This is a genomic window from Amycolatopsis sp. NPDC114503, assembly GCF_055633655.1.
The window spans coordinates 113,377-154,702 of sequence record NZ_JBVKDT010000018.1 but is presented as its reverse complement, the minus strand read 5'-3'; the positions used below and the strand labels follow the sequence as shown (position 1 = coordinate 154,702).

Below are 41,326 nucleotides of genomic sequence, written 5' to 3'. Positions count from 1 at the left end.
GAGGTTTTGCAGAAGCCCTCTCCCACTCTGAAAAAACACCCACCCTCCCTCCCGCAACCCGCCCTTGGGTGCCCCCCCCCCCCCCTCCTGCCCCTTTCCCCCCACCCGCCCAAACCCCCCCCCCCCCCCCCCGAGCGGACCCCTCAAACAGAAACCCCGCAAACCCCAACCCCGCCCAAAACCCGGGAAGCCTCCCCCACCATCCCGTCCACCTCAGCGACCAACCCCTCGATCTCCCCCCACCACCGCGCATCCCGCCCCGAATCCGGAATCAACGCCGTCCCCACCAGCAACAGCAGCGTATCCACCTCATAAGCCCGATCAGCCAACCGCAACAACGGCACCGGATCCCCGCCGCCGCCCCCGGCCGCGAACCGGCAAGCCGCATGCCCCAGCTCGCGGCACACCGTCCGCAACCGCTCCCGCACCTCATCCGCCCGCGGGTCCGCCCGAGGACCGCCGGTCCGGATATTCCACGCCACCGAAAGCAGACAGCGCCCGGCATCGTCCATCGCCGTGTTCATCACCGGGCGAGTCTGGAAGCACCATCCCCGACACGGGTGACCCGACACGCAAGGCTCACCGCATCGAGTGAAGCAACCGCACAGTCGCGTCGAGCGGCAGCCGATCATCCGCCGCACGCGCGAGAAAATCCTTGATCCGCTGCCCGTCCGGCGTCAGCGAATCCACGTCGTTGACTTCCGCGCTCGCCGCCTCCAACGTCCCGAGCCCGGCATTGTGGTGCGCATCCCGAACCGCGTTCCGCAGCACCGCCAGCTCGGCCACCGACGGCCCCCGCTTCTCCGCCCGCAACCGCTCCACGATCCGAAGCACCTGCGGCGAATGCGCGGCCAACGACTGCCGCCCGGCGAACGACGCGACCATCCGCGGCGTCGCGCGCGTCTCAGCCGGCGGGGGTGGCACCTCGACCGCCTCGCCGACCACCCGCAGACTCTCCAAAGCCGCAGCACGCCGACGTTCGCTCTCGCGCACGCGCGCGAGCGGATCCTTCCGCCGGGACGACGCGATCGCGCGAGCGTCCGCCCTGGCCCGCTCCCCCGAGTCGGTCAGGCGCGAGCGCCGTCGGTACGTGCCCTCGTCAGCAGCCTGTTTGCGCCGGTTCGCGAGCCAGGCCTCGAAGGTCTGCCCGCGCCTGGGCGGCTCGCGCACCTCGGTCAGGTCCGCGGCGGCGGACTCGTCGACGAACCAGCCCTTCATCCGCGAGCGCAGGAAGTCGCCCGGCTTTTCGCTGGCCCGGCGCGGCCGCTGGCGCGTCCCGTCCGGCAGCGCGCTCATCGCGATCAGCAGCGCGTCCGGGCAGTATCCGTTGGAGTACCAGAATTCCAGCTGCCGCTCGACGTCGTCGCGTTCCTCCCGCGTCAGCCGTTCGGACACCCAGCCCATCCGGCGGACGAGCACGCCCGTCGCCTGTGCGCGTTCGCGCGCGTCGGCGGGCACGACCGTCGACGGCCACTCCTGATCCGCGATCCGCACCACGCCACACCTCCCTAGCCAGCGACGCCTACGTTAGCCCGCCGCACCGACAATTACCCGGCCCGCCGCAGCACCGCCACCGTGTTCACCGCCACGATCACCCCGATCGAGGCCCACGCGACGGCGTCCAGCCGCTGGTCCAGCATCACGAGCCCGACGAGCGCGGCCATCACCGGATTGACGCTCATGAACGCCCCGAAGAACTGCGCCGGCACCCGTCGCAGCGCCACCAGATCGACGAGAAACGGCAGCGCCGACGACAGCAGTCCGGCGGTGAGCGCCGCCGCGAGCGCGCCCGGCGTCGGCGGGTGATGCAGCATCGCGAACACCCCGACGGGCACGTAAAGCAGACCGGACACCCCCGCCGCGGCGGCCGAACCCTCGGCTCCGGGAAGGCGACGGCCGACGGTCCGGTTCAGCAGGATGTAGCAGGCCCAGCACGCAGCGGCGATCAGCGCGAGCCCGATCCCGAGGTAATCGGTGGTCGGCTGCGGCCGCATCAGCGCCCCGACCGCGACCGCGGCGGCCACCGCGCACGCGAGGTCCGTCCGGCGCCGGGAGCCGGCCAGCGCGATCGCCAGCGGGCCGAGGAATTCGAGCGTCACGGCCAGTCCGAGGCCGATCCGGTCGACCGCCGTGTACAGCGACAGGTTCATCGTCGCGAACACGGCGGCCAGGCCGAGCACCGGCCGCCACTGTCGCGCGGTGAACGTCCGCAGGCGAGGCCGTCCGACCGCCAGCAGCACCACCGCCGCCACCCACTGGCGGACCGCCACCACGCCCGGCGGGCCGAGCACCGGGAACGCGAGCGCCGCCGTCGCCGCGCCGACCTGGTTGGACAGCGCGCTGCCGAGCAGCATCGCGGCACCGGCCGCCCGGGTGTCGCCGCGCGTTCGCGGAGCCAGTTCCGTAGTCGCCATGCGGTCGAGCATGAGTCCGGCGGATCCATGCGCAAAATGCATTGACCGCATCAACGATACGCTCAACGCATGGATCTGGAGCTGCGTCAGCTGCGCTGTCTCGTGACGATCGTGGACGCCGGGACGTTCACCGACGCCGCGCTCGAACTCGGCGTTTCGCAGGCGGCCGTATCGCGGAATCTGGCTTCGCTGGAGCGGGTTCTCGGCGTGCAGCTGCTGCATCGCACCAGCCGGAGCCTCGAGCCGACGACAGCCGGCATCCAGGTGCTCGCCCGCGCCCGGCATCTGCTCGCCGAGGCCGACGATCTCGTCCGCGAAGCGACCACCGGGCACACGCGGCTGCGCATCGGCCACGCGTGGTCGGCGATGGGCAAGCACACCGCGGAATTCCAGCGCCGTTGGGCAGCGCGGTACCCGGACGTCGAATTACTGCTCGTGCGCGCCAACACCGCGACCGCCGGGCTGGCGGAAGGCCTGGTCGATCTCGCGGTGGTGCGGCATCAGGTGCCCTCGGGCAAGTTCGCGCACGCGACGGTCGGCAACGAGGACCGCTACTGCGCCATGGCCGTAGACGACCCGCTCGTGCGCCGCCGCACCGTCACGCTCGCCGACCTCGCGTCGCGGCTGCTGGTGGTCGATCCGCGCACTGGCACCACTTCCGCCGAACTGTGGCCGCCGGAATCGCGCCCGCGGATCGAGCCGACGCACGACGTCGACGACTGGCTCGCCACCATCACCACCGGGCGCTGCGTCGGCGTCACCCCGCATTCGACGGTGACGCAGTATCGCCGCGACGGCATCGTGTACCGCCGGGTCCGGGACGCCCCGCCGGTGCCGGTCCAGCTCGCTTGGCGCGCGCACGATCCGCATCCGGCCACGCATGCCGCCGTGGCCTTGCTCGGGGAGCTGTACCGGACGCCGCCGAAACGGTGAAGCGCTTCCCTCGTGCCCGTGCCGAATCCATTGTGGATCTTGAAAACCGGGGCGATCATTTTCCGTTGACGCGGCGGCGCGGGGCGACAATGATGAAGCTGTCCAGCCACGAAAGGATCCACGGAATGCCGCACCGCATCGCATGCATGCACCTGTCGGGCATTCCCGGCTCCGCGCCATGACGTGGCCCGCCACGCCGTGAGCGAGGAGCCGCCCGCCGGACCACCGGCCGGGCGGCTTTTGCGTTCACGGCCCGTTTCGCCCGTGGAAAGGAGGTGCCCGTCGCCATGGGAGTCCTGGTTCTCAACGCCGGCTACGAGCCCCTGCACACCGTCTCGCTCCCCCATGCCATCCGGATGCTGGTCCGCCAGGTCGCGGTCGTCCACGAAAGCGACGGGCCGGACCTCGGCGTCTTCCCGCGGCCGAAGGTGGTGCGGCTGCTGCGCTACGTCGTGATGAAATGGCGGTATTCCGGGCCGCCGCGCTGGTCGCGTTCCGGCGTGCTGCGGCGCGACCGGCACACGTGCGCCTACTGCGGGCGCCGGGCCACCACGGTGGACCACGTCACGCCGGTTTCGCGCGGCGGCCCGCGCACGAGCTGGCTCAACACCGTCGCCGCGTGCGGCGGGTCGGCGCGCAGCTGCAACGCGCGCAAGGCCGACCGCACGCCGGCGGAAGCCGGGCTGACGCTCCGGTTCCCGCCGCGCGTCCCGCGGTGGGAGGAGCTGCATCCGCTGGCCGGACTGTCCACATGAGACTCGCGCTAGACTGGAACTCGTGAAGGGCTTGCTGCTGCGGTTGTCGGCGGTCGATTCCGGCGCGGAAACGGCGGTGCGCGTCATCGCGTACTTCGACGAGCTGATCGCCCGCCGGGCGACGCTGCCGGATCTGCTGCGCGCCACGGCGTTCCTTGCGGAATGCGTAGCCGGGATTCGCTGTGTCGACGGAACCGTGCTGCGGTTCCGGCCGACCGGCGAACCCGGCGGCGACGGGCCAGTGCCGCCCGACGCCGTCGTCGTCGACCTCGACGGCTCCGGGCGCGTGTGGCTGGAACGCGCGGGCGAGCCCGGTCCGCTCGACGTCCTGGTGCTCGAACGGCTCGCGATCTCGGCGAAGGTGCTCACCCCCGTCGAACCGCTGCCCGCCGCACCGCATCTCGCCGACCCCGCGCTGGTCGAACTGGTGCTGGGCGAGCAAGCGGCGGACGAGGACCGGACGCGGGCGCTGACCCTGCTCGGGCTGGACACCACGCGCCCGCTGCGAGTGGTGGCGGTCGCTTCGGGCGCCGGCCGCGATGCCGGCGCGGACGCGGTCGCACTCGTCGCCCGCGGCGGGCCGCTCGGCGCGCGGGTGGCGGTCGTCGGCGGAGTGGCCGCGGTGGTGCTGCAGCCGCGCGAAGGTCCGGCTTCGGTGGTTCCGGCGCTGCGCGAGACGCTGGCGTTGCGGGCCAAGGATCGCACGCTGCCGGACACCGTCCGGGTAGGCGTCGGCGACGCGGTCGACGGTTTGGCGGCCCGGAGTTCGTGGCTGCAAGCCCGCTTGGCCAAACGATTCGCAGCGAAGTCGCGGCCGTTGATCGTGCACGAGGATCTCGGCGCGGTGACGCTGCTGGCGGAAATCCCGGCCGGGCAGTTGCGCGCGCAGCCGGACGTGCAGGCGTTGAACGCACTCGCCGAGAACGGCGATCTGGAGACGCTGGAAGCCTTCTGCCGCACCGGTTCCCTCCGCCAGGCGGCGATCGCGCTGCACCGGCACCACAGCTCGGTGGCGGCGCGGCTGGCGCACGTGGAGGACGCGCTGGGGTGGACGCTGGACGATCCGGCGGGACGCTTCCGGGCGCGGATGGCGTTGGCGGCGCGGAGGTTGGCGGAATCCGGCTGAGAGAATCCGTTGGGGGGCGGCGGTTCTGCTCGCGCGGGGGTCCCCCCGGTTTCTATTCTATCGGCCAGCACCGACAGTTCTCGCCGTCAAAAGACCGGTAGCGGCCGAAGCGGCGGCGGGCCCAGCCGAGGCTTTTCCCAGGCGTGGGCCAGTCCCTCGGAATCGCCGAGTTCTTCGAGGAGCAGCAAAGGAACACGACCCGCGCTGCCACTCTGGCGGTCATGACAGCTGGCACCTGCGTTGGCCGATTCCGCAAGCGGCACCGGCAAAGGACGCCCCGGCAACGTCAAGAGCGAGAAGCAGCGAGCCCCGGCCTTCTCCGGCAAGCAAAGCAATGCCGCTGCCGCCACGGCTCCGGTTCATGGCGACAGCGGCACTGCCGAAAGCACAGCAATCTCTCCTGATCCGCGCTGACCGACCTGCTCAGCCCGCCTCGACCCCGAACACCCGAGCCAGCACCGCCCGTCGTTCCGCGGTCTCCCGGCGGCTCACCGTCGCGTGCCGGAGCACCGCCGAGCCGTGGAAAGTCCCCGGGAACAAATGCAGTTCCGTCGGCACCCCGGCCGCCAAAAGGGCCTGTGCATAAGCGATTCCCTCGTCCCGCAGGGGGTCGAATTCCATCACCGACACGTACGCGGGCGGCAATCCCGAGAGGTCAGCCGCCCGCGCCGGCGCCGCGTAGACCGGGACGTCCGGGCCGCCTCGTTTGCCCGGGCCGCCGAGGTAGTAGTCCCAGCTCGCCTCGGCGGCCCGCAGGTGCCAGATCGGCGTGTCGGCGAACCGGCGCATGCTGCCGGTCTCGAGGCGGTCGTCCAGTTCCGGCACGGAGAGGAACTGGAACGCGATCGCCGGGCCGCCCCGGTCGCGCGCCAGCAGGGCCAGCGCCGCGGCCAGTCCGCCGCCCGCGCTCACGCCGTGGAGGACGACCTTTTCCGGGTCGACGCCCAGTTCGTCCGCGTGCTTGACCGACCATTCGAGCGCCGCGTAGCAGTCCTCCAGCCCGGCCGGGTACGGATTCTCCGGCGCGAGCCGGTACTCGACCGACACGATCACGACGCCGAGTTCCCGAGCCAATTCGACATTGGTCGCGTGGTCGACTTCCAGGTCGCCGAGCGCGAATCCGCCGCCGTGGATGTCGAACAGCAGCCCCTTCGTCGCGACGCGATCCGGGGTGTAGACGCGGATCGGGACGTCCGGCGCGCCTTCGGGACCCGGCACGGCCTCGTCGCGCGTGGTCACGCCGGTGTCGTCGAAGTCGCCGTGCGTCGAGGCGATCAGCTCGACCATGCCCGCGCGCGAGGCAGCCACGTCGCGGAAGTCGGTCTCGGGCAGCATCGGGATCGCGGCGGCGATTTCGGGATCGAACGGATAACTCATCAACGGCCTCCGGCTTCCGGGTGAAGAACTCCATCGTGCCGAAATTCCGTCCCGGGCAGGCACCGCCACGCGTCGCGTACCGCGCGGGGTCAACCCGCCGAACGGCGAGACACCCCACGCCGAATCCAGCGAGAAACTCAGCGCCCCGCCTTCTTCCAGATCACCACCGCTCCGATGACCGCCACCAGCACCGCGCCCAGCACGATCAGCCCCTTCACCAGCAGGTCGTGCACGAGGTGCTGCAGCATCTCGTCCCCGTCGGCGAGCAGCACCGCGGTCACCGGCCGGACCGCTTCCGGCCCGGGTCCTCGTCCAGCCACCGCGCGGCCTGGCGCACGACCTCGCCGCCGACGCGTCCGCGCACTCCCCGCGCCCCGCGCCGGTCCATCGCCTGAGCGGCGGTTTTCGCGAGCGTCGCCGCGCCTTCCCGCACGCGCTCCCCCTTGCCCCGCCGCCGCAGCGAAACGATCAGCGCGAAACCGGCCAGCCCCACGACCACGACGATCGCGGCGATGATGCCGAACCGGATCAGCAGGACGTTCAGCACCGTCTCCACGGCGCACCCCTTTCTGTCACACCTGTGATACAAAACGTTTCTATCACGCCTGTGATATAAAAGTCCAGTGCCTAGAGTGGTGGACGGGGAAGAGCGGCGCGCGCACATCGCCGACGCGGTGCTGCGGCTGGCCGCGAAAGACGGGCTGCACGCGGTCTCGCTGCGCGCGGTCGCCGCGGAATCGGGTCTGAACATCGGTTCGGTGCGGCATTACTTCGACAGTCAGCACGCGCTGATGCGGTTCGCGATGCGCACCACCATCGACCGGACGACCGCACGGCTCGTAGAACGCCGCGAGAAGGCGGGTTCGCTGTCGGAACTGGCGCCGGAGGACGCCGTCGAGCAGCTCACCGAGTTCCTGTCCGAACTGCTGCCGCTGGACGAGCGCCGACGCACCGAAGTGACCGTGCTGGTGGAATTCCTGATAGCCGCACGCGCCGATCCGGGTCTGGACGACCTGGCCAGGGAAGCGGTTCAAGGCACCGTGACGCTTGCCCGCCGCATCCTCGACGCACAAGCCCGCAGCGGCCGGTTCGAGCCGAAAGACCCCGAGGTCGAGGCTCCCCGGCTGGCCGCGCTCATCGACGGGATCGCGTTCCGGGCCGTGCTGCAGCCGGAACTCACCACGGCCGGCGAGTGCGTCGCCGTCCTTCGCGCGCACCTCGTCGAGCTCCTCCGACCGGTGGGTGACACCCAGGTGTGAGCGCCGCGGAGACGGGGTAACCGGCGGAACTGGAGCGGTTCCAGATCCCAGGGAGGACTCCGATGCCGGACTCGGCGGCGACGCTGCGGGCGGCGGGCCTGCGCGTCACCAAGCCTCGGCAAGCCGTGCTCGGCTGGCTCGGCGAACATCCGCACGCGACCGTCGAGGCGATCGCGGCGGGAGTGCGCGAAAGCCTGGGCAGGGTGTCGATCCAGGCGGTCTACGACGTGCTCGCCGCGTGCGGCGACGCGGGGCTCGTCCGCCGGATCGAGCTGTCCGGGCATCCGGCGCGGTTCGAACGGCGGACCGGCGACAACCACCACCACCTGGTGTGCCGCCGCTGCGGCCGGGCCGAGGACGTCGACTGCGTCCGCGGCGAGGCCCCCTGCCTCACGCCGCACGACCGGCGCGGGTTCGCCGTGGACGAGGCCGAGATCGTCTTCTGGGGTCTGTGCCCGGGCTGCTCCGCCGTTTCCGACCACCACGAGGAGCTCGCGAAATGACCGAAGAACCGAAACCCCCGGCGACCACCACGGACGCCGGGATCCCGGCCGAGAGCGACGAGCATTCGCTCACCGTCGGCCCGGGCGGCCCGATCCTGCTGCAGGACCACTACCTGATCGAGCAGATGGCGCAGTTCAACCGGGAACGGGTGCCGGAGCGGCAGCCGCACGCGAAGGGCAGCGGCGCGTTCGGGCGCTTCGAGGTGACCAACGACGTCAGCCGCTTCACCAAGGCCGCGGTGTTCCAGCCGGGCGTGAAAACCGAGATGGCCGCCCGGTTCTCCACCGTGGCCGGCGAACGCGGCAGCCCGGACACCTGGCGCGACCCGCGCGGGTTCGCGCTGAAGTTCTACACGACCGAGGGCAACTACGACCTCGTCGGCAACAACACCCCGGTGTTCTTCATCAAGGACCCGCTGAAGTTCCAGCACTTCATCCGGTCGCAGAAACGCCGTGCCGACAACAACCTGCGCGACCACGACATGCAGTGGGACTTCTGGACGCTCTCCCCCGAATCGGCGCACCAGGTCACCTGGCTGATGGGCGACCGGGGAATCCCGCGCACGTGGCGGCACATGAACGGCTACAGCTCGCACACCTACATGTGGGTCAACGCCGCGGGCGAGAAGTTCTGGGTCAAGTACCACTTCAAGACCGACCAGGGCGTCGAGCACTTCACCCAGCACGAGGCCGACCAGATGGCGTCGGCGGACACCGACTACCACACGCGCGACCTGTTCGAGGCGATCGCGCGCGGCGACTACCCGAGCTGGACGCTGCACGTCCAGGTGATGCCGTTCGAGGACGCGAAGGACTACCGCTTCAACCCGTTCGACCTGACGAAGGTGTGGCCGCACGGCGACTACCCGCTGATCGAGGTCGGGAAGATGACGCTCGACCGGAACCCGACCGACCACCACGCCGAGATCGAGCAGGCCGCGTTCGAGCCGAACAACCTGGTGCCCGGCATCGGCCCGAGCCCGGACCGGATGCTGCTGGGCAGGCTGTTCGCCTACGCCGACGCACACCGGTACCGGATCGGCGCGAACTACAAGCAGCTGCCGGTGAACGCTCCGACCTCGCCGGTGCACAGCTACAGCAAGGACGGCGCGATGCGCTACACCAAGGTCTCGGACCCGGTGTACGCGCCGAACTCCAAGGGCGGCCCGCGCGCCGACACGGAGCGCTACGGCACGCCCGCGGGCTGGCATTCCGACGGCGAGATGGTCCGGTCGGCTTACGTCGACCACGCCGAGGACGACGACTGGGGCCAGGCGGGCACCATGGTGCGGGATGTCCTGAACGACGCCGAGCGCGAGCGGCTGGTGGACAACATCGTCGGGCACCTGCTGAACGGGGTGTCCGAACCGGTGCTGAAGCGGGCTTTCGAGTACTGGCACAACGTCGACAAGGACCTCGGCGACCGCGTCGAGTCCGGCGTGCGCGCGAAGCAGAACGAGAAGGACCCGAAGGCGGGCGAGCAGGCCAACCCGGCGCGGGAGAGCATGCAGCGCAAGGCGTAAGCGCGGTTTTCGCGAGTGGCGGTGCCGGTTCCGGCCGGCACCGCCACTGTCCTCTGTGGACGGCTCGAAAACCATGCGGCGATTCGCGGCGGCCTGGGTAGAGTGCCGGAGCATGGGGCATTTGGAGGCCGCGCACCTGCGCTACGTGCTGCCCGACGGGCGTCCGCTGCTCGGCGACGTCTCGTTCCGGGTCGGCGAGGGCGCGGTCGTCGCACTGGTCGGCCCCAACGGCGCGGGCAAGACCACGCTGCTGCGGCTGTTGTCGGGCGAGCTGAAGCCGGACGAAGGCGCGGTCACGGTGACGGGCGGGCTGGGCGTGATGGCGCAGTTCGTCGGGTCGGTGCGCGACGAACGCACGGTGCGGGATCTGCTGGTTTCCGTTGCCCCTCAACGAGTCCGCGATGCCGCGAGGGCGGTCGACGCGGCCGAGGAGCGACTGCTGGAGGTCGACGACGAGGCCGCGCAAATGCAGTACGCGCAGGCACTCAGCGACTGGGCCGAAGCCCGCGGCTACGAGTTCGAGACGGTCTGGGACATGTGCACGACCGAAGCGCTCGGAGTGCCGTTCGACCGCGCGCGCTGGCGGCTCGTGCGCACGCTCAGCGGCGGCGAGCAGAAACGGCTCGTGCTGGAAGCGTTGCTGCGCGGGCCGGACGAGGTGCTGTTGCTGGACGAGCCGGACAACTACCTCGACGTCCCCGGCAAACGCTGGCTCGAAGCCCGGCTGAAGGAAACCCGCAAAACTATCCTGTTCGTGTCGCACGACCGCGAACTGCTCGCGCGGGCGGCGGACAAGATCGTGAGCGTCGAGCCCGGCGGCGACGGCGCGGACGCCTGGGTGCACGGCGGCGGTTTCGGCACGTACCACGAGGCGCGGCAGGAACGGTTCGCCCGCTACGACGAACTGCGCCGGCGCTGGGACGAGAAGCACGCCCAGCTCAAGCGGCTCGTCCGGGACATGCAGCAGTACGCCGCGCGCAGCGACGAGATGGCGTCGCGGTACAAGGCGGCGCAGACCCGGCTCCGGAAATTCGAGGAGGCCGGTCCCCCGCCGGAACCGCCGCGGCCCCAGGACATCCGGATGCGGCTGCGCGGCGGGCGCACCGGCCTGCGCGCGGTGACCTGCGCGAACCTCGAACTCACCGGGCTGATGAAGCCGTTCTCGCTGGAGATCTTCTTCGGCGAACGGGTGGCGGTGCTCGGCTCGAACGGCTCCGGGAAGTCGCACTTCCTGCGGCTGCTCGCGGGCGGCGACGTCGCGCACACCGGCGACTGGAAGACCGGCGCGCGCGTCGTGCCCGGCCATTTCGCGCAAACGCACGCCCGTCCGGAGCTCACCGGCCGCACGCTGGTCGACGTGCTGTGGACCGAACACGCGGCCGATCGCGGCGCGGCGATGTCCGCGCTGCGCCGGTACGAACTGCACCGCCAGGGCGAGCAGGCGTTCGACCGGCTGTCCGGCGGGCAGCAGGCGAGGTTCCAGATCCTGTTGCTGGAACTGGCCGGAACCACCGCGCTGCTGCTGGACGAGCCGACCGACAACCTCGACCTGGAATCGGCCGAGGCGCTGCAGGACGGGCTGGATTCCTACGAGGGCACGGTGCTCGCGGTCACCCACGACCGCTGGTTCGCGCGCTCGTTCGACCGCTACCTCGTCTTCGGCTCGGACGGCGTGGTCCGCGAAACCCCGGAACCGGTCTGGGACGAACGGCGGGTGGAGCGGGCCCGCTAGTCCTTGCGCAGCAACGCATCCAGCTCGCGCACCAACTCCCCCGCCCGCCCACGACCGTCCGGCGCCTTCGGATACCGCGACAGCACCCGGACGACCACCGGATCGGCCGCCGGGTGCTGAGCCGCCATCCCCGCCAGCTCAAACGCGTACGCCGCATGACCAGCCGGGCCGAGGATGTGCCACACCTGCGTCGCCTTCGCGAGCGGATGCAGAAACGCCGCCCCGGCAGCGGCCACAGCAGCCCGCGCGGCCTCGCTGGCTGCGAGCTGTCCGGCGTCGCGGGTTTCCTGATACGCCCGCTGCGCCGCCCACGCGCTGTCGCGAATTGCCTTGCTGCGCTTGGCTCCCTCAGCGAACGCCCGCGCCGCCTCGATCGCGTCGCGCGGGCGGCGATCGTCCGGTCGGGCTTGTTCGAAGATCGGCAGCGCGGGCTCGGCACAGGCCACGGCGTAGGCGGTGACGGCGCGAAGCTCGGAGAGGTCGAGTGCGATCTGCTCGGTCATGTGCTTGAACAGTATCGTTGAACTGCCGGTTGGCACTCCGTGCCGATTCCGGCAGGAGCAGCGGGCGAAACCCTCAACCGGGAAGGACGGCGGTGGACGAGCGGAGGGCGTGGTCCGAAGCCGACAAGGCGGCCTACCGCCGGTTCGTGCGCACCCACCACCCGGACGTCGGCGGCGACCCGGACGAGTTCGCCGCCCGGCTCGCCGAGTTCCGGCGCGGCCAGCGAACGGAAATCGCCGCGGGGGCCGAATCGGCCCCGCACGGCGACCCCTTGGTGTTCGTGCGCCGGAGCCGAGGGGTCTCCCGGCTCTTCGCGGTGCTTGCCGCGCGAAGGCGGCGGAAGCGGAATCCGCGCGTGCGCTAGCGCGTCACATCCCGCCGGTCAGAGCCTGCAACCCGAGGCTGGACGCGGCGACCGCGATCCACAGGATGGCCCCCATCAGCAGCGGCTTGTGCCCCGCTTTGCGGAGGTCGGACGGCTTGAGCGCCAGGCCGATCCCGGCGAGCGCCATGGTGATCAGGAAGGTGCCGAGCGTCGACAGCGGCGCGTGCCACGATTCCGGGATCCAGCCCGCGCTCTCCACGGTGGCGGCGGCGAGGAAGCCGATCAGGAACGGCGGCACCAGCCGGTGCCAAGGCATGGCGCGCAAGGAAACCCGGCCGCCGCCCGCCTGCTTGCGCGCGACGAGCACAGCGAGGAACAGCACGATCGGAATCAGCGTGAGCGTGCGGGTCAGCTTCACGACGAGGCCGTACGCACCGGCGTCGCCGCCATAAGCGTAGGAAGCCGCAACGACGGAAGAGGTGTCGTTCACCGCGGTTCCGGCCCACAGGCCAAAGGCGTGCGGCGACATCCCGAGCGCGTGCCCGAGCGGCGGGAAGAGCAGGACCGCGGCGACGTTGAAGGTGAAGATCGTGCCGAGCGCGTAAGCGATATTGGCTTCCTTCGGCTTCAGCACCGCGCTGGTCGCCGCGATCGCGGACGCACCGCAGATGCCGGTGCCGACGCCGATCAGCGTCTGGGTGTCCCCGCGGACGCCGAGCAGCCTGCCGAGCACCCACGCGCCGCCGAGCGCGACCGCGAGCGTGCCGAGCATCACCGGCAGCGACTGCCCGCCGACGTGCACCACCTGCTGGATCGACAACCCCGTGCCCAGCACGACGATCGACAGCTGCAGCACCGGCCGCGACGCGATGGCGTACCCCGGGCTGAACCGCCAGCCGCGCAGCCCCGGCACGACCGCGCCGGCGACCGCGCCGAGCAGGATCGCGAGCACCGGCCCGCCGACCACCGGAACGAGCTTCCCGCCCGCCGTCGCCACCGCCGCGACCAGCAGCGCGACCGCGAGCCCCGGCACCGGACGGGCGAGCTTGGCCCGCCATTCCACCGTCGCGCGCGTCGCTCCCAGCGCCGCGCCGGTCACCGGTTCACTCCTGTGCGCACTCTGGCCTCCTCGGTAATGTACGTACATTTAATCTAAGAGCTGTCCGTACATTTGGCAAGCGGTACTGTTCCCGGCATGGGCGAGGCAGAGCTGGTGCGCACCGGCGGACAGCCCCTGTGGCGGCAGTTGCAGCAGCGGCTGCTGGTGCGCATCCGCGCCGGGGAGTTCGACGGCGCGTTCCCCGGGGAACTGGCGCTCGCCGACGAATACAGCGTCAGCAGGCAGACGGTCCGGCAGGCGCTGCGGGAACTGCGCGCGGACGGCACGCTCATCGCCGAACGCGGACGCCAGCCCCGCGTCGCCGCGGCCGCCGAGATCCAGCAGCCCCTCGGCGCGCTTTACAGCCTGTTCGCCGCGGTCGAGGAGGCCGGGCTCGACCAGCACAGCGTCGTGCGCCGGCTCGACGTCCGCGCCGACGCGGTGGTCGCCGAACGCCTGTCGCTGGAGGGCTCCACTCCCCTGCTGTACCTGGAACGCGTGCGGCTGGCCGGAAACGACCCGCTGGCCGTCGACCGGGTGTGGCTGCCCGCCGACCTCGCCCGTCCGCTGCTGGACGCGGATTTCCAGCACACCAGCCTGTACGGCGAACTCCACCGCCGCACCGGCGTCCGGCTCGACCACGGCGAGGAGCAGATCCGCGCGGTCGTGCCGACGCGGGCCGAACGCACCCTGCTGGGCTGCGGCGAAACCGTCGGCGCGTTCTCCATCGGACGCCTGGGCACCAGCGCGGGCAAACGGATCGAATGGCGGCACACGCTGGTGCGCGGCGACCGGTTCGCGCTGACGGCGGAGTTCTCCGGGCGCACCGGGTACCGGTTGGTCACGACGGGGGCTCTTGCCGGAACCCGCTGACCCGGCGGGCGCCGGGTCGCTACGCTCCGCGCATGTCGATCTTCGCGCGGATTCTGCAGGTCTTCTTCATGGTGCTCGGGCTGGCCAGCATCGGGGTCGGGCTGATCATGGTGCTGATCGCCAGGCCCTCTTGGACGTGCGAGGTGTCCCGCAACGAGCCGAATTACACGTCGTGCCGCTCGACCGACCTCGAATCGTTCACGAGCTACCACCTGTTCTGGTTCGTGCTCGGCCTCGCGCTCGAGATCATGGCCGTCGCGGTCGTCGCGGGCGCGCGCCGCAGGACCGTCGAAAACCTGCTGATGTCGATGAACGCACCGGCGGCCTCGCCGACGTTCTCCAGCCCGCCGCCGTCCGCCCCCAGTTCGCTGCCGCCCGGCCCGTACCCCGGCTACCCGCCGCAGCAGCCGTACCCGGGGCAGTAGCTCAGCAGCTCAGCCGATCCGGATCCCGGCCAGCTGCGTGCCCTGCGCGACCAGAGTCCCGGCGCTGTCCCACACGTGGCACGACTCGTCGACCCGCCCGTCGCCGATCAGGTGCGCCCGGTGCAGCACCCGCACCGGGCCGGGAGCCGGACGCGCCCGCACATACGCGGTCAGTTCCAGCGTCGGCACCCAGCCGGACGGCGCGACGTCGAGGGTCGCCGGAGGCAGGGCGTCGACCGCGAACAGCAGGCTGACCGGGTCGAACGGCTCGTCGCCGGGCAGCGCGAGCAGGGCGCGCAGTTCGCCGCGGCCGCTGGGCCCGTCGGTCAGCGGGCGGTCGAAGTAGACGTCGATCTCGTCGCGGATCGCGATCGGGATGTCGGCCGTCAGCACGGCCGGGCCCCACGGCTCGTCCGGGAACGGCCCGAACTCCGGCCGCGGAACGCCGTCCTGCCAGAACGGCTCGGCCTCGCCGAGGACGCCCAGCGTCAGGAGGGCCTCGACCTGCGGCACGCCGTCCTTGAGCAGCCGTCCGCGCAGCTGGGTCGCGGTCCGGCCGGTGCGCAGCACCTCGACCTCGATCTCCGCCGGGCCCGGTTCGGGCGAGCGCAGGTAGTGCGCGCTGGCGGCGAGAACGTCCGGGTGCCCGGAAACGACGGTCGCCGCGCGGGCGATCGCGGCCAGCAGATAGCCGCCGTTCGGGCGGCCGCCGATGGTCCACGCCGGGCTCAGGTCGACGCTGAACTCGGTGTCCGAACGCTGCTTGACCGCCGACACCGCGGCGAAGGTCGTCGTGCTCACGGGTCCCTCCAGGTGAGTTGCTTCCCGCAACCTACCTGCTAGGCCGTCCGGGCGTCCCGGGCACTGAGACTCACGCCACCCGTTCCGCCCCCGCTCGGCGAATTTCCCCGGCAAGATGTCCGCGATGCGTGTCGAGGACCGCGCGCGGGTTCCGTTCCCTTGGTGAGCCCGCCCGGAAGCGGCGAGCCGGACACTGGAGGAAACGCTATGCCGAAGTACATGCTCCTGCAGACCTACGCCCAGGGCGAAAACTGCGAGGTTCCGCTGCCGGAGTGGGCCCCGGAGGACATCCGCGCGCACATCCAGTTCCAGCGCGTGCTCAACGCCGAGCTGACCGAAGCCGGGGAACTCGTCGAGGCGGAGGGCCTGGCCGGTCCGGAGGCGGCGAAGACCGTGGTCGCGGACGGCAAGGGCGGGGCGGTCGTCACCGACGGCCCGTTCCCGGAAGGCAAGGAGCTGCTGGCCGGATATCGGGTGGTGGACGTCGAATCGGAGGCGCGGGCGCTGGAGATCGCGACCCGGGTTTCGGCCGCGCCCGGTCCGGAAGGCGCGCCGCTGCGGGTGCCGATCGAGGTGCGCCAGGTGATGAGCGCGCCGGTCGTCTGATGCCGGAGACCGAGGTCGAGGACCTGGTGCGCACGCTCGCGCCCCAGGTCCTCGCCGTCCTCGTGCGCCGGTCCGGCGATTTCGGCGCGGCCGAGGACGCGACGCAGGAAGCTCTCCTCGCCGCGGTGCAGCACTGGCCCGCGGAGGGGATCCCGGAGAATCCGCGCGGCTGGCTGCTGCAGACCGCCAGCCGCCGGATCATCGACAGCTTCCGCAGCGACCAGGCCCGGCGGCGGCGCGAGGACACCGTCGCCGCCGAGCCGCGGGCCGCCGACGTGCCGGATCGGGACGACACGCTGACGCTGCTGTTCCTGTGCGCGCACCCGTCGCTGACGTCGGCGTCGGCGATCGCGCTGACCTTGCGGGCCGTCGGCGGGCTGACGACCGCGGAGATCGCCAGCGCGTTCCTCGTGCCGGAAACCACGATGGCGCAACGGATCAGCCGGGCGAAGGCGAAGATCGCGAAGTCCGGCCTGGCGTTCCGGATGCCCGCAGCGGACGAGCGGCAGGCGCGACTGCGGTCCGTGCTGCACGTGCTGTACCTGGTGTTCAACGAGGGATACACGAGCAGCGGGGGCCATCGCCTGCACCGCACCGAACTGTCCGCCGAGGCGATCCGGCTGGCGCGGCTGCTGCGCGCCGCGCTGCCGGACGACGGCGAAGCGGCCGGATTGCTCGCGCTGATGCTCCTCACCGACGCCCGCCGTCCGGCTCGCACCGGACCGGACGGCGACCTCGTCCCGCTCGCCGACCAGGACCGGGCTCGGTGGGACCGTTCGCTGATCCGGGAAGGCGTCGCCCTGATCACCGCCGCTTTGACCCGCGAAGGCATCGGCGAGTACCGCCTGCAGGCCGCGATCGCCGCGACGCACGACATCGCGTTGCGGGCCGAAGACACCGATTGGCCGCGCGTGCTCACGCTGTACACGCGGCTCGAGGCGCTGGCCGGCAACCCCGTCGTAACGCTCAACCGCGCGATCGCGACTGCGATGGTGCACGGGCCGGACGCCGGGCTCGCGATGCTGGCCGGGCTCGACGACCGGCTCCCCGGCCACCACCGCCTCGCCGCCGCCCGCGCGCACCTGCTGGAGATGGCCGGCGAACGGGAGGAAGCGATCCGCCACTACACCGCGGCCGCCGCCCGCACCGGAAACACCGCCGAGCAGCGCTATCTGACGCTGCGCGCGGCGCGGCTCCGCGCCCGCTATTCCACAAGTCGCTCGCCGATCGGCCCCGAGTAGTATCAGGACACTTCACGAGCGGAGCGCACCATGGCGAGCATCGAAGACGCCCGTCGCCGGACCGGGTACGACGTCAGCGAGACGGCTGCCGACGACGTGCTCTCGGCCCTGCGCGCCGCCGAACCGCCCGCGCCGGACGCCGGGGTCGTCTGGTGGCTGTACGCGGGCCGGAAGCCACGGACTCCGTACCTGGTCGTCGGCCTGCGCGGTACGCGGGGAAGCCTGGCGTGGCACGAAAACGGCGAGACTTACCTGCCCGCGGACGGCTCCGGCGAGGATCCCGTCGACTACTTCAGCCTTCAGGGCGCACACTTCCCGCAGCCGTCCGGGAGCGAGGTTTCCGCCGAGGAAGTACTGCGCGCGGTGCGGGAACTGTGCGAATCCCGGACGCGACCCGCAGGCGTTTCCTGGAAGCCCGCGTAGCTTCTGTCCACATAGGACTATTACTGCGGGGCGAAGTCGTCCTTGTGCGCCCGCGCCCACTCACGGAATGACGTCGGCCGCCCCGCGAACCGTTCCACCGTGTTGTTCACTGGCGCGGCCCGGCCCACCGCCGCCTCCTCCACGTCCATCAGATGCTCCAGCACGGCCTCCGGCATCCACTCCGGACGCCGCGCCAGCGCCTCGCTCCGCGTTTCGGTCACCACTTCGATCGAGCGACCCAATTCCTCCGCCAGGGTCTCCACCACCGCACGCTGCGTCATCGACTCCGGCCCAGTCAGCGCCAGCCCCTGCCCCGGATAACTACGCTCCGTGAGCAGTTTGGCCGCAACCGCCGCCACGTCCCCCTCAGCCGTCGGCGTGAACTCCGACTCCGGCGAGAAGAGCCGCACCGGTTCCCCGGCCCGGATCGCCGCGCCCCAATCGCGCCGAGTGTTGCCCGCCAGCCAGCCCGGATACAGCACCGTGAACGGCAACCCGGACTCCGCCACAGCCGCCTCCGCGGGCAGATGTGCCCGCCGGATCGGGTTGTCCGCAGCGCCCTCGTAGACGTCCGGCGACGACAGCAGCACAACGTAAGACACGCCTGCTTTCTTCGCCGCCGCAAGGAAATCCACCGCGCCCTTTGCCCGGGTCGGATACAGGAAAATCGCCTCGACACCGCTCAACGCGTCCTCGAACCCGCCCTCAGCCGTGAGGTCCAGCGACACCGCGTCCGGCAGATCGAGCACACCCGCGTCGCGCGCCGACCCGCGCACCTGGTGCCCGCCCTCGCCGAGCACCCGGACGACCTCGCTCCCGACATTCCCGCGCGCCCCCGTCACCAGGATGGTCATCCCGCACTCCCTTTGCCCTTAAATTAACTTTGTCTTCAAAGCTAACTACGGTAACTCGCCGCTGTCAACCTTCCGCTTTCGGTACACGACCGAGCGAGATCGTTGTATGGATCGTGTACGGATCCCTCCGACACTCCGGCAGTTCGATTCGGACGAGTGAAGGGAGATCCGTCGTGGTCGGGAATGTGATGGTCCGGCGCACGGTCGCCGCGCTGCTCGCCGCGGGGGCGGTCACCGCAGTCGCGACGCCCGTGAGCGCCGCCGAGACGTCCGGCGCCTGGCGCGCCGATCTGTCCTCGGTGGACAGTGACGACGTCAACGTCGCGGCGTCCAGCGGCACGCTCACGCTGCGGGACTCCTCGTGGAGACCCGCCGACCAGGCCGCGGGAAGCGAGGGCTACCTGCTCTCCGCCGAACGCCGCCTGCCCGCGCCGGTGAACCGGGTAGCCGCCGAAATCTCCGCCGACGCACCGCAGGGCACCTCGGTGGAAGTCGACGTCCGCGGCCGCTCCGGCGCCGACGACTGGACGGAATGGACCCCCGCCGGCACCGCACTCCCCCGCGCAGTGAGCGTCGTGCAGACCAGGATCACGCTGTCCAGCACCACTACCGCCCGCCCCGCCGTGCGCGACGTCGAACTGACCGGATCCCTGACCCCGCAGGCGCAAGCCATCGCCGCCGCCACTCCGCTCACCTACACCGTCTACGCCACCCGCGAAGGCCTCGCCGGCCACACCACCGCGAACGGCCACGTTATTGCCAGCAACGACCACTTCGTCGCGCTTCCGTCCGGAAAAGCCTTGTCGCCCAAGGGAACCGGCAACTACAGCGTGCGAGTGTGCAAGACGGACAACAGCCGCTGCGAATACGCGCCGGTCTGGGATGTCGGACCGTGGAACACCAAGGACGACTACTGGAACCCGTCCTCGGTGCGCGCCGAGTACAAGGACCTGCCGCAGGGCCAGCCCGAGGCCTACGCCGCCTACCACAACGGCTACAACGGCGGCCGGGACGATCTCGGGTACAAGGTCGGCAACCCCGCGGGCATCGACCTCGCCGACGGCACGTTCAGCTCGGGCGTCGGCCTCGGCGACAACGGGAACGTGAAGGTCACCTACCTGTGGACGGGTTCCGCCGCCGCGAGCGGTCTGGTGCAGACGGCGGGCGACCCGGTGAACGTGCGGTCGGGCGCGCACACGTCCTCGTCGGTGAAGGGCCTGGCGGCGAACTACGCCAAGGTGAACATCGAGTGCTATGTCAACGGGGACAGCGTGACCGGGAAGTTCGGGACGAGCAAGATCTGGGACCGGATCGGGCCTGGGCATTACATCTCGGACACGTATGTGAAGACCGGTTCGGACGGTCCCGTCGCGCCGCTCTGCTGAGGCCGTTTCGGGAGGGTTGCCGGTGAGGCCTGGGGGTTCTCACCGGTGCCCCTCGTTCAGTCGGCCACTCCGCTTCGGCAAGCTGGGGTTGCGAGGGCTTCGCCGGTACTACCCTTGTGACCGCCCTTCGTTCCGGGCTTTGCTTAAGCTGGAGTCGCCAATGCGGTGCCTCAGGCTGGCTCCTCGCCGCCGACGTCCCTTCGTTCGGCTTCGCCATCCGGGTTCGGCTCGGGGTTTCTGGCGCACCGCGTAGCCTCGGAGGTTTGCCCAGAGGCCCGTCGGAAACCCCTCCTTCGCTAGCCGCTTCTGATTCCCTTACTCCTGGTTTCGCTGGGAATCCCGGCCTCGAATCGATTCCTCCCCGCTGAATCCGTCGCCAGCGAGTCTCGCTTCCGGATTCCGCACAGGTACACGTTCCATTGCTCCATCAGGGTGAGCGTCTCCACCCGGATTCCCTTTTCCTGAGCCGTGTTTCCGAAGCCTCCCCCCTCAGCCGCCGCGGGGGTCCGTATCCGGGCCCCCGCGGTTTCCACCCGGTTCAGCGACGGTTTTCCCCTCAACCGCCCGTTAAAGTGGCTAACGTGCGCTGCCGCAGCCGAGGGGGTCCGCAATGCCACGCCGATTCGCACTCATCGCCACTGTCATCCTGCTCGCCTTCACCCTGAGCACATCCGCCCATGCCGCTCCAGCCATCATCGGCGGAGAAAAGGCGTCCCTGCAACAACATCTGTACGCAGTGTACTTAGTGGACAGTCACGGAACCCAGTTCTGCGGCGGCGTCATCGTCAGCCGCACCGCGGTCGCGACCGCCGCGCACTGCGCCGCCACCGTCCCGACCGACGAACTCAGCGTCGTAGCCGGCCGGGAAGACAAGCGCAGCCGAGACGGCGTCGTCCGCGCAGTGTCCGCCGCCTGGCAACACGCCGATTTCCACACGCCGCAACAAGGTTCGGACGTCGCCGTCCTGACCGTCCGCGGCTCGCTCCCCTACCACCCCGCCGACCTCGCCCGCGACCCAAGCCACTACCCCGCCGGCACTAACGCCACCGTCCTGGGCTGGGGCCGCCTCGCCGACGGCGGCGACCGTTCGGACTACCTGCGCCAAGCCACCGTCCCCCTAGCCGACGACGACACCTGCCACACCGCCTACCCGGAATACTCCGCAACAAGCATGCTCTGCGCCGGCTACCCCAACGGCGGCACCGACGCCTGCAAAGGAGACTCCGGCGGCCCGCTGCTGGTCGGCGACACAGTGGTCGGCATCGTCTCCTACGGCGACGGCTGCGGAAAGCCAGGCAAACCCGGGATGTACACGAGGGTGACGTCCTTCGCCGACGAAATCGCCGCACACGCCGGACTCAGCTGACTCCTGTCCCGCGTCGAACGTCGCGCTCCGGCGCCGCGGGACGACGCCCTTCGCCGACGAGATCACCTCACACGCGGGACTCAGTTGCTCCCGACGCTGGGCCGAACCTGCACTCCGACGGCCGCAGGACGACACCCTTCGCCGACGAGATCACCACACACCGGACTCACCTGATCCCAGCACCGGACCAGACCTGCACTCCGGCACCCGCAGGAGGACGCCCTTCGCCAACGAGCTCGCAGCCCGGCACCGGACTCACCTGATCCCAGCACTGTGCCGAACCTGCGCTCCGGTGCCCGCAGGAGGACGCCCTTCGCCGCCGAGATCGCAGCTCGGCGCCGGACTCACCTGATCCCGGCACGGAGCCGAACATGCGGTCCGGTGCCCGCAGGACGGCGTCCTTCGCCGAGCAGATCGCTGCCACGCCCGACTCAACTGGTCCTGGCCCTGTGCCGAACGTGTGCTCTGGCGGCCGACCGAGCGGGCCCTCCATCGTCCGCTGAAGACCGCATCGCCCTACCGCACAGCGACCTCAGTCGATCCGGGTTCCCGCACTCGCGCGGAACGACCAGCCGGACGTATCGCGCGCGACTCTCTGAGCGCGGCAAGGTAAAGTCCGGGATATGACGTCGCCGGAGGCCAACAGACGGTAGCCGCCCAGCCGCAAGCTGGGCGGCGGAGTGACGGGTGCCGGGGGTTGCTCCCGGGCCGGGCTGACCGGCGGATGCCTCACTGCAGAAACCTCGCGGTTGAGCCGTGAACTGTGCCGCGAGCAGGTTCTCGTGCGTGACTACGCCGGTTCTGACTGGCGTCTGCGCGCGCGACAGTCACCGACACAGTCGCGCTCAGCTAATCAGTCCACTGTGCACAGGCGACCGCGCCGACGGCAAGGTTTGGCCAGACAACGCGAGGCCTGCGCAAGGCCACGTCATGGGGAAGTCTGACGCGCCAGGCAAAGCCTGCCGTTAGCGGACCCGCCGGGCTAAGCCTGCAGCGTCACGGGCAAAGCATGCTCGCGACAGTGGTGCGCTGGACTAAAGCTGACCGGCCGCGTCACGACAAAGCCTGCATGCAGCGATCGGGCGTACTCACCGCACCGGAGTCAGCACCAAGGCTTTTCGGCGCGGCAGCGTCGAGGGTGAACCCTGGTCGCCGCCGCGGCGCCGCTGGCAAAGGATGCTCGGCACCACCGTGTTCGGACGACGCCCGTCCACTGCGGCCACGCGGTGGACAAGCCTGTTCGCGCAAGCACGGCAAGCCAACCCACGGCCGACGCACGCAGGCACGAGGCAAGGCGCGGCTCCCGCACGCGCGCCCAGGCACCGCACCGCCAAGGCACGCAGGCGCAAGCCAACGCATAGCGGCCGCACGCATGCGGGCGTAAAGCAACGCGCAACTGCCGCACGCGCGCACGCAGGCGGCAGAAGCAACGCGCGGCCCTCGCACGCACGCGGCAAAAGCAACGCACGGCCTCCGCACGCACGCCAACGCACCCCACCGCCAAGGCACGCAGGCGCAAGCCGACGCGCAGCTGCCGCACGCACGCGAGCGCAAGCCAACGCGCAACTGCCGCAGGCACGTAGCAACGCGCGGCTACCGCACGCCCAAGGCACCCCACCCCGCCCCGTCCCGCCCCAAAACCGTCCCATCCCCCTTATCCACCAACGCAACCAGAAACCCGGAGCCGAGTCTTGCCTCCCATCCTCTTCCTCCTCGCCAGCGCGGTCTTCGCGCAAGGCACATCCGAGTTCGTCCTCTCCGGCCTCCTCCCCCAGATCGCCGCCGACACCGGCGTTTCCCTTGGCACCGCCGGGCTGCTGACGTCCCTCTTCGCCGCCGGAATGGTTCTCGGCGCACCGTTGCTCGCGATGCTCGGCAGCACATTGCCGCGCCGGTCAGCCCTTCTCGCCTTCCTCGGGCTCTTCAGCGCAGCACACGTCACAGCCGCCCTCACCACCGATTTCCCGCTTCTCCTCGTCACCCGCGCCCTCGCGGCGTTCGCCAACGCCGGGTTCCTCGCGGTAGCGCTCGCGTCCTTGCCCTCGCTCGTCCCGCCGGACGCTGTCGGGCGGGCTACTTCCGTGCTGCTGTCCGGCGTCACGCTCGCGTGCATCGTCGGCGTTCCGGCCGGGACGGTGCTCGGGCAGTACGCCGGGTGGCAGGCTGCGTTCTGGGCCATCGCTGCGATCACCGCGGTGGCTGCCGCAGCGCTGGCGACGACCTCGTTCGACGACCCGCCGGCGGCGAGTCCGGTGTATCGCGAGTGGCGGGTCCTCGCCCAGTCTCGCGTCGCAACAACCGTGGTCAAGGGGATTCTCGTCAACGGCGGGACGTTCGCCGCCTTCACCTACCTCGGCACGATGACCCCGTCGGCGGCGTGGGTTCCGGTCGTGCTGGCGGTATTCGGGGTGGGGTCGTTCGTCGGCGTCACGGTCGCTGGCAAAGCGGGGCCGAAGATCCTCAAAGCGGGTACAGCAGTGCTGACCGCCGTGTGGGTGGCGGCGTTCTTCGCGGCGCAGAGTCTTCCGGGGCTCCTGACCGCCGCATTGCTTACCGGGGCGACGGCGTTCGGCGTCGGGTCCGGCCTGATCGCCGAAATTGTCACCACTGCCGGCAAGGAAGCGCCCCGGGTGGCGGGGGCGATCGCGACCACGGCGTTCAATCTTGGCGCGGTGGTCGGGCCCGCGGTGGCGGGAGCTTTCGTCGTGGACGCGGCGCATGCGCGTGCGGCGTTCTGGGTGAGTGCGGCCTTCACGACGGCGGCAATGGTCTTCAGGGCGAAGAAGTAAAGAAAGGCGGCCCGGGCAAGGAAAAGCCCGGGCCGCCTGGCTCAGCGGAGCGTGTCCCCGCCTGCCTACCTCAACGGAGCGTGTCCCCGCCGCCTAGCTCAGCGGAGCCTGCCCCAGCCCGCCTACCTCAACGGAGCGGGTCCCCGCCGCCCAGCTCAGCGCAGGGTGTCCCAGCCCGCGTAGCGAGCCTCGGTGCCCAGCTCCTCCTCGATGCGGATCAGCTGGTTGTACTTGGCCGTGCGGTCGGACCGCGACAGCGAGCCCGTCTTGATCTGGCCGCATCCGGTGGCCACCGCGAGGTCGGCGATGGTGGTGTCCTCGGTCTCGCCCGAACGGTGCGACATCACCGCCGAGTAGCCCGCCTTGTGCGCGGTGTCGACCGCGGACAGCGTCTCGGTCAGGGTGCCGATCTGGTTGACCTTGATGAGGATCGAGTTGGCGATGCCGCGCTTGATGCCGTCTCGCAGGATTTCGACGTTCGTGCAGAACAGGTCGTCGCCGACGAGCTGGACGCGGTCGCCGATACCGTCGGTCAGCTGCTTCCAGCCGGTGTAGTCGTCCTGGGCCAGGCCGTCCTCGATCGAGACGATCGGGAAGCGCTCGGTCAGCTCGGTCAGGTACGCGACGTGTTCCTCGATGCTGCGCTTGCGGCCCTCGCCGGTGTAGTCGTAGACGCCGTCGCGGTAGAACTCCGACGCCGCCGGGTCCAGCAGCAGCGCGATGTCCTTGCCCGGCTCGTACCCGGTCTTCTCGATCGCGCGGACCACGAACTCGAGTGCCTCGTCGGCCGACCCCAGCTGCGGAGCGAACCCGCCCTCGTCGCCGACATTCGTGTTGTGTCCCGCCTCGTGCAGCGATTTCCGCAGCGTGTGGAACACCTCCGAGCCCATCCGCACGGCGTCGGCGAACGTCTCCGCGCCGACCGGGCCGATCATGAACTCCTGGAAGTCGATCGGGTTGTCCGCGTGCGCACCGCCGTTGATGATGTTCATCATCGGCATCGGCAGCAGGTGCGCGTACACCCCGCCGACGTACCGGTACAGCGGCAGCGTGTTCGCCGCGGCGGCCGCCTTCGCCACCGCCAGCGACACCCCGAGCGTCGCGTTCGCGCCGAGGCGGGCCTTGTTCTCGGTGCCGTCGAGGGCGATCAGGGCGCGGTCGACGTCGGCCTGCGCCTCGGCCTCCATGCCGGTCACGGCGTCGGCGATCTCGCCGTTCACCGCGTCGACCGCCTTGCGCACGCCCTTGCCGTGGAACCGCTTCGCGTCGCCGTCCCGCAGCTCAACGGCCTCGCGCGTGCCGGTGGAGGCCCCGGACGGCACCGCCGCCCTGCCCGCCGAGCCGTCCGCCAGCACCACGTCGACCTCGACCGTCGGGTTGCCCCGGCTGTCGAGCACCTCACGGCCCCGGACCCGGACGATGCCTGTCATAACGCTCCTCGGAGGTTCGAGCCGAAGCACTCAGCGCACGCTCCGTGAAGCGCTCCGGCAGCAACGCGGCACCACGGCGAGCCGCACGTCACAGCGGAGGCTAGCAGAAGAATTCTGAATCGATCAGGCTGAGCCGGGAGAATCCACTTCGGACAGTCCGGAAACCGTTTCCCGGCAAAGGGAACGAACCGGATCCGGTGGGAAGGACACTTCACGCCCCGGACAGCTCGCGTTCATCGACGGGCCGCGCGGCCAGCATAGCTTCGCTTCCGCCTGGGAGCCGGAGGAGGCCGTCATGTCCAACACCGTCAGCCGTCGAGGAGCGCTAGGTCTCATGGGCGCGAGCGCTGCCGTACCACTGCTCGGCACTGGTATGGCAACTGCCGCTCCTCTTACGCCAACCCCGGGCGGTGGCGCGACACCGGTGCAGGGTTTGCATCTCACGTTCGGCCGCGATCCCGCGCGGCAGATGGTGGTTTCGTGGCTCACCGACGGCCCGGTCCGCCGTCCCCGCGTCCTCTACGGCACGCTCGACGACGGCTTCGGCTCGTACGCGCCCGCGGTCACCCGCACCTACGTCGACGGCACCTCCGATCGCACGGTCTGGGTGCACCACGCCGAGATCAACCGCCTCTGCCCGAACACCGAGTACCTCTACATCGCCCAGCACGACGGCGCGACGCCAGACGCGGGCACCTTCCGCACCGCGCCCGGCGGCCGGTCCGCGTTCACCTTCACCAGCTTCGGCGACCAGTCCGCGCCGCAGGTCACCTGGGATCTCAAGGGCGCGCCCGCGCTCGACTTCTTCTCGACCCCGGCCACGAAGGACATCGTCACCGGCATCGAGACCGTCGCGCCGCTGTTCCACCTGCTCAACGGCGACCTCTGCTACGCCAACCTCGACGTCGACCGCGTGCGCACCTGGAACAACTTCTTCACCAACAACACCCGCTCGGCGCGGTACCGGCCGTGGATGCCCGCCGCGGGCAACCACGAGATCGAAAAGCAAAACGGCGCGATCGGCATGGACGCCTACCAGGCGTACTTCCAGCTGCCCTCCACCGAAACCGACCCGGAACTCGCCGGCCTGTGGTACGGCTTCACCGTCGGCTCGGTGCGGGTGATCGTGCTGCAGAACGACGACAACTGCCTGCAGGACGGCGGCGACGTCTACGTCAACGGCTACTCCGGCGGACGACAGCTGGCCTGGCTCGAGAAGGAACTCGCCGCGGCCCGGGCGTCGCGCGAGGTCGACTGGATCGTCGTCGCGATGCACCAGGTCATGATCAGCACGTCCGACGCGAACGGCGCCGACCTGGGCCTTCGCGAGAAGTACGGCCCGCTGTTCGACCGTTACGGCGTCGACCTGGTGTTGTGCGGGCACGAGCACGACTACGAACGCTCCCTCGCCGTGCACGGCGTCGTCGCGGAAAGCGAGACGCTCACGCCGAACCCAGTGTCCGACGCGACCGACAACATCGACGCCACGCACGGCACGGTGCACATGATTCTCGGCGGAGGCGGCGTCTCCGGCACTACCAACGGCAGTTTCTTCAAGGACGGCACCGGAAAGGTACTGACCGCCGTCGCGGACAAACGCGATCCTGCCACCGGCAAGCGGAAACCGACCTACGTGCGCGAAAAAGCGGTGTGGAGCGCGGTGCGCGACCTCGACCACCCCTACGGATTCGCCGCGTTCACCGTGGATCCAGGGCACCGTCCAGGCGGCACGACGACCATGCACGTGACCTATTACAACGTGAACAAGCCGACTGGCGAGCTGTCGGTGTTCGAACGGTTCTCGCTGCACCGCAAGCGCGCCGACGGCTGACGTCAACCCCTTCCCCGGCCTGGTCCGGACCACCCCTCAAGCGGGACAGAGCGATCCTTAGCCGCGCTACGCTTGCCGCGGACCCGGTGGCCGCAACGGACACCTCCCCCATCGTCCGTCCATTGTGGACCATCGGGCCGCGAGGAGCGCCCTATGGATCACGCCGTCACCCCCTTCGTGCTGGACCCGGCGGGGCCGGACGTACACGGCGAGGGCGCCCGGCTTCGCGCACGCGGACCGCTGACCGTGGTCGAACTGCCCGGCGGCGTGCTCGCCTGGTCGGTCACCAGCCTGCCGCTGCTGCGCACTCTGCTCGCCGACCCGCGGGTGTCGAAGGACGCCCGGCGGCACTGGCCCGCCTACCGCGACGGCGAGATCACCTCCGACTGGTCGCTGAACATCTGGGTTTCGGTGCAGAACATGTTCACCGCCTACGGCGACGAACACCGCCGGCTCCGCTCGTTGGTGTCGAAGGCTTTCGCCCCCGGCCGGATCGCCGCGCTGCGCCCGGTGGTCGCCGAAATCGTCGACCGCCTGCTCGCCGGCCTCGAAGCCGGACCTAACGAAACCGACCTGCGCGACCAGTACTGCTACCGGCTGCCGATCGAGGTGATCTGCCAGCTGGTCGGCGTCCCCGAACAAGCGCGGGCGGGCCTGCGCACGGCGGTGGCCGGGATCTTCGCGACGTCGGCGACCTCCGAAGAAGCGACCGCGAACGTCGAACTGCTGTACGGAATTCTCGCCGACCTCGTCGAACAGCGGCGCGCCGAGCCGGGCGACGACCTCGCCACCGCGCTCATCACCGCCCGCGACGCGGACGGCTCGCGGCTCAGCGAAGCGGAACTGGTGGACACGCTGATCCTGGTGATCACCGCCGGTCACGAGACGACGGTCAACCTGCTCGACCAGGCCGTGACCGCACTGCTGACGCATCCCGCGCAGCTGCGTGCGGTGCTGGACGGAACGCGCACCTGGTCTGACGTCGTGGACGAGACTTTGCGCTGGCAGGCACCGCTTTCGCACCTGCCGCTGCGCTTCGCGCTGGAGGACATCGAGGTCGAGGGCGCGACCATCCACGCGGGCGACCCGATTCTCGCGTCGTTCGGCCCCGCCGGTCGCGACGAGAACCACCACGGGCCGGACGCGAACGAGTTCGACCTGTCCCGGAAGGACAAGTCAGCGCTCGCTTTCGGGCATGGCGTGCACTACTGCCTCGGCGCGCAACTCGCCCGGATGGAAGCGGAGCTCGGGCTGCCCGCGTTGTTCGAGCGGTTCCCGGACTTGGCGCTGGCGTTGCCCGGGGACCAGCTGGAGCCGGTGCCATCGTTCATCACCAACGGACACGTGACTTTGCCGGTACGGCTGCGGGGCTGAACGTTTCGGCCCGGCTGAGCCCGAGCGGAGCCGATGCCGTCCGTTCCTAGCGTCGCCGGTCAGTGCGGCCGCGGAACTACGCGCCCCAGTCGGCGAGGACCTTTTCCGTGTCCGCGCCCGGGACCGGCGGCGCCGTCGGCACATCCGTCGTGCTGCGCGAAAATCGCGGTGCCGGAGCGGGCTGGACGATCCCGTCCACCGTGATCAGACCGGAGCGCGCGGCGATGTGCGGATGCTCGGGCGCCTCGTCGGGAGCGAGGACTGGCGTGACGCACGCGTCAGTGCCGTCGAAGACCTCGGCCCATTCGTCGCGGGTACGGCTGAGGAATGCGCGGGTGAAGGCGGCGCGGAGCGTGGGCCAGCCGTCGCGGTCGAGTTGCGGCGGCAGGTCTTCCGCGGCGAGGCCGAGGCCGTTCAGGAGAGCCGCGTAGAACTGCGGTTCGAGAGAACCCACCGCGACGTAACGGCCGTCCGCGCAGACGTACGTGTCGTAGAACGGCGCGCCGCCGTCCAGGAGGTTCGTGCCGCGTTCGTCGGACCACGAACCCAGGCCGCGCAAGGCCCACATCATCTGGGACAGCACGTTCGCGCCGTCGACCATCGCCGCGTCCACGACCTGGCCGCGACCGGTCCGGCCGCATTCCCACAGCGCCGCGAGCACGCCCGCGATCAGGAACATCGACCCGCCGCCGAAGTCGCCGACCAGGTTGAGCGGCGGCACCGGACGTTCGCCCGCGCGGCCGATCGCGTGCAGCACGCCGGTGAGGCCGAGGTAGTTGATGTCGTGGCCGGCGCGCTGGGCGAGCGGGCCTTCCTGGCCCCAGCCGGTCATCCGGCCGTAGACCAGGCGGGGATTGCACGCGAAACAGTCGTCCGGGCCGACGCCGAGCCGTTCGGTGACGCCCGGGCGCAGTCCTTCGATCAGCACGTCCGCCTTCGCCGCGAGCCGCAGCACGAGTTCGCGGCCTTCGGGGGTCTTGAGGTCCGCCGCGACGGAGCGGCGGCCGCGCAGCAGCGGGTCCGGCTTGCCGCCGCTGAGGTCGAGCGACCCGGAGGGCCGTTCCACCCGGACGACGTCCGCGCCCAGGTCGGCGAGCACCATGCAAGCGTGCGGCCCCGGCCCGATCCCGGCCAGTTCGACGACTTTCAGCCCGCTCAACGGTCCCGCCACATGTCCTCCTCGGCTCCGGCGCCCTGCGGCGGCGACCCTACCGGCCGGTCCGGCCCGCGTCCGGGCGTGTGGGGTAACCCACCCGTGGCCCGACCCGGGCAGAACCGGCGCCGCGCCTCACCCGAACCGGGGACTGGCGTCTCGCCGCCGCGTCAGCCGGGTACCCGGCTGGTATCCATGTGTCACGAATAGATCAAGGAGGATTTCGATGAGCTTTTTCGACCAGGCCAAGGACAAGATCCAGGAATTCGCGGGCAACAACCAGGACAAGGTCGGCGAGGGCATCGACAAGGCCGCCGAATTCGCCGACGAGAAAACCGGCGGCAAGCACGGCGACCAGATCCGCCAGGGCGCGGACAAGCTGAAGGAAAACTTCGGCGGAGGCCAGCAGGGCGGCCAGGAACAAGGCGGCGGACAGCAGCAGGGCGGTTTCGACCAGGGCGGCCAGCAGGGCGGGCCGCAGGGTCAGCAGGGCGGTTTCGGCCAGGGGGACCAGGGCGGTCAGGGCGGCTACGAGCAGGGCGGCCAGGGCGGCTTCGACCAAGGCGGCCAGCAAGGCGGCTTCCAGCAGGGCGGTCAGCAGCAGGGCTTCGAGCAGGGCGGCGACCGAGGCGGTTACGAGCAGGGCGGCCAGCAGGGCGGTTACGAAGGCGGCCAGCAGGGCGAGCAGCAGTGGGGCAACCAGTAGCGGCAAGGCTGTTCCGGCCTGAACTCCCGTGCTGAGGGAGGCCTCGCGAATCCTCTGCGGCGAGCGAACCGTGCAGGTCGGCCGCCGCAGTGAGCCGCGGAAATCGGCTGTGGCAAAGGGACTGTGCAAGTCAGGAGACGCAAAAGCCAGCCACAGCAAGCGAATCGTGCGAATCGGCTTCCGCGGGCAGTCCGGAGGTCGGCGGCGGTGCGCGAGCCGGGAGCTTCGGCGACCAGCCGCGGCAAAGCGGTGAGCGAGCCGTGCGCACCGGCAACCGTTGTCGGCTGCGGAAATCGGCCGCGGCAGGCAGACTCGGCGGCGAACGAGCAGCGCAGGTCGGGAGCTTCGGCAACCAGCCGCAGCAAGCGAGCGGGCACGGATCGACGGCAGCAGGCAGCGCACGAATCGGCTGCGGCGAGCGAGTCACGCACCTCGGCGACCGCAGCCCGTTGCGGAAGTCGGCGACAGCGGGCAGCGGCTTGGCAAGCGAACTCGCGAATCGGCCACCTCAAACAGCCCTTGAATCGGTCGCCGTGAGTGCACCGCGTTGATCCTGCAATCACCCGGCCTCGGCAGGGATTCATTCGGCCGGCCGGACAACCGGCCGCAGCAAGTGGGCGGGGCGGTATTTCCGCGCAGTTTCCGGCGTGTTCACCCGGCAGCGCGAAAATGCCGCCCCGTTTTCCCGTCTAGCACGCGAGCCGCTGAATTTATTTCACGATCCCGTGGCCCGGAGCGCTTTTCCAGGTCCGCTCAGCCGGGTTTGCGGGCGGAGATCAGCAGGTGCTCCTCCGGCTCCGCCCCGGGCTTGTCCGGCGCGAAAGTCTCCGCCCTGGTTCCGGTCACCTCGAACCCCGCCGCGCGCACCCGGTCGACCAGCGCGTCCGCCGGGAAGCTCGTGACCCGGATCGAGTGGCCGAGGAACTCGATCGGCACGTCCTCGAGGTCGGCGGGCACTGTCACCAGCGCGAACCTTCCTCCCGGCGCCAGCCAGCCAGCGATCCGGCCGAGAGTCTGCTCCGTTTCGGCGCGAGACAGCTGCACGAACGAGAAGAACGCGCACACCGCATCCCACGTCCCGGGCGACGACTCCCATTCCCGCACGTCCGCCTGCACAAACTCGGCCCCGGGCACCTGGGCGCGCGCGATCCGCACCATCTCCCCCGACACGTCGATGCCCGTCACCCGATGTCCCGCGGCAGTCAGTTCCGCCGCCGCGGGACGGCCGGTTCCGCTGCCGACATCGAGGACTCGCGCCGAGGGCGGCAGCACCTCGATCAGCTCCCGCACTGCCGCTTCCACCACCGGCCGGTGGCCGAACGCCTCCTCGTACCCGGCGCCGATCGCGTCGAACAGTTCCGCCGCGGTGGTCAGTTCCTCGGACATCCCGGTCTCCCCTCGCCGTCGAAGGAACCCAGGCTATCCGCCCGGGAAGGCAGTTCGATGAAGCCGAAGCCGCGCGCTCGTTCTCCTCGGGCACGCACTGGCGGTCGCGCTCCCGCTGCGCCGGGATGTCACATGACAGCTTCGTAGGTGGCCGCGGCGACCACCAAGTCCTCCCAAGCCATCCCGACGCTCTTGAACAGCCGAGGCCCCGAAGGCACCGAACGCCCCTGAGCCAGCGCGGCGAGCGAGACAAGATCATCCGCCGCGAGGGCACCTGATTCCAGTGCCAGCACTACATCCCCGGCTTCGCGGGTAGCCGCGCCGATCCCTTCAACGACCACTGTGGACCGTCCAATCAGGACATCGTCGACTTCCCGCGCCTCCGGTTCATGCGAACCGACGGCGACCACGGTGGCGTGTTCGGGGACTTTCGCACCGTCGAACACCGGGGTCCGCGAGGAGGTGCAGCACACGACCAGATCAGCCGAGGCCACGTCGTCCGGCGTCCCGACCCGCGCGAACGGGTACTGCTCGGCAAACGCTTGCGTCCGCTCGGGATTCCGTCCGACGACCACGACCTCCCGCACCGGCCGGACCGCCCGGAAAGCCTCGATGTGACTCTCCGCCTGCGGACCCGTCCCGAACACCACCAGCCGTTCCGCGTCCGGCACGGCGAGCAGGTCTGCCGCTACTGCGGAGACGGCCGCCGTGCGCACCGAAGTGAGCGCGACGCCGTCCAGGAGCGCCATCGGCGTGAGCGTCGGGCCGTCCATCAGCAGGTAGTGGCCTTGGACTCGCGGCAGGCCCCGCGCCGGGTTGTCCGGCGCGACGGACGCGACCTTGACCCCGGCGTAGCGGTCCCAGAACGCGGGCATGAGCAGGAACTGCCCGGTGGGCACCGGCACGACGGACCGCGGCGGGTCCTGGTCAGGGTCGAGGCCTGCGGCGAGCGCGGCGCGCACCGCGTCTACGGCTTGCCGGACAGTGGGCCGGGCATCGAGGAGCAATCGCACCCCCGGAGCATCGCACAAGATCCACTATCCGCGCTGAGCCGCAGGTCACAACGTCTTAGATACAAGCTGGGATGCATGTTAGCGTCGAGTCCGTGAACGCTCTGAAACCCGCCGCCGACCGCGCCTACGAGCTCACCAAGGAACTGGTGCTCACCGGCGAACTGCCCGGCGGGCACCTGTTCAGCGAGGGCGAGATCGCCGAACGCCTCGGGGTCAGCCGGACTCCGGTGCGCGAGGCCTTCCTGCGGCTGCAGGTCGAAGGACTGCTCAACCTGATCCCGAAGCGCGGCGCGATCGTCGTGCCGATCACTCCTGGCGAGGCCGAGGACGTACTCGAAGCCCGAGAGGCCGTCGAAAGCGCAGCGGTACACCGGCTGGGCCGCCGTCCGGAGCTGATCCCGGACGCGCTCGAACAGCTGCGCGCGGTGCTGGAAACCCAGCGCAGGCACGCGGAGGCGGGCGACGTGCCTGCATTCGCCGAAGCCGACGAGCTGTTCCACCGCACGATAGTCGCGGCGGGCGGCAATGCCCTGCTGCTCACCTTCTACACCACCCTCGCCGACCGGCAGCGCCGGATGAACGTCCACGCGCTCGCGCCGATCCCGGCCCGCCTGCCGCAAGTCGTCGGCGAACACGAAGAGCTCCTGAACATCATCGCGGAGGCCGGGACGAAGGCCGACACCTTCGCCCCGGCCCTGCGAGCACACCTGGATTCGGTGCACCGTCGATGACCACTACCGCTGATCGCGCTCCCCTGCCCGGAACGCCCGAAACGACCACCCGCCCGGCCTGGTTCCCGGCCGCCGCCGCGGTGTTCGCGGCCGGATGGGGCGGCAACCAGTTCACCCCGCTGCTCGTGATGTACCACGCTGCGGGCTACTCCGCGTTCACCGTCGACGCCCTGCTCGGCGCGTACGTCGTCGGCCTCGTGCCCGGACTCCTGCTGTCCGGCGGACTGTCCAATCGGTACGGTCGCCGCCCGGTGATGTTCGCCGGGACCGTGCTGTCGCTGCTGGCGAGCCTGCTGCTGGCGCTCGGCCCGCTGGGCGTCGCGTGGATCGCCGGCGGCCGGTTCCTCTCCGGCGTCGCGGTCGCGGTCGCGATGGCCGTGGGGTCGACCTGGATCAAGGAACTCGCCGACGCCGACCCGTACACGGCGGCCGACACCGGCACCCGCCGCGCCGCACTGTGCCTGACACTCGGGCTCGGCATCGGCCCCGGTGTCGCCGGAGCGCTCGCGCAGTGGGGCCCGTGGCCGATGGTCCTCCCCTACCTGGTCCACATCGGACTCGCGCTGGTCTCGCTGGCCGCGGTCACCCGCAGCCCGGAAACGCTCGCCGTCCGGGCCGATTCGGTCCGCGCCGCGTTGCCCGCCACCGCCCGGCATCCTCGGTTCCGCCGGGTGATCCTGCCCGCGGCGCCGTGGATTTTCGGCTCCTGCGGCGTGGCGTACGCGATCCTGCCGCAGCTCGTCCAGCACCAGACCGGGTCGTGGGCGCTGGCCTACTCCACTCTGCTCACCGTCTGCGCGATCGGCGCGGGCGTCGGGATCCAGCCGATCGCCAAGCGGGTCGACCGCGCCACCAGCGCACGGGCCGTGCTCACCGGAATGACGGTGCTCTGCGCCGGACTCGTCCTGAGCGTCTTCGCGGCAGCGCGGGAATCGCCGTGGATCGCGCTCGGCGCGGCAGTGGTGCTGGGAACCGCTTACGGCATCGTAGTGGTGTCCGGACTGCTGGAATTGCAACGCCTCGCCCGGCCGGACGAAATCGCGGAACTGACCGGCGTGTACTACGCGCTGGCCTACATCGGATTCCTCCTGCCGTCAATTTTAGCGGCCCTGAACGGAGTAGCGGGCTACCCGGTGCTGCTCGCCTGCGTAGCACTGGTCGCGATCGCGGGAACCCTTGTGGTGGCCCGACACTCGCGCCGGCACCTGCCCGGGGACTGACCCCGATTCCGGCAAACGGGACCGAATACGCGACCGCGCGGAAATTCGGTCCCGTTTGCCGGATTTGTTTCCCACTATTGTCTCTTGTGGATCGTGAAGGAGTCGGAAAGAGTTCTGACTGCCGGGAAAACGAGCGTGCGACAAGTGCGCCCGTTTTCATCGGGGCCGGTAACTCACGAACCCTTCTAGCAGGAAGTGGGAACTGCACATGGGGCGTTCCTCGCGATCCGTTCGCGCCCTGGTCATGGCTGCGACCGGCAGTCTGGTGCTGGCCGGGATCACCCAGCCGGCGCAGGCTGCCGCGCCAGCCGCGCCGACGGCCGACACGACGCCGCAATCGGTGATCGTCGTCCTTTCCGACCAGTTGCCCAGCGCGCCGCCCACCAAGGCGGCCTCGGACACTCGCCGCGCGAAAGCCACCCAAGAACAGGACTCGGTGCTCGCCAAGCTCGCCGGCGCGACACCGGCCAAGGTCAAGCACTTCGCTCTCGGCAACGCTTTCTCCGCCACCGTCACGCCCGCGCAGGCCGCACAGCTCGCGCACGACCCGGCTGTCGCGCAGGTGCTGCCGGACAGCAAAGTGACGCTGCCGGACGCCAAACCGAGCGCACCGGCCGCCGCGCCGAAGGCAGGCGGACCGGCCGCCGCGCAGGCCCTGCCGAACGCGACCTGCCCGGCTGACCCGGCGAAACCGTTGCTGGAGCCCGAAGCGCTGACGTCGATCCGCGCGTACAGCACCACCGGCGGGAAGAGCGCGTCCGACCTGGCCAACGGAGCCGGCGTGAAGGTCGCGTTCCTCGCCGACAACATGGACCCGAACTACGCGGACTTCATCCGTCCCGACGGCAGCCATGTGTTCTCGGACTACCAGGACTTCTCCGGCGACGGTCCGAACACGACCGATGCCGGGGCGGAGGCCTTCGGCGACGCTTCGTCGATCGCCGCGCAGGGTGTCGTGGTGCACGACCTGTCGAAGTTCGTGAACGAGAAGCACCCGCTCCCGGCGGGCTGCAACATCGTCGTCAAGGGCGTCGCGCCGGGCGCGAGCCTGGTCGGCCTGAACGTTTTCGGCAAGACCGCGACGAACTCCGCGGTGCTGCAGGCGATCGATTACGCGGTGACCGTCGACCACGTCGACGTGATCAACGAGTCGCTCGGCCTCAACCAGTACCCGGATTCCAGCTCCCGCAACCTGTTCCAGGTCTTCAACGACCAGGCCGTGGCCGCGGGCGTCACGGTGACCGCCTCCAGCGGCGACGCGGGCACCACGTCCACGATCGGCAGCCCGGCCACCGACCCGCTGGTGATCTCCACCGGCGCGACGACCGACAACCGGCTGTACGCGCAGACCGGCTACGCGGCTTTCCCGTTCTCCAACGGGAAATGGGTGAGCGACAACATCTCCGCGCTGTCCTCGTCCGGCATCACGCAGAACGGCCGCACCATCGACCTCGTCGCGCCCGGCGAGGGCAACTGGGCCGACTGCTCCCCGGCGTACGCGGAATGCCACAACTTCAACACCGTCCCGCAGCCGACCGACCTCGAATCGTTCGGCGGCACCAGCGAATCCGCCCCGCTGACCGCGGGCGTCGCCGCGCTGGTGATCCAGAGCTACCGCAATGCGCACCACGGCGCGTCGCCGACGCCCGCGCAGGTGAAGCAGATCATCACCAGCACCGCGCGCGACCTCAACCTCCCGGCCGACGAGCAGGGCGCAGGCCTTCTCGACGCGCGCGCGGCGGTCGAAGCGGCGCTCACCGCTCCGGGCTCGACCGGAGCGCCGGCAGGCGTTTCGTCGAACATCTCGCTGTCGGCCGACCAGCTGACGCTGGAAGGCGCGCCGGGCAGCACGCAGCAGGCGTCGGTCAACGTCACCAACTCGGGCACGAAGCCGCTGACGGTCAGCACCGGCACGCGGACGTTCTCCCCGATGGGCACGCAGGCGCAGACCACGGCGTTCGACTCGACGAAGCTGCCGACGTTCCCGTATTTCAACGGCACGAACTGGGCGTACAAGAAGGTCACGTTCTCCGTGCCGAACGGCGCGCAGCGGCTGCTGGCGCGGATGGCGTGGCAGGGCAGCCCGAAGTCGGTCAACGGCCAGTCGGTCACCCCGGTGGTGCGGCTGACGCTGCTCGCACCGGACGGCACTTTCGTCGCCAACAGCCGTCCGCAGGGCGGGGCCGCGACGGCGAACTACGCCAACGTCGACGTCACGCGGCCGGTCGCGGGCACGTGGACCGCGGTGCTGTACTCGGCGTCCGGACCGGCCGGCTACACCGGTGACGTCCAGCTGGCGACCACCGCGCAGCGGGCCGTCCCGTACGGCCAGGTCTCGCCGCAGATCCTGGAGCTCAAGCCGGGCCAGACGAAGCCGGTGCACGTCTCGCTCCAGACTCCGAGCAGCGGCGGCGACGCGGATTACTCGATCACCTTCGGCAGCTCCGACGGCCACCAGACCTCCGTATCGGCCGTGCTGCGCGCGCTGATCCCGACGAAGAACGGCCCGGGAACCTTCAGCGGCACCATCACCGGCGGCAACGCCCGCGCGGTGTCGCCGGCGCAGACCTTCTCCTACGAGTTCGACGTGCCGCGCGGCAAGCGGGACCTCGATGTCGCGGTGAAGCTGCAGGATCCGGGCACGCTGCTCGACGGCGTCCTGGTCGACCCGAACGGCGAACTCGCCGACGTGAACAGCAACGCCTTCCTCACCTCGGCCACGACGCTGGGGCAGGGCACCGGATTGCAGCTCGTCGACGCCAACCCGCTGCCGGGCCGCTGGCACCTGGTGCTCGTCGTGCAGAACCCGGTGACCGGCAAGCAGATCGACCAGCCGTTCACCGGAACCGTCGGTTTCGACCAGGTCTCGGCCAGCGCGCCCGCGCTGCCGCAGTCCGCGTCGCTCGCCGCGGGCAAGGCCGTGACCGTGCCGGTGACGGTGCGCAACACCGGAGTCGAGCCGATCGCGATCGGCGTCGACGCGCGCACGAACACCCGGCAAACGCTGCAGCCGCAGCCGATCCAGGGTTCGACCGAGGTCAACCTGCCGGAGCTGAACACGGACGCGCCGGTGTACTCGATTCCGCCGGAGACGAGCAAGTTCACCGTCGCGACGTCCTCGACCGTGCCCGCGCAGGCGGAGATCCAGGGTTCGGCGGCGGGCATCGACGTGCTCGGGGACCTGAAGTCCGCGCAGAACGGCAGCACGGTGTCGGTCGCGACGATCGGCGAGAAGACCGGGTACGTCACCAAGGGCGTCTGGTTCGCCGACGTGCAGGAGATCGGCCCGTTCGGTCCGGACGGCGCGCCTGCCGGGCATTCGAGCTACACGGCGTCGATCCAGACGGCGGGCTTCGACGGCTCGGTGACGTCGTCGACCGGCGACCCGTACGGCCAGTCGGTGGACCCGAACGGCACCGGCGGCACGCCGCAGCTGGTGAAGCCGGGCGAGACCGCGACCGTCCTGGTGACGATCACGCCGTCGGGCAACCGCGGCGACAAGGTGGCCGGGCACTTGAACATCGTGACCGTGCCTTCGCTGCCGACCGGCGTGACCGGTCTGCCGCAGGTCGGAACCGGTGAGGTGCTGGCGACTCTGCCGTACAGCTACCGCATCGGCTGACGCACTGGAGTGAGGGCCGCTTCGGGAGAATCCGTTCTCCCGAAGCGGCCCTTATGCATTTACCAGTGCGCGAAGGTGTTCCGCGTGCGCACGGGTCATCGCCGCGCGGACGCGGGGAACGCAACCGGCGAGCGGCCCGTCGTCCGCCCAGGCGAGCACGAGAGTCGAATTCGTGGCCGCGCAATGCAGTGGCCGGTATGAGGTGTCCGGCATCGGTCTCGTCGGAGGAGCTGTCACGGTCAGGATTCCGGCACCGTGCCCGAGAGACAGCACCGCCCATTCGCTGTCGGCGTAGCAGAGCCGCGGATCAGCACCGGCGTCGGCGAAGGCCGCGAGCAGTGCGCGCGTCCGGGGCTGCACGGTCTGGTCGAGAAGGACGCAGCGCTGACCGGACAGCGCGGCCGGGGTGAGCGAGTCCGGAACGCCGAGCGGATGTCCGGGAGGAATCCCGACCACCAGCGGTTCCGTGGCCACCGAGACCCATTCGAGGGGTCGTTCCCGCACGGCGTCCTGATGCAGCAGTCCGAGGTCTAGTTCATCGCGAAGCAGCGCTTCGGCCAGCTCCGCGGCCGATTCGCCGGCCCGGATCGCCAGCCCGGCCCCAGGATTGCGCAGGCCCACCTCGCGAATCAGCCGCGGCAGCACGGGAGTCAGCACCGAACCGATCCGGATCTGCGCGGCGGGACGCTCCAGACCGGCGCGGGCGGCAGTCAGCATCCGGTCGAACTGCGGCACCACCGCCGAGGCGTGTTCGAGCAGGAGCTCGCCGGTTTCGGTGAACAGCTTCCCGTCCGGTTCCGCGGCCAGCAGCGCGGCGCCGATCATCCGTTCCAGCCGCCGGATCCGCAGCGTGAGCTTGGCCGGCGTGGTTCCCAGCGCGGCCGAGGCGGCGGCCACGCTGCCCGCCTCGGCGACCGCGACCAGCAGCTTCAGCTGCCGCAGCTCGAGGTCCGCGCCGGTGCGGATCAGCTGGTCCGGGCGGTCAGCCACGGCAGTTCCCCCGGAATCGCGCGCGGGCCGTCGAAGCCGCCCCTTTCGTCGTGATAGGCGTCGAGGATCAACCCGGCCAGAAGGACGACCCGTGCGGCGACCGGGCTGTCTTCCCGATACAGCAGGAAGTGGCTGGTCCGCGAGCGCAGGCCGGCGACCGGCCGGTGCACCACCCCCGGGGCGAGCGGACGCGAGGCCTGGACGAGCGTGACGTCGCCCTGGTAGCGGACGATCTCGTCGCGCGGGCCGGAGACCGGCACGTAGTGGGCGATCACCGGGGCGAACCCGTACGGCCCGCACACCCGGGCCAGGAACTCTCGGCAGCGGTCCGGCCCGGTCGAGGAGATCCACCGCTCGTGTTCCAGTTCGGCCAGGTCCACCTCGTGCCGGCCGGCGAGCGGATGCCAGTCCGGGAGCATCATCAGCAGCGGGTCCTCGGCGAGGTCGATCCGGCCGGTGTTCGCCGGAAGCGGCACCTCGCACTGTTCGGAGAGCACGGCGAGGTCGAGTTCGCCGCGGCCGAACCACCCGACCATCTCCGCGGTCGACTCGGCGGTCCGGATCTCCGCCCGGTCGCCGAGCCCGGCTGTCTCCAGCGCGCGGAGCAACGGGCCGGACAGCACGGTTTCCGACCAGCCGACCCGCAGCGCGCTGTCGCGCTGGGCGCGGTGCTGCGCGAGAGCGGGCCCGATCCGGGCGGTGCGCGCGAGGATCCCGTCCGCGTAGTCGAGGATCAGCTGCCCGAACGGCGTGGGCCGCACCCCGGCGCGGGCGCGTTCGAACAGCGCCCGGCCGAGCAGTTCCTCGATCCTGCGCAGTTCGCGGCTGAGGGCGGGCTGCGGCAGCACCAGTTCGGTGGCCGCGCGGTTGAGGCTGCCCGCTTTCGCGATCGCCTGGAGGTGGCGCAAATGCTTGAGTTCCAACTCCACGAAAGTCCACGATATGACTCCCGCCGGGACGAGTGCACCGGCGAAAGTGTGGCAATCGCCCGACCAAAGTAGGAAATCCTCTTTCCGAACTGCGGCCGTCGCCGTCCCGCGACGGCATAACCGGCAGGCATTACCCGCGCCGCCCGGGTCCCGGCACAGTGAACCGCACCAGTCCCGCCCCGCCGGGAGAAAACGCGGAATCGAGACGAGAAAAGGTGGAGGTTTCCCATGTTCGACGCGACTCCGCTGTCTTCCGGCTGTGCCCGCCTGTATCCGGACGTCCGGCACGCCTGTGTCGGGGTGAGCCCGTTCAACGGCTATTTCACCGCGGAACGGCTGACCCGGCTCGCCGCGTGGACCGCGGACCGCTTCGCCGAGTTCTGCTTTTTCGTCCCGGACGAGGTCACCGCCTACACGCTCGAAGCGCTCGGATACCCGCCGGCCAGGGCGAAACAGAAGGCGCACCGGCAGTCCTGCCACGTGCACAACAAGATCGCCGCCGCGCTGCGCGCGCTGGACGTGCCCGACCCGGAGAGCCGGATCCTCGGCATGGCCCGGCTGCGCGAACTGCCCGCCTATCGGCGGCTGCTGGCGTCGGCGGAAAACCTCTTCGAAACCGACGGCGCAT

Annotated in this window: 39 protein-coding genes (1 of these 39 cut by a window edge); 23 read left to right on the top strand and 16 right to left on the bottom strand. The window is 70.4% G+C overall.

The genetic code is table 11. From position 1 onward, the window contains the following. Nucleotides 1-143 precede the first annotated feature (143 nt). From ACZ7OI_RS45075 to ACZ7OI_RS45065, 3 genes are read right to left on the bottom strand one after another with little or no spacing between them, the layout of a single operon-like run. Nucleotides 144-524 (bottom strand): hypothetical protein, encoded by a 381-nt coding sequence (locus ACZ7OI_RS45075; RefSeq protein ID WP_470270249.1) that lies wholly within the window; start codon nucleotides 522-524, stop codon nucleotides 144-146. Nucleotides 525-579: 55 nt separating this feature from the next. Further along, the gene (locus tag ACZ7OI_RS45070; protein ID WP_470270244.1) at nucleotides 580-1,497 is read right to left on the bottom strand and encodes a hypothetical protein; all 918 of its coding nucleotides are present in this window, start codon (nucleotides 1,495-1,497) and stop codon (nucleotides 580-582) included. Nucleotides 1,498-1,547: 50 nt separating this feature from the next. Further along, nucleotides 1,548-2,414 carry an EamA family transporter gene (locus tag ACZ7OI_RS45065; protein ID WP_470270243.1) on the bottom strand — a complete coding sequence of 289 codons (867 nt, stop codon included), beginning with the start codon at nucleotides 2,412-2,414 and terminating at the stop codon, nucleotides 1,548-1,550. A 69-nt stretch (nucleotides 2,415-2,483) separates the two neighbouring features. Between ACZ7OI_RS45065 and ACZ7OI_RS45060 the strand changes: the two genes are divergently transcribed. From ACZ7OI_RS45060 to ACZ7OI_RS45050, 3 genes are all read left to right on the top strand, one after another. Next, the gene (locus ACZ7OI_RS45060) at nucleotides 2,484-3,347 is read left to right on the top strand and encodes a LysR family transcriptional regulator (RefSeq protein ID WP_470270242.1); all 864 of its coding nucleotides are present in this window, start codon (nucleotides 2,484-2,486) and stop codon (nucleotides 3,345-3,347) included. Nucleotides 3,348-3,634: 287 nt separating this feature from the next. After that, on the top strand, nucleotides 3,635-4,102 hold the full coding sequence (locus tag ACZ7OI_RS45055; protein WP_470270241.1) for an HNH endonuclease: 468 nt from the start codon (nucleotides 3,635-3,637) through the stop codon (nucleotides 4,100-4,102). A 22-nt stretch (nucleotides 4,103-4,124) separates the two neighbouring features. Beyond that, nucleotides 4,125-5,228: a helix-turn-helix domain-containing protein gene (locus ACZ7OI_RS45050; protein ID WP_470270240.1), complete on the top strand. Its 1,104-nt coding sequence runs from the start codon at nucleotides 4,125-4,127 to the stop codon at nucleotides 5,226-5,228. 423 nt (nucleotides 5,229-5,651) lie between these two features. On the opposite strand, the gene ACZ7OI_RS45045 is transcribed toward ACZ7OI_RS45050, so the two are convergent. The 3 genes from ACZ7OI_RS45045 to ACZ7OI_RS45035 all read right to left on the bottom strand — a co-directional run bounded on the left by ACZ7OI_RS45045 (nucleotide 5,652) and on the right by ACZ7OI_RS45035 (nucleotide 7,161). Next, nucleotides 5,652-6,605 carry an alpha/beta hydrolase gene (locus ACZ7OI_RS45045; protein ID WP_470270239.1) on the bottom strand — a complete coding sequence of 318 codons (954 nt, stop codon included), beginning with the start codon at nucleotides 6,603-6,605 and terminating at the stop codon, nucleotides 5,652-5,654. A 137-nt stretch (nucleotides 6,606-6,742) separates the two neighbouring features. Then, entirely contained in the window at nucleotides 6,743-6,886 is a 144-nt protein-coding gene (locus ACZ7OI_RS45040; protein ID WP_470270238.1) for a hypothetical protein, read from the bottom strand. After that, the gene (locus tag ACZ7OI_RS45035; RefSeq protein ID WP_470270237.1) at nucleotides 6,883-7,161 is read right to left on the bottom strand and encodes a hypothetical protein; all 279 of its coding nucleotides are present in this window, start codon (nucleotides 7,159-7,161) and stop codon (nucleotides 6,883-6,885) included. Before ACZ7OI_RS45035 ends, ACZ7OI_RS45040 begins: the two co-directional genes overlap by 4 nt. 67 nt (nucleotides 7,162-7,228) lie before the next feature. Here ACZ7OI_RS45035 and ACZ7OI_RS45030 point away from each other — a divergent pair, with 67 nt between their 5' ends. The 4 genes from ACZ7OI_RS45030 (at nucleotide 7,229) to ACZ7OI_RS45015 (ending at nucleotide 11,622) form a co-directional block, all read left to right on the top strand. After that, entirely contained in the window at nucleotides 7,229-7,864 is a 636-nt protein-coding gene (locus ACZ7OI_RS45030; RefSeq protein WP_470270236.1) for a TetR/AcrR family transcriptional regulator, read from the top strand. Between the two features lie 62 nt (nucleotides 7,865-7,926). Continuing rightward, on the top strand, nucleotides 7,927-8,367 hold the full coding sequence (locus tag ACZ7OI_RS45025; RefSeq protein WP_470270235.1) for a Fur family transcriptional regulator: 441 nt from the start codon (nucleotides 7,927-7,929) through the stop codon (nucleotides 8,365-8,367). After that, on the top strand, nucleotides 8,364-9,890 hold the full coding sequence (locus tag ACZ7OI_RS45020) for a catalase (protein WP_470270234.1): 1,527 nt from the start codon (nucleotides 8,364-8,366) through the stop codon (nucleotides 9,888-9,890). Before ACZ7OI_RS45025 ends, ACZ7OI_RS45020 begins: the two co-directional genes overlap by 4 nt. Before the next feature lie 112 nt (nucleotides 9,891-10,002). After that, nucleotides 10,003-11,622 carry an ABC-F family ATP-binding cassette domain-containing protein gene (locus tag ACZ7OI_RS45015; protein WP_470270233.1) on the top strand — a complete coding sequence of 540 codons (1,620 nt, stop codon included), beginning with the start codon at nucleotides 10,003-10,005 and terminating at the stop codon, nucleotides 11,620-11,622. Here the strand turns inward: ACZ7OI_RS45015 and ACZ7OI_RS45010 are convergent. After that, nucleotides 11,619-12,125, bottom strand: coding sequence for a putative immunity protein (locus ACZ7OI_RS45010; protein ID WP_470270232.1), 507 nt, complete (start codon nucleotides 12,123-12,125; stop codon nucleotides 11,619-11,621). The genes ACZ7OI_RS45015 and ACZ7OI_RS45010 overlap by 4 nt on opposite strands. A gap of 92 nt (nucleotides 12,126-12,217) precedes the next feature. Here ACZ7OI_RS45010 and ACZ7OI_RS45005 point away from each other — a divergent pair, with 92 nt between their 5' ends. Beyond that, a complete protein-coding gene (locus ACZ7OI_RS45005; protein ID WP_470270231.1) occupies nucleotides 12,218-12,490 on the top strand; it encodes a hypothetical protein in 273 nt (90 codons plus the stop codon). 4 nt (nucleotides 12,491-12,494) lie between these two features. On the opposite strand, the gene ACZ7OI_RS45000 is transcribed toward ACZ7OI_RS45005, so the two are convergent. Next, a complete protein-coding gene (locus ACZ7OI_RS45000; protein ID WP_470270230.1) occupies nucleotides 12,495-13,550 on the bottom strand; it encodes a YeiH family protein in 1,056 nt (351 codons plus the stop codon). A 96-nt stretch (nucleotides 13,551-13,646) separates the two neighbouring features. On the opposite strand from ACZ7OI_RS45000, the gene ACZ7OI_RS44995 reads away from it, so the two are divergent. Continuing rightward, nucleotides 13,647-14,423, top strand: coding sequence for a GntR family transcriptional regulator (locus tag ACZ7OI_RS44995; protein ID WP_470270229.1), 777 nt, complete (start codon nucleotides 13,647-13,649; stop codon nucleotides 14,421-14,423). A 32-nt stretch (nucleotides 14,424-14,455) separates the two neighbouring features. Beyond that, nucleotides 14,456-14,848: a hypothetical protein gene (locus ACZ7OI_RS44990; protein ID WP_470270228.1), complete on the top strand. Its 393-nt coding sequence runs from the start codon at nucleotides 14,456-14,458 to the stop codon at nucleotides 14,846-14,848. 9 nt (nucleotides 14,849-14,857) lie between these two features. Here ACZ7OI_RS44990 and ACZ7OI_RS44985 read toward each other — a convergent pair whose 3' ends face one another. Next, complete coding sequence (locus ACZ7OI_RS44985) at nucleotides 14,858-15,649, bottom strand: thioesterase family protein (RefSeq protein ID WP_470270227.1); 792 nt, start codon at nucleotides 15,647-15,649, stop codon at nucleotides 14,858-14,860. A 207-nt stretch (nucleotides 15,650-15,856) separates the two neighbouring features. On the opposite strand from ACZ7OI_RS44985, the gene ACZ7OI_RS44980 reads away from it, so the two are divergent. From ACZ7OI_RS44980 to ACZ7OI_RS44970, 3 genes are read left to right on the top strand one after another with little or no spacing between them, the layout of a single operon-like run. Beyond that, nucleotides 15,857-16,255 (top strand): YciI family protein, encoded by a 399-nt coding sequence (locus tag ACZ7OI_RS44980; RefSeq protein ID WP_470270226.1) that lies wholly within the window; start codon nucleotides 15,857-15,859, stop codon nucleotides 16,253-16,255. Continuing rightward, a complete protein-coding gene (locus ACZ7OI_RS44975) occupies nucleotides 16,255-17,496 on the top strand; it encodes an RNA polymerase sigma factor (RefSeq protein WP_470270225.1) in 1,242 nt (413 codons plus the stop codon). The genes ACZ7OI_RS44980 and ACZ7OI_RS44975 overlap by 1 nt, the downstream gene beginning before the upstream one ends. A gap of 30 nt (nucleotides 17,497-17,526) precedes the next feature. Then, nucleotides 17,527-17,919: an Imm1 family immunity protein gene (locus tag ACZ7OI_RS44970; RefSeq protein ID WP_470270224.1), complete on the top strand. Its 393-nt coding sequence runs from the start codon at nucleotides 17,527-17,529 to the stop codon at nucleotides 17,917-17,919. A 20-nt stretch (nucleotides 17,920-17,939) separates the two neighbouring features. Here the strand turns inward: ACZ7OI_RS44970 and ACZ7OI_RS44965 are convergent, their stop codons facing one another. Continuing rightward, nucleotides 17,940-18,773, bottom strand: a complete 834-nt coding sequence (locus ACZ7OI_RS44965) for an SDR family oxidoreductase (RefSeq protein WP_470270223.1) — start codon at nucleotides 18,771-18,773, stop codon at nucleotides 17,940-17,942. Nucleotides 18,774-18,946: 173 nt separating this feature from the next. Here ACZ7OI_RS44965 and ACZ7OI_RS44960 point away from each other — a divergent pair, with 173 nt between their 5' ends. From ACZ7OI_RS44960 to ACZ7OI_RS44950, 3 genes are all read left to right on the top strand, one after another. Then, nucleotides 18,947-20,158 carry a hypothetical protein gene (locus ACZ7OI_RS44960; RefSeq protein WP_470270222.1) on the top strand — a complete coding sequence of 404 codons (1,212 nt, stop codon included), beginning with the start codon at nucleotides 18,947-18,949 and terminating at the stop codon, nucleotides 20,156-20,158. A gap of 610 nt (nucleotides 20,159-20,768) precedes the next feature. Then, the gene (locus ACZ7OI_RS44955; RefSeq protein WP_470270221.1) at nucleotides 20,769-21,524 is read left to right on the top strand and encodes a S1 family peptidase; all 756 of its coding nucleotides are present in this window, start codon (nucleotides 20,769-20,771) and stop codon (nucleotides 21,522-21,524) included. 1,691 nt (nucleotides 21,525-23,215) lie between these two features. Continuing rightward, a complete protein-coding gene (locus ACZ7OI_RS44950; protein WP_470270220.1) occupies nucleotides 23,216-24,313 on the top strand; it encodes an MFS transporter in 1,098 nt (365 codons plus the stop codon). A gap of 155 nt (nucleotides 24,314-24,468) precedes the next feature. On the opposite strand, the gene eno is transcribed toward ACZ7OI_RS44950, so the two are convergent. Beyond that, a complete protein-coding gene (gene eno / locus ACZ7OI_RS44945; RefSeq protein WP_470270219.1) occupies nucleotides 24,469-25,743 on the bottom strand; it encodes a phosphopyruvate hydratase in 1,275 nt (424 codons plus the stop codon). Nucleotides 25,744-26,038: 295 nt separating this feature from the next. On the opposite strand from eno, the gene ACZ7OI_RS44940 reads away from it, so the two are divergent. After that, nucleotides 26,039-27,574 (top strand): fibronectin type III domain-containing protein, encoded by a 1,536-nt coding sequence (locus tag ACZ7OI_RS44940; protein ID WP_470270218.1) that lies wholly within the window; start codon nucleotides 26,039-26,041, stop codon nucleotides 27,572-27,574. Nucleotides 27,575-27,727: 153 nt separating this feature from the next. Further along, entirely contained in the window at nucleotides 27,728-28,948 is a 1,221-nt protein-coding gene (locus ACZ7OI_RS44935; protein ID WP_470270217.1) for a cytochrome P450 family protein, read from the top strand. A 76-nt stretch (nucleotides 28,949-29,024) separates the two neighbouring features. On the opposite strand, the gene ACZ7OI_RS44930 is transcribed toward ACZ7OI_RS44935, so the two are convergent. After that, nucleotides 29,025-30,119: a CaiB/BaiF CoA transferase family protein gene (locus ACZ7OI_RS44930; RefSeq protein ID WP_470270216.1), complete on the bottom strand. Its 1,095-nt coding sequence runs from the start codon at nucleotides 30,117-30,119 to the stop codon at nucleotides 29,025-29,027. A gap of 208 nt (nucleotides 30,120-30,327) precedes the next feature. Between ACZ7OI_RS44930 and ACZ7OI_RS44925 the strand changes: the two genes are divergently transcribed. Continuing rightward, nucleotides 30,328-30,807, top strand: a complete 480-nt coding sequence (locus tag ACZ7OI_RS44925; RefSeq protein WP_470270215.1) for an antitoxin — start codon at nucleotides 30,328-30,330, stop codon at nucleotides 30,805-30,807. A gap of 753 nt (nucleotides 30,808-31,560) precedes the next feature. Here ACZ7OI_RS44925 and ACZ7OI_RS44920 read toward each other — a convergent pair. Together ACZ7OI_RS44920 and ACZ7OI_RS44915 are read right to left on the bottom strand one after the other, a co-directional pair. Next, nucleotides 31,561-32,193, bottom strand: a complete 633-nt coding sequence (locus tag ACZ7OI_RS44920; protein ID WP_470270214.1) for a class I SAM-dependent DNA methyltransferase — start codon at nucleotides 32,191-32,193, stop codon at nucleotides 31,561-31,563. Between the two features lie 128 nt (nucleotides 32,194-32,321). Then, the gene (locus ACZ7OI_RS44915; RefSeq protein ID WP_470270213.1) at nucleotides 32,322-33,206 is read right to left on the bottom strand and encodes an ornithine cyclodeaminase family protein; all 885 of its coding nucleotides are present in this window, start codon (nucleotides 33,204-33,206) and stop codon (nucleotides 32,322-32,324) included. A 92-nt stretch (nucleotides 33,207-33,298) separates the two neighbouring features. Here ACZ7OI_RS44915 and ACZ7OI_RS44910 point away from each other — a divergent pair, with 92 nt between their 5' ends. The 3 genes from ACZ7OI_RS44910 (at nucleotide 33,299) to ACZ7OI_RS44900 (ending at nucleotide 38,779) form a co-directional block, all read left to right on the top strand. After that, entirely contained in the window at nucleotides 33,299-33,937 is a 639-nt protein-coding gene (locus ACZ7OI_RS44910; RefSeq protein WP_470270212.1) for a GntR family transcriptional regulator, read from the top strand. Next, nucleotides 33,934-35,157 (top strand): MFS transporter, encoded by a 1,224-nt coding sequence (locus ACZ7OI_RS44905; protein WP_470270211.1) that lies wholly within the window; start codon nucleotides 33,934-33,936, stop codon nucleotides 35,155-35,157. Before ACZ7OI_RS44910 ends, ACZ7OI_RS44905 begins: the two co-directional genes overlap by 4 nt. Before the next feature lie 244 nt (nucleotides 35,158-35,401). Next, nucleotides 35,402-38,779, top strand: coding sequence for a S8 family peptidase (locus ACZ7OI_RS44900; RefSeq protein ID WP_470270210.1), 3,378 nt, complete (start codon nucleotides 35,402-35,404; stop codon nucleotides 38,777-38,779). 51 nt (nucleotides 38,780-38,830) lie between these two features. Here the strand turns inward: ACZ7OI_RS44900 and ACZ7OI_RS44895 are convergent, their stop codons facing one another. Both ACZ7OI_RS44895 and ACZ7OI_RS44890 read right to left on the bottom strand, forming a co-directional pair. Further along, nucleotides 38,831-39,769 (bottom strand): LysR family substrate-binding domain-containing protein, encoded by a 939-nt coding sequence (locus ACZ7OI_RS44895; protein WP_470270209.1) that lies wholly within the window; start codon nucleotides 39,767-39,769, stop codon nucleotides 38,831-38,833. Beyond that, nucleotides 39,745-40,698, bottom strand: a complete 954-nt coding sequence (locus tag ACZ7OI_RS44890; protein WP_470270208.1) for a LysR family transcriptional regulator — start codon at nucleotides 40,696-40,698, stop codon at nucleotides 39,745-39,747. The genes ACZ7OI_RS44895 and ACZ7OI_RS44890 overlap by 25 nt, the downstream gene beginning before the upstream one ends. Nucleotides 40,699-40,926: 228 nt before the next feature. On the opposite strand from ACZ7OI_RS44890, the gene ACZ7OI_RS44885 reads away from it, so the two are divergent. After that, a protein-coding gene (locus tag ACZ7OI_RS44885; RefSeq protein ID WP_470270207.1) for a tRNA-dependent cyclodipeptide synthase crosses the window boundary here: on the top strand, nucleotides 40,927-41,326 show its 5' portion. The gene runs 284 nt beyond the window's last position; only the first 400 of its 684 coding nucleotides appear in the window; it begins with the start codon at nucleotides 40,927-40,929; its stop codon lies off the right edge, out of view.

Coding starts and splice junctions, on each gene's coding strand:
- ACZ7OI_RS45075 (WP_470270249.1), bottom strand. CDS start 524: ATGAACACGGCGATGGACGATGCCGGGCGCTGTCTGCTTTCGGTGGCG.
- ACZ7OI_RS45065 (WP_470270243.1), bottom strand. CDS start 2,414: ATGGCGACTACGGAACTGGCTCCGCGAACGCGCGGCGACACCCGGGCG.
- ACZ7OI_RS45060 (WP_470270242.1), top strand. CDS start 2,484: ATGGATCTGGAGCTGCGTCAGCTGCGCTGTCTCGTGACGATCGTGGAC.
- ACZ7OI_RS45055 (WP_470270241.1), top strand. CDS start 3,635: ATGGGAGTCCTGGTTCTCAACGCCGGCTACGAGCCCCTGCACACCGTC.
- ACZ7OI_RS45045 (WP_470270239.1), bottom strand. CDS start 6,605: ATGAGTTATCCGTTCGATCCCGAAATCGCCGCCGCGATCCCGATGCTG.
- ACZ7OI_RS45025 (WP_470270235.1), top strand. CDS start 7,927: ATGCCGGACTCGGCGGCGACGCTGCGGGCGGCGGGCCTGCGCGTCACC.
- ACZ7OI_RS45020 (WP_470270234.1), top strand. CDS start 8,364: ATGACCGAAGAACCGAAACCCCCGGCGACCACCACGGACGCCGGGATC.
- ACZ7OI_RS45015 (WP_470270233.1), top strand. CDS start 10,003: ATGGGGCATTTGGAGGCCGCGCACCTGCGCTACGTGCTGCCCGACGGG.
- ACZ7OI_RS45010 (WP_470270232.1), bottom strand. CDS start 12,125: ATGACCGAGCAGATCGCACTCGACCTCTCCGAGCTTCGCGCCGTCACC.
- ACZ7OI_RS44995 (WP_470270229.1), top strand. CDS start 13,647: ATGGGCGAGGCAGAGCTGGTGCGCACCGGCGGACAGCCCCTGTGGCGG.
- ACZ7OI_RS44990 (WP_470270228.1), top strand. CDS start 14,456: ATGTCGATCTTCGCGCGGATTCTGCAGGTCTTCTTCATGGTGCTCGGG.
- ACZ7OI_RS44980 (WP_470270226.1), top strand. CDS start 15,857: ATGCCGAAGTACATGCTCCTGCAGACCTACGCCCAGGGCGAAAACTGC.
- ACZ7OI_RS44975 (WP_470270225.1), top strand. CDS start 16,255: ATGCCGGAGACCGAGGTCGAGGACCTGGTGCGCACGCTCGCGCCCCAG.
- ACZ7OI_RS44970 (WP_470270224.1), top strand. CDS start 17,527: ATGGCGAGCATCGAAGACGCCCGTCGCCGGACCGGGTACGACGTCAGC.
- ACZ7OI_RS44965 (WP_470270223.1), bottom strand. CDS start 18,773: ATGACCATCCTGGTGACGGGGGCGCGCGGGAATGTCGGGAGCGAGGTC.
- ACZ7OI_RS44955 (WP_470270221.1), top strand. CDS start 20,769: ATGCCACGCCGATTCGCACTCATCGCCACTGTCATCCTGCTCGCCTTC.
- eno (WP_470270219.1), bottom strand. CDS start 25,743: ATGACAGGCATCGTCCGGGTCCGGGGCCGTGAGGTGCTCGACAGCCGG.
- ACZ7OI_RS44940 (WP_470270218.1), top strand. CDS start 26,039: ATGTCCAACACCGTCAGCCGTCGAGGAGCGCTAGGTCTCATGGGCGCG.
- ACZ7OI_RS44935 (WP_470270217.1), top strand. CDS start 27,728: ATGGATCACGCCGTCACCCCCTTCGTGCTGGACCCGGCGGGGCCGGAC.
- ACZ7OI_RS44925 (WP_470270215.1), top strand. CDS start 30,328: ATGAGCTTTTTCGACCAGGCCAAGGACAAGATCCAGGAATTCGCGGGC.
- ACZ7OI_RS44920 (WP_470270214.1), bottom strand. CDS start 32,193: ATGTCCGAGGAACTGACCACCGCGGCGGAACTGTTCGACGCGATCGGC.
- ACZ7OI_RS44905 (WP_470270211.1), top strand. CDS start 33,934: ATGACCACTACCGCTGATCGCGCTCCCCTGCCCGGAACGCCCGAAACG.
- ACZ7OI_RS44900 (WP_470270210.1), top strand. CDS start 35,402: ATGGCTGCGACCGGCAGTCTGGTGCTGGCCGGGATCACCCAGCCGGCG.